A 40664-nucleotide genomic window follows, 5' to 3' on the forward strand; every position below is an offset into this window, starting at 1 on the left:
CGGTGTGTCAGGCGACATCTGTGTTGACTGTGTCGCCGCCTTCGCGAGCAAGCCCGCTCCCACAGGGGCCTGCGTTGAACTGACGGACATCGTCTGATCCGGGTTTGCAATCCACTATTAAGCCGGGCCGTGTTGGCCGGGCGACTGAAACCTGTTGGGAGTTTCACATGGCAAACGCCTCCAGCATTTACAGGAAGGCTATTGAAGGTCACCAGGCACCGAAAAAGGTGTTGGTGAAAGTCGATCGCGTCACCAAGAAATTCGACGAAACCACCGCAGTGGACGATGTGTCCCTGGAAATCCACCAGGGTGAAATCTTCGCCCTGCTCGGCGGTTCCGGCTCCGGCAAATCGACCCTGCTGCGCATGCTCGCCGGTTTCGAGCGCCCGACCGAAGGCCGGATTCTGCTCGACGGTGTCGACATCACCGACATGCCGCCGTATGAACGACCGATCAACATGATGTTCCAGTCCTACGCGCTGTTCCCGCACATGACGGTGGCGCAGAACATCGCCTTCGGCCTCAAGCAGGACCGTTTGCCAGCGGCCGAAATCGAAGCCCGGGTGCAGGAGATGCTGCGCCTGGTACACATGACCCAGTACGCCAAGCGCAAGCCGCACCAACTGTCCGGAGGCCAGCGTCAGCGCGTGGCCCTGGCCCGTTCCCTGGCCAAGCGTCCGAAGCTGCTGCTGCTCGACGAACCGATGGGCGCCCTGGATAAAAAGCTGCGCTCGCAAATGCAGCTGGAGCTGGTGGAAATCATCGAGCGCGTGGGCGTGACCTGCGTGATGGTGACCCACGACCAGGAAGAGGCCATGACCATGGCCCAGCGCATCGCGATCATGCACCTGGGCTGGATCGCCCAGATCGGCAGTCCGGTCGACATCTATGAAGCACCGGTCAGCCGCATGGTCTGCGAATTCATCGGCAACGTGAACGCCTTCGACGGCACCGTGGTGGAAGACCTGGAGGGTCACGCGATCATCCACAGCCCGGACCTCGAGCAGAAGATCTACGTCGGTCACGGCGTCAGCACCTCGGTGCAGGACAAGTCGATCACCTACGCGATCCGCCCGGAAAAACTGCTGGTCAGCACCGTCAAGCCGGACAACCGCTACAACTGGTCCAGCGGCAAGGTGCATGACATCGCCTACCTGGGCGGCCACTCGGTGTTCTACGTCGAGCTGCCTGGCGGCAAGATCGTCCAGTCGTTCATGGCCAACGCCGAACGCCGTGGTGCGCGTCCGACCTGGGACGATCAGGTCTACGTGTGGTGGGAAGACGACAGCGGCGTGGTACTGCGCGCATGAAAACCTTCAATCAGCAATTCCTCAGGTGGGTCCCCAGCGGGCGCAAGTTCGTCATCGGGATTCCGTTCATCTGGCTCTTCCTGTTCTTCATGCTGCCGTTCTTCCTGGTGATGAAGATCAGCTTCTCGGAAGCGGCCCTGGCCATTCCGCCCTACTCGGAGATCTACACCTACGCCGAGCAGAAATTCCAGCTGTTGCTCAACATCGGCAACTACACCTTGCTCGGCCAGGACGAGCTGTACCTCTCGGCTTATCTCGGCTCGTTGAAGGTCGCGCTGTTCAGCACCCTGATGTGCCTGGTGATCGGCTTCCCAATGGCCTACGCCATCACCAAGGCCAGCAAGGAAGCGCAGAACGTGCTGATGCTGCTGATCATGATGCCGACCTGGACCGCGATCCTGATCCGCGTGTATGCGTGGATGGGCATCCTGAGCAACAACGGCCTGCTCAACGGGTTCCTGATGTGGACCGGGCTGACGTCGCAGCCGATCGAGATCCTCAACACCAACATGGCTGTTTACATCGGTGTGGTGTATGCGTACCTGCCGTTCATGGTGCTGCCGCTGTACGCCAACCTGGTCAAGCACGACCAGAGCCTGCTGGAAGCCGCGTCGGACCTGGGTTCGAGCACCTTCAACAGCTTCTGGAAAATCACCGTGCCGCTGGCCAAGAACGGCATCATCGCCGGCTGCATGCTGGTGTTCATTCCGGTGGTCGGTGAGTTCGTGATTCCGGAACTGCTGGGCGGTCCGGAAACCCTGATGATCGGCCGTGTGTTGTGGCAAGAGTTCTTCAACAACCGCGACTGGCCGGTGGCGTCTGCCCTGGCGGTGGTGATGCTGTTGATCCTGATTGTGCCGATTCTGCTGTTCAACCGCAGTCAGGCCAAAGAGATGGAGGCACGGGGATGAAACGCTTCGGATTTTCAAAGTTCATGCTGATTTTCGGCCTGTCGTTTATCTACCTGCCGATGCTGATCCTGGTGATCTACTCGTTCAACGCCTCGAAGCTGGTGACGGTGTGGGGTGGCTGGTCGTTCAAGTGGTACGCCGGTTTGCTCGACAACTCGCAACTGATGGGCTCGGTGGTGCGCTCGCTGGAGATCGCCTGCTACACCGCCATCGCGGCGGTGGCGCTGGGTACCCTGGCAGCATTCGTGCTGACCCGCGTCACCCGCTTCAAGGGGCGCACCCTGTTCGGTGGCCTGGTCACCGCGCCGCTGGTGATGCCTGAGGTGATCACCGGTCTGTCGCTGTTGCTGCTGTTCGTGGCCATGGCGCAGTTGATCGGCTGGCCGATGGAACGCGGCATCGTGACGATCTGGATCGCCCACACCACGTTTTGTGCCGCTTATGTGGCGGTGGTAGTCTCCGCCCGCCTTCGCGAGCTGGACCTGTCCATCGAGGAAGCGGCCATGGACCTGGGCGCGAAACCGTTCAAGGTGTTTTTCCTGATCACCATTCCGATGATCGCGCCGTCACTGGCGGCCGGCGGCATGATGTCGTTCGCCCTGTCGCTGGATGACCTGGTGCTGGCGAGCTTCGTCTCCGGCCCGGGTTCCACGACCCTGCCGATGGAAGTGTTCTCGGCGGTACGTCTGGGGGTCAAGCCCGAGATCAACGCCGTGGCCAGCCTGATCCTGTTGGCCGTGTCGATCGTGACCTTCATGGTCTGGTACTTCAGCCGCCGTGCCGAAGCCTCCCGCAAACGCGCGATCCAGGAAGCCATGGACCAGACCGCCAGCGAATCCTGGCAACAACCGAAAAAGCAGATGGCGGCGGCCACCGCCTAATGCCGCCCCCTGTAGGAGCGAGCTTGCTCGCGATGGACGTAAACGATGACGTGGGCTGTCTGAAATAACGCGCCGTCCTTATGTTTTTCGCGAGCAAGCTCGCTCCTACAAAGGAGCGCTCTCGCCACAAATGTTTGCTATGTGTTTTTGAATAAAAAAGAAATGGAGTTGTACCGATGAAAATGTTTGGCAGGACTCTGCTGACACTGTCCTTATTGGGCGCGATCGCCACCGGCGCCCAGGCCAATGACAAGGTTCTGCGCGTCTACAACTGGTCGGATTACATTGGCCCGGACACCGTCAAGAAGTTCGAAGACGAGACCGGCATCCAGGTGACCTACGATGTGTTCGACAGCAACGAAACCCTCGAGGCGCGCCTGCTGGCGGGCAAATCCGGCTACGACATCGTCGTGCCGTCCAACAGTTTCCTGGCCAAGCAGATCAAGGCCGGCGTCTACCAGACGCTGGACAAGTCGAAGCTGCCGAACTGGAACAACCTCAATCCGGTGCTGCTGAAAAACGCCTCCGCGAGCGATCCCGACAACGCTCACGCCATCCCGTACATGTGGGGCTCGATCGGCATCGGTTTCAACCCGGCCAAGGTCAAGGAAGTGCTCGGCGCCAACGCCCCGACCAACTCCTGGGACCTGCTGTTCAAACCGGAAAACGCCGAGAAGCTCAAGGCCTGCGGCATCAGCTTCCTCGACTCGCCGACCGAAATGATCCCGACCGCCCTGCACTACCTGGGCTACCCGGTGAACGATCAGGACAAACAGCACATCGCCCAAGCCCAGGCGCTGTTCATGAAGATTCGCCCGAACGTGGCGTACTTCCATTCGTCGAAATACATCTCGGACCTGGCCAACGGCAACATCTGCGTGGCCGTCGGTTACTCCGGCGACGTGCTGCAGGCCAAGGCCCGCGCCCAGGAAGCCGGGGACAAGGTGAAGATCGACTACAGCATCCCGAAAGAAGGCGCCGCCAGTTTCTACGACATGCTCGCGATCCCGCGCGATGCCGCCAACGTCGAGAACGCGTACCTGTTCATGAACTTCCTGATGCGCCCCGACGTGATCGCCGACATCACCAACAACATCGGCTACAGCAACGCCAACGCGGCAGCCACGCCACTGGTCGATGAAGCGATCCGCAACGAACCAGGTTCCTACCCGTCGGAAGCGGTGATGGCCACGCTCTATGCCGTACCGGACCAGCCGATCGCCATCCAGCGGATCATGACCCGAGGCTGGACCAAGGTGAAACTCGGCCAGTAATCCAGGACATCACCGACCTAATGTGGGAGCGGGCTTGCTCGCGAAGAGGCCATCACATTCAACATCAATGTTGACTGGCACATCGCCTTCGCGAGCAAGCCCGCTCCCACATTGGGCAGGTGGGTGTTCAACAATTTCCGTTCACGCAGCGCCTTACCACCGCTGCCTCTCCTGCAAGTAGAACGGCCTCACCTGGCTCCCTCGGTTCAGGTGAATTTGGCGCCCTCGGGCGCCTTTTTTTATGGGGGATCAATCAACGGCCATTCGGCCAGCGCCCGATAACGGCCCTTGTGGGATTCGAACAGGGTGAATCGATCGGCCCGCAGGAAGAATTCGGGGGGTGTCGCGGACTCCGGCACCGGCGCCCGATAGTCCCGTGCCAGGGTCAGGTGCGGACGGTATTCCCTTGGCGCTTGCTCCAGCCCGAACGGCAACATCGCCTGTTCCAGGGCATAGACCAGACGCAGCAATGCCGGGGGCGCCTGCTGCGGTGCGAGCACCAACGCCCCTGCCCTGCGCCATACGTCCAGCCGGTCAAGCACCACCGTCAAGCGCTCGCCCGGCGTGCGGATGGACGCCGCAGCGGTGCAGAGCTCGGCGATCTGCGCCACACCCACCGCGCCCAAAAACTTCAGCGTCAGGTGAAAGTTGTCCGCCGGCACCGGTCGTCCGTTGCGCAGCTGCAGCGCACTGCGCCACTGGGCGATCTCCCGGCGCTGGGCCGGAGCGCAGTCCAGCGCAAAGAACAAACGCTTGATCGGCTCGCGGATTTCGTCGTTCATGCCGCACTCCTTGTGGGAAGACTGTCTGAGTGTACTCAACACCCGCCTGCCGGCCAGCGGATTTCTGGCACCGTCCGGCAGGCGCGTTATAGTTCTGGCATCCCACAAAAGCAGAGGGGACCATGCGACAGATCATCAGCAAAGAGCCATGGTGGGCCAGACCGCCCGCGCCAGGTCAGGATGAACTCCAGCTGGAATGGGGCTGGCTGGTGCATTACAGCGAAGGTGAGCCGCGCTTCGAGTTCATCCGCGAACGGCCGACGGATGACGAGATCCGCCAGCGCAAGAGTTGCAGGATCACCCCGACGCCGGAGTGATCCCGCGTCCGGCATCACGCCGTGAGAAGTACTTCAAACCCGCCGTACACCATGCGCTGGCCATCGAAGGGCATCGGATTGACCTCCGGCTTCATGCGCGGGTCCTGCATCATCTTGTCCATCCCGGCATTGCGGGTGGCCTTGTCCGGCCAGATGATCCAGCCGAAGGCAACGGTTTCGCCCTCCTTGAGCTTCACCGACATCGGGAACGAGGTGACCTTGCCCTCCGGCACGTCCTCGCCCCAGCATTCGACCACACTCAAGGCTCCGTTTTCCTTGAAGACCGAGGCGGCGATTTCGGCGTGCTTGAGGTATTGCCCACGGTTGGCGGTGGGCACGGCTGCGATAAAACCATCGACATAAGACATGAGTGTTTCTCCTTGGGTCATGGGGTGTTCTGCCGGGTAGTCGTTTGCGCCGGCGTCCAATCGACAGTGCCGGCACTCAAACCGACCGGCGGTTGTGCACCGCCGCCCAGACTCCCTTCGATCTGCCCCGCCATGTAAAGCGTGCCAGCCATGACGCCGGTGGTCGGGTTCTGCACCAGCTTGATCCAGGCCTTGTCGAAGGTATTGCCCAGACTGCTGCGGATCAGCGCTTCGCTGTCGGGCCTGTCATTGGCCTGAATCATCGCGCGAATGGCCGCCACACCGACGGTAATCAAGCCGCCGGCGAGTCTCCCGGCAGCGGCGGCCACGGCACTGGCGGCCCCGCGCGGGGCCATCTCGGCTTCCATGCGCTGGCTGGCGCGCTTGGCCACCGGCGCCATCGCGGTGTCGGTCGAACCCACGCCCTTGTCACCGCCGGCCTTATGGATTTTGTCGAGCAACGCAGCGTAAGCCGGCAATGAGTTCAACGATTCGGTGTGCACGATCTGGTACAACGAGGCGTCCCGCGCCGGCGGTGGCCCGAGGGCAATGGCCGGGATTTTCTGGATGCGCCCGTTGAGCTGGGCCATAGGCACGCCGTGGCGGGTGGAGATTTTCTGCAGTTCTTCCTTGAGGATGTCGACGTAGAATGCCGCTGCCAGGCCAAGAATCGCATCGGGATCGATTTCCGCCGCCACCGGGGCCAGGACCTTCTCCTGGTAGGCTTCGAGCAGGTACGCCGCCAGGCGCTTGGCCGAGGCATCCTGCTCACCCTTGGCGCTGATGGTGTACCAGCTGACCTTCATCGACATCCATTCCTGGGTCCAGTAGCTGCTGAACCACGGAATGAAATTTTCTTCGGTCAGTTCATAGACCCGCGTACGCCAGTATTCCATGGCGCCACGGGCGTAGATTCGGGTCTGCTCGGTGGCCGACTGCGACGCGGCGACGATCTCCCGGTCCACCTGTTGCCAGGTGCTGGCGGGAACGATGACCGGCGCCACTTCCACCGGCGCACGCGGCGGCGTGGCGCACCCTGCCAACACCACCAGCACGGCAATGATCAGCGAACGCAGGTTCAAGATGGCGGCTTCCTGAAGTGTGCACCGGGCGGGATGTCCAGCACTCGAAAACCATGATTCAAGTATAGGTCGCGGCATGTGCATGGCCGACAACCGGCGGTACTTTTGAGGGCCTCTTCGCGGGCAAGCCCGCTCCCACAGGTTGCGCGTCGTGCCCGGATCATGTGGCAAGCACAAAACATTGTGGGAGCGGGCTTGCCCGCGAAGGGGCCAGAGCAGACAGCACAAAAACCACCATCACTGGCGTCGATATTCACCATCGCCGCGATTGCCTTCCGCTTGAACGCTGTCAGCGTAGGATCGATCCCAAGCCAACACGAAATCCCGAATCGGAGGGAAACCTCATGCTGATCCATCTGCTGACCTGCCTGGCCCTGACGGCGTTCACATTGAGTGTGTTTGCCTGGTACGTCCTGAGCGAGGAGCAAACATCATGATGCACACCGTCTCCCTCGCCGTGCGTTTTCCGCTGTTCGGCAACAATTTCTACGCGCAGAAATTCGAATCACGTAAAGAGTTGACTCTGCTGTTCGACGAGAAGTTCGAAGCGCTGTTGATCCCTTCAGCCGATCATCACTTCAGTAACGAAGTGGTCGGTCTCAATGATCAGTTCCGCTTTTTGAATGACGTGCTGGCCGAGCATCTGCTGGATGTCGAGCTGGCAAAAGCCTCGGTCCGTTCGTTCGGGTTCTGACGGCGACCGCGGGTCACCCGGGCACGGATGCGAACCGCTCACAACGTGCGCTGGCTATTGCCAGTCCCCCTCGCAATATCGATTCCCCAATCCATCGCCGCCTCCATGTCCAGCATGTGCGGCCGTGGGTCGTGATTTTCGTCGATGACCGAGCCGTCCGGCTTGTAGACACCGATAAACATGCCCAACGAACCGTCTTTCAATATCTCGGCTGTGACTTTGATTTTGCATCCGTTCGATAACGTCTCCTTGTGCTCTATATGGCGCTCGGTCATGACTGCATTGCTCCCCTGACTGGATTCAAACCCTACTGGCCATGCTAGCTCAGCCCTCTGGAGTTCGCCGATTGGCAGGACCGAAGGCCGGCCCTGGCAGCGGCGCAATGCCTCCTATACTGAAGGCCACCTCCCCTCCAGGGGATCTGCACGTCCAACAATAAAAAGCAGAGGTGGAACATGGTCTGGCAGCAAGTCTACGATCCGTTCGGTAACCCGGTGCTTTCAACGCTCATGGCGGCTGTGCCGGTGGTGGTGATGCTGGCGTCCCTCGCGTTTTTCCATATCAAGGCGCACCTGGCGGCGCTGCTCGCCCTGGTCTCGGCCTTGCTGATCTCGATCTTCGCCTTCGGCATGCCGGCGGACATGGCCGGTTCGGCGGCGCTGTTCGGTGCGGCCAACGGCCTGCTGCCGATTGGCTGGATCGTGTTGAACATCATCTTCCTGCACCGCCTGACCACCGAGAACGGTTCGTTCAAGGTGCTGCAAGACTCCCTGGCGCGCATCACCGATGACCGGCGCCTGCAATTGCTCCTGATCGCCTTCTGCTTCGGTGCGTTTTTCGAAGGCGCGGCCGGTTTCGGTACGCCGGTGGCGGTGACCGGGGCGATTCTCATCGGGCTCGGCTTTTCGCCGCTTGCCGCCTCGGGGCTGGCGCTGATCGCCAACACCGCGCCAGTGGCATTCGGCGCCCTCGGCACGCCAATCATCACCCTGGCCAAGGTCACCGGGCTGGATGAGATGGAGCTGTCGATGATGGTCGGGCGGCAGTTGCCCTTCTTCTCGGTGCTGGTGCCGTTCTGGCTGATCTGGGCCTTCGCCGGCTGGCGCAAGATGCTGGAGATCTGGCCGGCGATCCTGGTGGCCGGGGTCAGTTTTGCCATTCCGCAGTTCCTCGTCTCGAACTATCACGGGCCCATGCTGGTGGATGTGATCGCCGCGCTGATTTCCATGGCCTGCCTGACCGGTTTCCTCAAGGTCTGGAAACCGGCCACCGTGCACACCTCCGCCGCCCTGTCCGGCCGGGTCGACAACTCGAAGATCGACGCCGAGCACGACGAAAAGCCCGTACCGAGCGCAACCTTCGCCAACGAGGCGAAACCGGCGGTGATGCGGGCCTGGATGCCGTGGATCATCCTCACGGTCTTCGTGTTCATCTGGGGCACCCAAGGCTTCAAGAGCACCTTCGACACCCGCCCTGCCATCGATCCGCAAACCAGTGCCGTCAAGCTCGATCCGCAGGGCAAGCCGATGCGCGAAGCCAACCCGCTGTTTGCGCCGGTCGTGACCTTCAACACCCTGCACTTGCAGATCGAGAAAGTCCCGCCCGTGGTGGCCGCGCCGAAAACCGAGGAAGCGGTGTACAAGTTCACCTGGTTCACCGCCACCGGCAGCGGCATTCTGCTGGCGGCGATTGTCGGCGGCTTGCTGATGGGGTACTCGATCCCGCAACTGATTCACCAGTACCTGCGCACGTTGTGGGTAGTGCGTTACTCGCTGATCACCATTGTGGCGATGCTCGCCCTGGGCTTTCTCACGCGCTACTCGGGCCTGGATGCGACCATGGGCCTGGCCTTCGCCGCGACGGGCATTTTCTACCCGATGTTCGGCACCCTGCTCGGTTGGCTCGGCGTGGCGTTGACCGGCTCGGACACCGCGTCCAACGTGCTGTTCGGCGGCCTGCAACGGGTGACGTCCGAGCAACTGGGCATCAGCCCGGTGTTGATGGCCGCCGCCAACAGTTCCGGTGGGGTCATGGGCAAGATGGTCGACGCCCAGTCGATCGTGGTCGCCTCCACCGCCACCCGCTGGTACGGCCATGAAGGGGAAATCCTGCGCTACGTGTTCTTCCACTCGATTGTGCTGGCGATTCTGGTCGGCGGGCTGGTGACGTTGCAGGCCTACGTCGCGCCGTTCAGCCATATGGTGGTGGGCGGGCATTGAATCGAACTGTGGGAGCGGGCTTGCTCGCGAAGGCGGTGTGTCAGACGGCAATGTCATCGACTGACACTCCCTCTTCGCGAGCAAGCCCGCTCCCACATGGGCAAGGGTTTTTTATTGAATGAATGGTCCGTCGTGCGGACAAACATCCCATGGACAGCCGGCCGTATCAGGCCAATGATAAAGGTCGCAGGTCTCCAGCGAGAATCGTGATCCCATGAACATTCTCTACGATGAACGCGTTGACGGCGCCTTGCCCGACGTCGACAGACAGGCACTGTTGCAGGCCCTGCAGAGCCGCTTGCCGGGCCTGGAAATCCTGCATCAGCAGGAGGAACTCAGGCCCTACGAATGCGACGGACTGTCGGCCTATCGCACCACGCCGATGCTGGTGGTGCTGCCCCGGCACATCGACGAAGTGCAAGGGATACTGCGCGTCTGTCATGAGCTGCACGTCCCCGTCGTCGCCCGTGGCGCCGGCACCGGTTTGTCCGGCGGTGCGCTGCCCCTTGAGAAAGGCGTGTTGCTGGTGATGGCGCGCTTCAACAACATCCTGGGCATCGACCCCGCCGCCCGTACCGCGCGGGTTCAGCCGGGCGTGCGCAATCTGGCGATTTCCCAGGCGGCGGCACCGTTCGGCCTGTATTACGCGCCGGATCCGTCCTCGCAAATTGCCTGTTCCATCGGCGGCAACGTCGCGGAAAATGCCGGTGGCGTGCATTGCCTGAAGTACGGCCTGACCGTGCACAACGTGCTCAAGGTCGACATTCTCACGGTCGACGGCGAGCATTTGAGCCTGGGCTCCAACGCCCTCGACGCCCCCGGTTTCGATCTGCTGGCACTGTTCACCGGCTCCGAAGGCCTGCTCGGGGTGATCACCGAGGTCACGGTCAAGCTGCTGCCCAAACCGCAGACCGCCAAGGTATTGCTGGCGGCGTTCGACTCCGTGGAAAAAGCCGGGCGCGCCGTCGGCGACATCATTGCCGCCGGCATCATCCCCGGCGGCCTGGAAATGATGGACAACCTGGCCATCCGCGCTGCCGAGGACTTCATCCACGCCGGTTACCCGGTGGAGGCCCAGGCCATTCTGCTGTGCGAGCTCGATGGTGTTGAAGCCGATGTCTCGGATGACTGCGACCGGGTGCGCCAGGTCCTGCAACAGGCCGGTGCGACCGAGGTGCGCCAGGCCAAAGACGAAGCCGAGCGCGTACGTTTCTGGGCCGGGCGCAAGAACGCCTTCCCGGCAGTGGGCCGCCTCTCGCCGGATTACTACTGCATGGACGGCACCATCCCCCGTCGCGAACTGCCCGGTGTGCTGCACGCCATCGCCGAACTCTCGAACGAATACGGCCTGCGGGTGGCCAACGTATTCCACGCCGGTGACGGCAACATGCATCCGTTGATCCTGTTCGACGCCAATCAACCCGGTGAACTGGAGCGCGCGGAAAACCTGGGCGGCAAGATTCTGGAGCTGTGCGTGAAGGTCGGCGGCAGCATCACCGGTGAGCACGGTGTGGGTCGCGAGAAGATCAACCAGATGTGCGCGCAGTTCAACAGCGATGAGCTGACCCTGTTCCATGCCATCAAAGCCGCCTTCGACCCCAGCGGCCTGCTCAACCCCGGCAAGAACATTCCGACCCTGCATCGCTGCGCCGAATTCGGCGCCATGCACATACAGGGCGGTCAATTGCCCTTTCCCGAGCTGGAGCGTTTCTGATGCGCGGCCCTGAAGATTTCGATGACAGCCAGTCACTGCTGGAACAGGTCAATCAGGCGCTGGAAAACGCTACGCCGTTGCGCATCCAGGGTTCCAACAGCAAAGGTTTTCTTGGCCGCACCACGGCCGGGGAAATTCTCGATACCCGCGCGCACCGGGGCATCGTCAGTTACGACCCGACCGAACTGGTGATCACTGCCCGTTGCGGCACGCCGCTGGCGGAGCTGGCGCAGGCGCTGGACGCCGCGCAACAGATGCTGCCCTGCGAGCCGCCGTCCTTTGGCGACGGCGCCACGGTCGGCGGCATGATCGCCTGCGGACTGTCCGGCCCGCGGCGCCCGTGGTCCGGCTCGGTGCGCGATTTCGTCCTCGGCACGCGGGTCATCACCGGGCAAGGCAAACTGTTGCGCTTCGGTGGCGAGGTGATGAAAAACGTCGCCGGCTACGACCTGTCACGCCTGATGACCGGCAGTTACGGCTGCCTCGGGCTGATCACCGAAGTCTCGCTCAAAGTGCTGCCAAAACCCCGGACAGTCCTGAGCATCAGCCTGGAAATGGACCCTGAACGCGCCTTGCTGCGCCTGGCGGAGTGGGGCCAGCAACCGTTGCCGATCAACGCAGCCTGTCACGACGGTACACGCCTGCACCTGCGGCTCGAGGGTGGTGAAGGTTCAGTGGCGGCGGCCCATGAGCGCCTCGGTGGCGAACGGCTGGACGCTTCGTACTGGGAAGATCTCAACGAACAGCGCTTGAGCTTCTTCGATGAAGACCAGCCGCTCTGGCGCCTGTCACTGCCGCACAACACACCGCGCCTGTCGCTGCCGGGACGCCAGTTGATCGACTGGGGCGGCGCCCAGCGCTGGTTGAAATCCGACGCCGAGGCGGCGTTCATCCGCCAGGTCGTCGACGAAGTCGGCGGCCATGTCACCTGCTTCAGCCACGGCCTGACCGACACCCCGTTCCAGCCGCTGCCCCCGGCCCTGATGCGCTATCACCGCAACCTGAAACAACAACTCGACCCACGGGGCATCTTCAACCCCGGACGCCTGTATGCGGAGCTTTGAACCATGCAGACGACCCTGAGTGAACGCGCCCGCCATCTGCCCCGCGCCGCAGAAGCCGAAAGCATCCTGCGCACCTGCGTGCACTGCGGCTTCTGCAATGCCACCTGCCCGACCTATCAATTGCTCGGCGATGAACTGGACGGACCGCGGGGCCGCATCTACCTGATCAAGCAAGTGCTGGAAGGCAACGACGTCACGCAAAAGACCCAACAACACCTGGATCGCTGCCTGTCGTGCCGCAACTGTGAAACCACCTGCCCGTCGGGCGTCGACTACCACAACCTGCTGGACATCGGTCGCGCGGTGGTCGATGCGGCGGTGCCGCGCCCGCTCGGGCAGCGCCTGTTGCGCGAGGGGTTGCGCCAGACCGTGCCGCATCCAGACCTGTTCAAGAGTCTGGTCAATGGCGGCCAGGTGTTCCGCGCACTGCTGCCGGGCACGCTGCAAAGCAAATTGCCGCGCCATGCACCACCGGCCAAGCCGCGCCCCATGACCCTGCGCGAGCGTCAGGTGCTGATGCTCGAAGGCTGCGTGCAACCCGCCCTGTCACCCAACACCAATGCCGCGGCGGCGCGGGTGCTGGACCGGTTGGGAATCAGCGTCATCGCGACCCGCGAAGCCGGTTGCTGCGGTGCCGTGGACTACCACCTGGACGCCCAGGCCGCCGGCCTCGATCGCGCCCGGCGCAACATCGACGCGTGGTGGCCGGGCATCGAAAAAGGCGCCGAGGCGATTGTGCAGACCGCCAGCGGTTGCGGCGCCTTCATCAAGGACTACGGCCATCTGCTCGCCAGCGACCCGGCCTATGCCGACAAGGCGAAAAAGGTCAGCGAACTGGCCCGGGACCTGGTGGAGGTGTTGCGCGACGAGCCGCTGGAAAAACTCGGGATCCACGCCTCGCAGCGCCTGGCCTTCCATTGCCCCTGCACCTTGCAGCACGGGCAGAAACTCGGCGGCGCCGTGGAAGCACTGCTGAGCGGACTCGGTTTCAACCTGACGTCCGTTCCCGACGGGCACCTGTGCTGCGGTTCGGCGGGCACCTATTCACTGACCCAGCCCGAGCTGTCGCGACAACTGCGCGACAACAAGCTCAACGCCCTGGAAAGCGGCCATCCCGAGGTCATCGTCACGGCCAACATCGGCTGCCAGTCGCACCTCGACGGCGCAGGCCGGACCCCGGTGCGGCACTGGATCGAACTGGTCGAAGCCGCCCTGCCTTAACCGAACCCCGGAGATGCCCATGAACCGCAAAGCCGTGCTGAGCCAGACCGAAGTCCAGCAGATCATCAAAGCCGCCCGTGCCGAAGCACAGGCCAATCAATGGGCGGTGACCATAGTGGTGGTCGATGACGGCGGTCACCCGCTGGCCCTCGAACGCCTCGACGGTTGCGCACCAAGCAGTGCCTATATCGCCACCGAAAAGGCCCGCACCTCAGCCCTCGGGCGGCGGGAATCGAAAAGCTATGAGGACATGGTCAATGGTGGGCGCTACGCTTTTCTGTCAGCACCACTGCTGACTTCGCTCGAGGGTGGCGTGCCGATTGTTTTCGATGGCCAGGTGATTGGGGCCGTCGGGGTGTCGGGCGTCAAGCCTGAGCAAGATGCGCAAGTGGCCAAGGCCGGTGCGCAGTGCGTGAAATGAGATTTTGGCTTCACCCTAAATCCCTGTGGGAGCGGGCTTGCTCGCGAATGCGGTGGTACATCCAACATCCATGTATCTGACACACCGCTTTCGCGAGCAAGCCCGCTCCCACAGGGGCCGTGTTCAACCTTCTGTGAGGAGTTGCACCGATGAGCCGTCTGACAGCCAAAGACTTTTCCCCGGAACTGCTGGAACTCTACGACTACTACGCCCACGGCCAGATCAACCGCCGGGAGTTTCTCGACCGCGCGGCGTTGTTCACCTTCGGCAGCATGACCGCCGGTGCCCTGCTCGCCGCGCTAAGCCCCAACTACGCGCTGGCCGAGCAAGTCGAGTTCACCGACCCGGACATCATTGCCGAGTACGTCACCTACCCTTCGCCCAAGGGTAACGGCCAGGTACGGGCTTATCTGGTGCGTCCGGCCAAGGCCACCGGCAAGGTGCCTGCGGTGGTGGTCGTGCATGAAAACCGCGGGCTCAACCCCTACATCGAAGACGTGGCCCGGCGTGTGGCCAAGGCCGGTTTCATCGCCCTGGCCCCGGACGGCCTGACCTCGGTCGGCGGTTATCCCGGCAATGACGACAAGGGCCGCGAGCTTCAGGCCACGGTCGACCCGCAAAAGCTGATGAACGACTTTTTCGCCGCCGTCGAGTGGATGATGAAACACCCTGCCGCCACTGGAAAAGTCGGCATCACCGGGTTCTGCTACGGCGGTGGCGTGACCAACGCCGCCGCCGTGGCCTATCCGGAACTGGGCGCCGCCGTGTCATTTTATGGTCGTCAGCCAACGGCCGAGGAAGTGCCCCGGATCAAGGCACCGGTGATGCTGCACTACGGCGAACTGGATACGCGGATCAACGAGGGCTGGCCGGCCTATGAGAAAGCGTTGAAGGCCGGGGGCAAGACCTATGAGGCCTACATTTATCCGGGCGCCAATCATGGTTTCCACAACGACTCGACGCCGCGTTATGACGAGGCGGCGGCGAAGCTGGCGTGGGAGCGGACGTTGGGGTGGTTTAGAAAGTATCTGGTTTGAAGTACTCGGCCAGCAGTACCGGCCTCTTCGCGGGCAAGCCCGCTCCCACAGGGTCCGAGTCGAAGCACATATCGGTGAACGACTCAGGAACCTGTGGGAGCGGGCTTGCTCGCGAAGGCGGTTTCAGGGCTGCCGAGATTATTTCGGCTGAGCCACCGTCCGCAGATACGGCTTCAGTGTCTTGAAGCCATCCGGGTATTTCTTCTTCGCATCTTCATCAGACACCGAAGTCGGGATGATCACATCCTCGCCCGGCCGCCAGTTCACCGGCGTGGCAACGGTGTGCTTGGCATTCAGTTGCAGAGAGTCGAGCAAACGCAGCACTTCATCGAAATTGCGCCCGGCGCTCATCGGGTAGATCAGCATGGCCTTGACCTTCTTGTCCGGGCCGACGATGAACACCGAGCGCACCGTGGCGTTGTCCACGGCTGTGCGCGCGCCGCCGCTGGCATTGGGGTGGATCATGTCGTAAAGCTTGGCCACCACCAGGTTTTCATCGCCGATCAGCGGGTAGTTGACGGCGCAGCCCTGAGTCTCGGCGATGTCGCCGACCCAACGGTTGTGGTCGCTGACCGGGTCGACGCTGAGGCCGATGACCTTGGTGTTGCGCTTGTCGAATTCGGGCTTGAGTTTGGCCAGGTAGCCCAGTTCAGTGGTGCACACCGGGGTGAAATCCTTGGGGTGGGAAAACAGGATGGCCCACCCGTCGCCGATCCATTGGTGAAAGTTGAGCGTGCCTTCGGTGGTTTCGGCGGTGAAATCCGGTGCTTCGTCGCCAATGCGGATAGCCATGTTCGATCTCCTTGCAATGATGGACAGGGACGCCGTCAGGGCAACGAATGCGCTTTCAACGGCATGGACGCGGACAGTATAGGAGAGGTTGCGCAACTCGCCGGCTGCGCTAGTCCATCAACGCAATCAGCTGCTGACGCTGGGCATCGGTCAGCATCGGGCCGAATCCGGCCCGGGTATTTTCCGCCATGTAGCGCGGGTTGCCGGTGCCCGGAATCACGCAGGTCACCGCCGAATGCGACAACAGGAACTTCAGTGCCAGTTGCGGCCAGCTCTTGACCCCGACTTGCGCCGCCCAGCCTGGCAGCGGTTTGTCTTTCAGTCTGGCCAGCAGGCCGCCACCGCCGAACGGCCGATTGCAGATCACCGCCACGCCCCGTTCACGGCACAACGGCAGCAAGCGTTTCTCGGCGCCGCGATCATCCAGGGCGTAGTTGATCTGCAGGAAATCCACAGGCTCGGCCTTGAGTACCGCTTCCACTTCGTCGTAGGCCGACGCCGTTTAATGGGTGATGCCGATGTAGCGGATGCGCCCCTGTTCTTTCCAGTGGCGCAGGGTCGGCAAGTGCGTCTGCCAGTCCAGCAGGTTGTGGATCTGCATCAGGTCGATCCGGTCGGTCTGCAACAGGGCGAAGGATTGCTCCATCTGCGCGATGCCTTCCTCGCGCCCGCGGGTCCACACCTTGGTGGCCAGGAACGCCGGCGAGCGCGGCTCATGGATCGACAGCAATTCGCCGGTGGTCTGTTCGGCGCGACCGTACATCGGCGAGCTGTCGATCAGCTTGCCACCCTTGTCGAACAACGCATCCAGTACCGCGGGCAAGTCCTTGTAGGCCGGTTGCGAAGGCTCGACGTCGAATCCGCGATAAGTGCCCAAGCCTACGATCGGCAAGGACTCGTTGCTGGAAGGAATGGCGCGAGTCTGCATGGTCTTGCCTCCTGTTCCCGTCGACGGCGCGGGTTGCGCACTCGCCGGACCGAACGTGAAGACCGCCGAAGCGCCGGCAGCCAGCGTGAGTATTGCTCTACGGGTGTAACCCTCAGGATGGCTCATAAAACGTTTCTCACCAGTCGTTCGGGTTCGGCCTGTTGCACCAACACGGCGGATAACCCGCGCCCAGGGTCGATTGACTACACTCACAAGGCCCTGCGGCGTCAGCCACTTTCCAACCCCGAGCCATCAATGCCGCCCACTAACGTTAGTCGAATGTCGCGCACCCTGGTGTTACTCGTCGTCATCGTCGCTGTGTTGTACCTGACGCTGTGCTTGGCGTTGTTCGTGTTTCAGCGGGCGCTGATCTATTACCCGCAACCGCGCGCCATCGGCGCTGCCGGGACGCTGCTCACCCTGCCGGTCGCCGACGCACGGGTGCTGGTGTCCATCCGGCCTCACGAAGGCCCGAATGCGCTGATCTACTTTGGCGGCAACGCCGAAGACGTCTCGCGCAACTTACCCGGGTTCACTCAGGCGTTCCCTGATTACGCGCTGTATCTGCTGCATTACCGAGGCTTTGGCGGCAGTTCCGGCTCGCCTTCCGAAGAGGCCATCGCCCGCGACGCCTTGACCTTGTTCGACCAGGTGTATGCCAGCCACTCGCATGTGGCGGTGGTCGGACGCAGCCTGGGCTCGGGTGTCGCCGTGCGCCTTGCCAGCCAGCGCCCGGCGGCGCGCCTGGTGCTGATCACGCCCTACAACAGCCTTGAGGGACTGGCCGCTCGTCAGTTCCGCTGGTTTCCGGTGCGCTGGTTGCTGAAGGACAAATACCCGTCCTGGCAGTACGCCGCCCGCATCACGGTGCCGACTCGCCTGATTGCCGCCGAACATGATGAAGTGATTGCGCGTTCGAGCACCGAGCAGTTGTACACGCACTTCGCCAAAGGCGTGGCGTCACTGCAGGTGATACCGGGGACGGGGCATAACTCGATCAGCGAAAGCCCTGAATACATGAAGGCGCTGGGGGATGGATTGTAGCAAGCAAGGTGGAACATACCTGTGATCTGTGATCTGTGATCTGTGATCTGTGATCTGTGATCTGTGATCTGTGGCGAGGGAGCTTGCTCCCGCTGGGTTGCGAAGCGACCCCAGCTCTTCATCTGAAAAGCAGGGCCTGCTGCGCAGGCCAGCGGGGGCAAGCCCCCTCACCACAGAAAGCCCTTCAGTCGTGACCATTGGTCCGAGATTCTGCCTCCGGCCAATAAAAACATATTTTTATTCCTATATTGATATTGTCGAACGTTCCCACTCACAGAGGGTGCCGTCATGAATATCAAAACCCTGGCTTTGCTCCTGCTGGCTTTCTGTGCGCAACCGGTCTGGAGCCAGACGCCTGCTGCCTCACCCGCCGCTGCCGACAGCCCCGCGCTGACCACGCGCCTGGCCGAGCGTGACCTTTGGGTCGAGCACATTTTCTGGATCAGAAACTACGCACTGGCCAATCAATCCGCCGACCAGAAACAAGCCAAAGTCGCGGCCGATCAGGTGGTCGACAACGCCACGAAAATCGCCAACAGCATCGCCCCGCTCTACGGCCAACCGGCGGCGGATCAATTGCTCAAGCTGCTTGCCGGCCATTGGGGCGCGGTGAAACACTACAGCGATGCCACGGTGGCCAAGGACACCAAGGGCAAACAGGCCGCCGTCACCGAACTGACCAGCAATGCCAAGGCGATTGCGGCGTTCCTGGCCACGGCGAACCCCAACCTGCCTGAGGCGACACTGGTGACGATGTTGTCAGCCCATGGCGGTCACCACATCACCCAGATCGATGAATTCGCGGCACATGATTACGCCGGCGAAGCCCGCACCTGGGCGATGATGCGCACGCACATCCTGGCCCTGGCCGATGCGTTGACCGGTGCGCTGGTCAAGCAATTCCCGGACAAGTTCTGATATCGCGCGAGGGTATCCCATGCTGGAAGGACTGGGCCGAACACAGCAAGACCTGCTCAATGCGCTGCTGCACCATGCCGGCGGCATGAGCATTGACGAGTTGGCTGAACACCTGGCCGTTACGCGCACCGCGATCCGCCAACACCTGGCGGCGCTGGAGCGTGACGGCCTGGTGCTGCGCGGCGACACCCGCCCGACGGGGCGTCGTCCGGAGCAGCTGTACCGGCTCACCGACCACGCACGGGAGCAATTCCCTCGCCACTATCAGCTACTGGCCAGCGTCCTGATCAATGAAGTTGCCGCGATTATTGGCCCCGAAGCCCTGGCCTCGCTGATGCGCAGCATGGGCCGCAAACTGGCGCTGGACCGTGAGCAGCAGGTCGTCGACGAAACCAGGATCGTCCAGCACATGAACCAGGCGGGCTACGAAGCCGAGGTGTTTTTTCGCTCAGGCGGCACGCCGGAAATCGTCGCGCATAACTGCGTGTTCCATCGCCTGGCCGCCGAGCACCCGGTGGTCTGCGAACTGGACCTGGCCTTGATCGGCGCGCTGGGCGGCGGTGAAGTCGAGCACAGCGAGTGCATGGTGCGTGGCGGGCATGTCTGTCGCTTCAGGCTGCGACCGACAGAAAGCCCGGAGCCGCCACTCGGAGACTGACCCTAAAGATCGACCATCTGCATGTTCGCTTTGAGAAACCCCATCAACTCGGCTGCCGCCGGCGACAGGCTGTGCCCCTTACGGCACAGGATGCCGATCTGGCGTTCCACCCGTGGTTCAGAAAGCGGCAGGAACGCCAGTTTCTCATTGCCCTGCGGGAACGCCAGGGACGGCAGCGTCGTGATACCGATGCCCTCTTCCAGCATCGCGATCAGCGAAATCATGTTGGAGACGAACAGCAGACTGCTGTCCAGCAACCCCGCCGCGTCCGTGCCTGCGAGCAAGCGCGAGGTGCCATTGCGCACCAGCGGGTAGGCTTGCAGGCTCGACCAATGCAAGGCCTCGCCGTTCGCCACCAATGGATGATCGTGGCGGCAGACCACTCCCACCCGATCACTCAGGATCGGCACGAACTCAATGTTTTCGTCCGCAGTCCACACGCTGCTGATCGCAAAGTCCACCTGCCCCTGGACCAACAACTGCTGGACACTGTCGGCGTTGCCATCCTGCATGCTGATCTGCATTTTCGGGTGCTCGCTGACAAACCGTGCGAGCAGATGCGGCAACAACCGACTGGCCACCGAAGGCACCGTAGCGATGCTCACCTGACCGATTTCATGCCGCGCCAGCAAGCTGACTTCGCGGGCGATGCGGTCGTGATGCGCGAGCAAATCCTGGAACAGCGGCAAGCAGTGCTCGCCGAATGGCGTCAGTTCGGTTTTACCGCCCTTTTCGAATAATGGCTGGCCGAGCTTCTGCTCCAGTTCACGTACGGCCAGGGACAGCGCCGGTTGCGTGCGATAGGCCTGCCTTGCCGCGCCGTGAAAGCTTTTCAGCTGGGCAACCAGGACGAAATAGCGCAGTTGGGTGATCTTCAGCTCGGGTAACACGGTTAGTTTTCCTTATCATTTCATATTTATTATTAATTTTTATTTGCAGAGTAATACTCTCAAGATGGGGCCAACGCAATCGGAGGTTCCCATGGCACTGCAACCCTGCAAAAACTACATCGGCGGTAACTGGTGCGAAGGCCAAGGCGTCATCGCCAACCACAGCCCTTCGGATGTACAAGACCTCATTGGCCATTACCATCAGGCCAGCAGCGAACAGACGCTGGATGCCATCGCCGCCGCGCGCGACGCCCAGCCGCAATGGGCCGCCAGCGGCCTGGAACAGCGCCAGCAGGTGTTGATGGCTATCGGCAACGAGTTGATGGCGCGCAAGGAAGAACTCGGCGAACTGCTCTCCCGGGAAGAAGGCAAGCCGCTGGCCGAGGGCATCGGCGAGGTCAATCGCTCCGCGCAGTTCTTCCATTACTACGCCGCTGAAGTGCTGCGCCAGATGGGTGAGACAGCCGCTTCGGTACGCCCCGGCATCGAGATCGAAGTCCAACGTGAACCGGTAGGCGTGGTCGGCATCATCACGCCATGGAATTTCCCCATGGCCACCGCCGCATGGAAAATTGCTCCGGCCCTGGCCTTCGGCAACGCCGTGGTGTTCAAACCGGCCAACCTGGTGCCGGCCAGCGCCTGGGCCCTGACTGAAATCATCAGCCGCCAGGCCTTGCCCGCCGGCACCTTCAACCTGGTCATGGGCAGTGGCGCCGTGGTCGGCGAAAGCCTGATCCAGTCCGCCGACATCGACGCGTTGACCTTCACCGGTTCCCTGCAGACCGGTCGCCGCGTCGCGGTCGCCACCGCCAGTAATCTGGTGCGTTGCCAACTGGAAATGGGCAGCAAGAACGCCTTGGTGGTGCTCGATGACGCCGACCTCGACATCGCCGTGGAATGCGCGTTGAACGGCGCCTTCTTCGGCACCGGGCAAAAGTGCACGGCCTCTTCGCGATTGATCGTCTGCGACGGCATCCATGACCGTTTCGTCGAAGCGCTGGTGGCGCGCATGCGTCAACTGAAGGTCGGTCATGCCCTGCAACAAGGCACGCAGATCGGCCCGGTGGCTGAAGCCCGACAACTAGAACAGAACCTCCATTACCTGCAACTGGCCGAAGACGAAGGCGCGACCCTGGTCGAGGGCGGCCAATTGCTCAACCTGCAACCGGCCGGGCACTACATGCGCCCTGCCCTGTTCATCAACAGTCACAACAACATGCGCATCAACCGCGAGGAAGTCTTCGGGCCGATTGCCTGTGTGATCCGGGTCAGCGATTACGAAGAAGCCCTCGCCGTGTTGAACGACACCGAATACGGCCTCACCGCCGGGATCATCACCCAGTCACTGCGTTATGCCAGCGACTTCAAGCGCCGGGCCCGCACCGGTTGCGTCATGGTCAACCTGCCCACCGCCGGCACCGACTACCACGTGCCGTTCGGCGGCCGCAAAGCCTCCAGCTTCGGGCCACGCGAGCAAGGGCAATACGCCCGCGAGTTTTACACCGTGGTCAAGACCACCTACGTGCGACCTTGAACGGGAGATCGGCATGCACGACTTATTGATGATCGACGGCCTGCAATATTCCCACTGGAGCGAAGCGATCTTTCGCCAGATGCAGGAAGGTGGCCTGAGCGCGGTACACGCCACCATCGCCTACCACGAGAACGCCCGGGAAACCCTGTCGAGAATCGGCGAGTGGAACCGCCGCTTCGAAACCTGGCCCGAGCTGATTCGTCCGGTACGCGAGGCTTCGGACATTCGCCTGGCGCATCAGGAAGGCCGCGTCGGGATTTTCTTCGGTTTCCAGAACTGCTCGCCGATTGAAGACGACATCAGCCTGGTGGAGGTTTTCCGCCAGCTCGGCGTGCTGATCATGCAGCTCACCTACAACAACCAGAGCCTGCTGGCCAGCGGTTGCTACGAGGCCGAAGACAATGGCATCAGCCGTTTCGGCCGCCAGGTGATCCGCGAGATGAACCGCGTCGGCATGCTGATCGACATGTCCCACAGCGCCGAGCGCAGCACCCTGGAAGCCATCGAGCTGTCGAGCCGGCCGGTGATCGTCTCCCACGCCAACCCGTCGAGTTTCCACGCGGCCAAACGCAACAAGTCCAACGCGGTATTACGCGGTATCGCTGAGTCCGGCGGCCTGCTGGGTTTCAGCACGTACCCCTTCCACCTCAAGGGTGCGTCGGGCTGCACTCTGGAATCGTTCTGCGACATGGTCGCCAGCACCGCGGAATTGATGGGCGTCGAACACATCGGCATCGGCACCGACCTGTGCCAGCAACAACCCCTGCAGGTGCTCGAATGGATGCGCAACGGGCGCTGGAGCAAAGACAAGGATTACGGCGAAGGATCAAAGGACAACGCCAACTGGCCGGCACCGCTGCAATGGTTCCGCGACAGCCGGGATTTCCCGGTCATCGCCCAGGGCCTGCGCGACCGGGGATTCGCCGAGGACGAGGTACGCAACATCATGGGACTCAACTGGTTGCGCCTGCTGGAAAACGCTACGACGGCGCAAAACTGACTCTTGATCGACACCGTGAGGACAGCATGAAAAATAACAACAATAGCCTCCCGTTCATCTCCCCGACCGGCGATGCACAGCCCCAGGCGCGTATTTTGGAGGCATCATGAAAACATCCGACTCCCTGCAAGCCGACGTCCAGCCACTGGACCTTGCACCGCCGAAAAAAGACATCGACTGGCCGCTGTTCTTAATCAGTGGCGGCTTCCTCGGCGCCTTCCTGATCGCGGCACTGATCGACATCGATGGCGTATCGCTGTTGGTGAACACGCTGTTCGCCTGGTCGACGAAGTTCTTCGGCTTTTACTGGCAGATCCTGATGCTGGCGACCTTTGCCATGAGCCTGATCATCTGCTTCAGCAAGTGCGGGCGCGTCAGGCTGGGCGGCGTTGATCAGCGCCCCGACTCCAGCACCTTCAACTGGATCGCCGTGATCATGTGCGCCCTGCTCGCCGGGGGCGGTGCATTCTGGGCGGCAGCGGAACCGATGATGCACTTCGCCAGCCCACCGCCGTTGTTCGCCGGGGTGCAACCGCACAGCGATGCCGCCGCACACGCAGCGCTCGCGCAATCGTTCGTGCACTGGGGCTTCCTGGCCTGGGCCGTGCTGGGCAGTCTGCTGGCCATCGTGCTGATGCATTTGCACTACGACAAAGGCCTACCGCTGGCGCCGCGTACCCTGCTCTATCCGTTGTTCGGTGAGCGTGCGCTCAAGGGACCGATCGGCACCCTGGCGGACGCCACCTCGATCATCGCCGTCGTCGCCGGCACCATCGGCCCGATCGGTTTCCTCGGTCTGCAAATCAGCAGTGCATTGCACTCGGTCTGGGGCATCCCCAATGACCTGGTGGTGCAGTCCATCACCATCGTGCTGGTCACGGTGATGTACACCACGTCCTGCCTGGTCGGGCTCAAGGGCATCCGTTTCGTCAGTGAAATCAACGTCTGGCTGATGATCGGCCTGGCGGTGTTCATGGTGCTGCTGGGACCCACCGCTTTCATTCTCGGCGGTTTTCCCACGGCGTTCGCCTTGCACCTGGAACAGTTCATTCCGATGACCCTGTTCCGCGCCGATCCGAAATGGCTCGACTGGTGGACGGTGTTCTACTGGGGCTGGTTCATTGGCTACGCGCCGATGGTCGCCCTGTATGTGGCGAAGATTTCCCGTGGCCGGACCATCCGCGAAGTGATCATGACCCTGTCGATCATCGCCCCGCTGGTGACCATGTTCTGGTTCACCGTGGTCGGCGGCGCTGGCATCGGCATGGAGTTGCAGACGCCGGGTATCGTCACCGCCCACGGCGCGCAGCCCGAAGACTTGCTGCTGGGCGTCACCCAGAACTTGCCTCTGGGTGGACTGATCTCGGCGCTGTTCCTGTTCCTGAGCTTCATCTCGGTGGCCACCAACGGCGATGCGATGGCGTTCACCGTGGCCATGGCGATGTCCAGCAATGACAAGCCGAAACCATGGCTGAGGGCCTTCTGGGCGATCGGCATGGGCCTGGCCGCCGTGGTGTTGATCACCATTGGTTCGGGCGGGGTCACGGCGCTGCAATCCTTTATCGTGATTACTGCCGTACCGGTTTCACTGCTGATCCTGCCGTCGCTCTGGGATGCACTGCGCATCGCCCGGCAGATGGCTCGCGAACAGGCAGTCTGATGATGAACAGTTCAGGAATCGCAATGATGTCGCACACCGACACAGACACCGCTTCGGCCTTGCGGCCCGCCGCCCGGGTCATGGACCTGGATCGGCTGGGCAGCCACTTTCAAAGCCGCTTGAGTTTCGTGCGCAGCAGCATGCGGCGGATGATGAACGAGCAGTGGCGCATCCAGCGCACCTGCTTCGACCTGGACACCGAGGGCTTCGGTACGGCGATCTACCGCATCGACACCGCCAGTGCCCACTATCACTGCGTGATTTTCTCCATGTACCTGCCGCCGGAAAAACGCAGCGACCGGGTCATCGCCGATCAGTGGGATGTCAGTTTTGTCCTGCTCGCTGGCGATGTCGATGAGCAGCAATTGACTGACCTGCGACGCAATGTGCCGTTGCAGGAAGCCGGGCGTTTTGATTCGCGAGTGCTGGTGCTGTCGCGGGCCAACCGTAGCCTGCGCAACTTCGAGCGTTTCCTCGAGGCGCTGGCCGAAGGTTGTCAGCCAGACCCGCGGCAACTGGCCGAGGTCGGCTACCTGTATCGCACCACCGCGGTCTACGGCAACGGCAAGTTCGGCATCGCCGACTTCAGTTGCCTGCAAGGTACGGCGGACTTCACGCAACCCTTCAGCGCCCAGATGTTTACCGTGTACCTGTTACGGCATTTCAGCATCGAACAGATCGAACACATGGCCCGGGCGCGCAACCCGCAACGGGCAGTGGGTCTGGCCCCTGCCCTGCAGCGTTACCTTGGGGTCGGCAATTCCACGGGGCTGGGCATGGCGCCGTTCCTGATCAATCACCCGCAACTGGTCAACCAATGGGTGTGGGCCAGGGAAACTGCACTGGCAAAGGTGGTGGCGCAAGCAGCTGACCTGCCTCATGCCCAGCGCTTCCAGGCGTTGCTGCTACGGGCCCGCCGGCACTTGCAGCAAACCAGTACCGAGGACCAACGGCAAAGCGCCATCGACCAGCAGACACTGGCCGATCTCGAACAACTGGCCGAGTGGTTCGCAGGGCAGTCGGTCAACGCGGGTTTGTGGTCGTGCCTGCAAGCCTGGGCCGAAGTGAGCGTCGGCGTCGCTTGCCAGGAACTGCTGGTCAGCCTGCTGCTGGAGTTGTACCCCGAACAGGTTGATCCGCTGGCCGAGCAGATGTCGGTCAACGAGGGGTTCCGCCTGAACGCCGAGATGCCCTTGGATGCGCTGTGCGATCTCATCGAGACCCAGTACCGCTGGGCGCTCGATTACGACTTGAGCGGCGCCGAGGCCAACCACTTTTTCTGGTATCGCTCGGCGGAAAAGGAAGAACCACGCCTGGGTGAACGGGCCATGGAGCCAGGCGCCGAGAAAGAAATGCAGTTGGGGATCGCGCACAACATTCAACGTTGTCATCGGGCCTTGCTTGCCTACCGCGAGCAACACCCACGGCAATTGACCGCGCACTTTCTGCTGGCGCTGCCGCAGTTCAAAGGCACCGTCTGCCGCCTGCAGGGCATGGCCCGCTGCGCCTTCGGGGAGATCCGCGCCAACCTGATGGACCGCAGCATGCTGCCAATCCACTTGCTGCGCTGCAAGCTGGCGTTCTTCGGCGCCGGCAAGTTCGACCCCAAGTCCAGCCGCTGGGTGCGCATCACCTTGTTTCAGGGGGCACCGCTGGTCAGCGAGATTGGCCAGCCGTTCCCCGACGACTGGAATTTTGCCGTCATGCCTGAACTGACCAACGCTGCCGGAGCACTCTGAAATGCGTGTATCGCTCAATGAAATCCAGGTGATCTGCCGCAAGGCCTTCGAAGGCATCGGTTTTGCACCCGGTGATTGCGACGACGCCGCCGAGATGATTGCCAGGCTGCAACAGCAAGGCCTCGACGGTGTCGGTGCGCTGAAAAAGGCGCTGGACTTTCTTCACGATGAAGTCGATCGCCCCATCGAAACCTGCTACGAAGACGCCACGCAACTGACCCTCGATGCCCATGGCCAGAGCGTGTTGCGCTGCGCCGCCCAGGCCATCGAACTGGGGGTGGCCAAGGCCTTGCGCGGTGGCAGTGCGCTGATCCGCGTCCGTCATTGCCACAACCGCATTCTGCTGCTTGGCTATCTGGCGCGCTGCGCCGGACAAGGCCTGAATTTTTGTGTGTACTGGCGCGATGCCCGGCAGGAACTGGTGGCCACTTTCAGCGCCGGAAGCACAGGCCCGTCCGTGCGCGTGTATGACCTGCCGCAACCGGCGCAGGGCGATGAGCAAAGCATCAACGTGCTGATTTCCCGGCACTTCGCACTGCTGCCACGCCTGAGTGCCGAAGACGCGGCCCCGACGTTTGAACACCGTCAGCCAACACCTGCGGGCGGGCTGCAGGTCGATGATGAAGTCTGGGCCCAGTTGAAGAAACTGGGTGAACGGGTGCTGGTGGAAAGCACCGAAGAATCCCGTCGCCGTGGAGCCGGCGAAGGCAGCGACGCCCGGTAAACCCCTCAAACCCGCATCAGGAAGCATCAATGAAACAGGCAATCAAGACCGACCTCTTTGCCTCGCGCGCGCCACTGGAATGGGCGGTTGTCGGCAACGGCACGCTGTACACCGCACAAATCCCCATCGACCGCCAGGGCCAAGTGGTGAGCGGCGGCATCGAAGCGCAGACCCGGCAGACCCTGGACAACCTGCGCCACACCCTGCAAGCCGCCGGCAGTTCGCTGGACGCGGTCACCCAGGTGCTGATCTACGTGACCGACCGCAGCTACCTGGCAACCGTGAATGCGGTTTACGCCGAGTACTTCCAGGCGCCCTACCCAAACCGCGCGGCCATGGTCGTGGCGGGCCTGGCACGGGAAGAAATGCTGGTGGAGCTGGTGGTGTACGCCTGCGTGGATTGATCCGGCCCGATCTTCTGCAGGAGCGAGCTTGCTCGCGATGGGAGCTAACGATAACGCGGGCTTCCTGATTCAACGCGTTGCGTTTGGGTCTATCGCGAGCTAGCTCGCTCCTACAGAGGTCCGCGTTGCCGGCCGGTTTTCAATACCCTTCGTCGGACATTCGGTTCCGGCCACAAACAGGTTCGCTCGCGCCGTGAACCTTGTGTCGAGACACCAGTCATACCCTGCGTTTTCCCCCACTCCTTTCGTCGTCATCTCATCCGAGTTGTCCGTTCATGCGCCAAACCGTCGTTGCCTTGCGCTTTTCTTCGCTGTGCCTGTTTTCCCTGCTCCCCGTTTTTGCCAGCCCCGCCCACGCCGATGGGCAACGGCAACTGGTCGACGCCATCAACGACTACCGCGCCCATCCGCAACGTTGCGACCGGCGCCCCGCGCAACGCTTGTCACCCCTGACGCTCAAATCGAACCTGGCCCTGCCTGTTGGCTATGGCGGTGGGTTGCGGGACCGGTTAAAGGCTTCCGGCTATCAGGCCACCATGGTGCGTTCTATCCGCGTGGTGGGTGCACGGGACGCTGAAGAAGCCTTCGAGATGTTCCAGGACGAGCACTGCGCCGCACTGCTGGACAACCAATACGCGGATATCGGCGTCAGCCGCGCCGGGAGCGAGTGGCAAGTGGTGCTGGCGCGGCCGGTACTCGACCGGCAAACCGCCGATCCTCGCAGCGCCGCCCAGGCGTTGCTGGCGCAGGTCAACGCGGCCCGGGCCAGGCCGCGCCTGTGTGGTCGCCAGCGCTTCGCCGCCGCGCGGCCGCTGTCCTGGAGTGCGGCCTTGGGTTCCGCAGCACAAAATCACAGCAAGGACATGGCCTACGGCAACTATTTCGCCCACCAGGACCGCGACGGTGACATGCCCGCCGACCGCGCCAGGGCTGCCGGCTACCGTGGCCGCCAGATCGGCGAAAACATCGCCGCCGGGCAAGGTTCGCCGAGCAAGGCCATGGCCGGTTGGCTCGCCAGTCCCGGGCACTGCGCCAACCTGATGAACCCGATGTTCACCCAGGTCGGTGCCGCGTACGCCGCCAACGCCCGCAGCGACAACGGTGTTTACTGGACGATGCTGTTCGGCGCGCCTTGATCCGCCGGCCAGACTCACTTTGCGGGCATAGAAAAGGTTCTCGACAGGAAACTGTAGGAGCCAGCTTGCTGGCGATGGACTCCAGTGCGCCGCATTTATCCAGTGCGCCCGCGTAATCGTTGACGACCATCGCCAGCAAGCTGGCTCCTACATCGTGAAAAAACCAAGGCATTAAAAAGCCCGCACTGGGCGGGCTTCGTGGGTGAGTACAAGTAGGTGGCCGGTGCTGGTCTCCGGCTTACAAGGTTTATCAGGCCTCCCACAAAAGAGTCGTGAAACCGTAATGGAACTCTTCTGCTTCACACGGCATAAGGGCTGGATCCCAGCGCGGGGATCTTTCTAACCGTGTACCCTTCGGAACGCGCCCCACGTCTCCTTGCTATCCTTTTGCGCATCAGTCTGCGTCTTCACCTACAAGGTTGAGGATAGCAAAACAGGGACGATTGCCAACCGGGCTTTTAGACCGATTTCGACCAGCAGAAAACATGGCAGGACGGAAAAATACTATTGATACAGGGATGACTTTACATGGATGAGTTTCACCAGGGCAGCTGCCTTTGCGGCGAGGTCAAATATGGCGTGTCGACCGAGTTGAAAGCCGTCACCCATTGCCATTGCAGCCAATGCCGAAAGAGCCATGGGGCGGCGTTTGCGACCTACGCGAGCGCGCCCGCCTCGTCGCTGTCGATCATGACCGGCACTGATTCGCTGATGGCGTATCAATCGTCAAAAGGTGTCACGCGGCAGTTCTGTTCCCGTTGCGGATCTTCGCTGTTCTGGACTGACTCGACAGGCGCGTTTTCCGAGTGGGTTTCGATTGCCCTCGGTTCGCTGGATACGCCGCTACGGACGCGCAAGCAAAAACATGTTTGCGTCGGTTCGAAAGCGGATTGGTACGAGATCAGCGATCAGCATCCACAAACGGACTGAGTGGTGGGAGCGGGCTTGCTCGCGAAAGCAGCGTGTCAGACGACATTGATGCTAGCTGATACACCGCCTTCGCGAGCAAGCCCGCTCCCACGGGGTAAGTGGGTGTACACAGATCCGTGCCTCACGAAGGCCTGCGCACCACCCTCACCTTGCCGCTTTCGCCGCCACCGCAGAACAACCGCTCGCCGCCATCGGACTCCAGTCCCGATACGCCGACGCCTTCGGGCATCCTGAGGCTCTCGAGCACTTCGCCGGTTTGCGAGTCGATGCGCCGCAACTCACTCTCGTCGCCCTCCCAGGTGCCATGCCACAGCGAACCTTGCACCCAGGTCACGCCGGTGACGAAACGGTTGGATTCGAGGGTGCGCAGGATCTTGCCGGTCTCGGGGTCGATCTGGTGGATCTTGCGTTCGCGGTACTGGCCCACCCACAACGTCCCTTCAGCCCAGGTCAGCCCCGAATCAGCGCCGGCGCCGGGGGCCGGAATCGTCGAGAGGACGCGGCCGGTGCGGGGGTCGATCTTGTGGATGCGATCGTCGGCGATCTGGAACAGATGCTTGCCATCGAACGCGGTGCCGGCATGGGCAGCGACATCGATCGAGTCCAGCAGCTTGCCGCTTTCCGGGTCCAGGGCGTTGATTTTGCTGTTGCTGGCGAACCAGACCTTTTCGCCGTCCCAGGTGACGCCGCACACATGATCGACCTCGGCAAACGGACCATATTCACGAATGACTTCAGCAGTTGCGTGTTTCATCTGGCAATCCTCAACGGGGGTTGGTGGCGTTCATCCTAGCCACCGGGCAGCGGCGCCGGGAGTAACAAGGTCGTCGCGAATCCCGGCACGGGCGGCGTCATCCAGCGCCGCGCGCGGCCTCGACCAAACCACTGCACCTTGCCCTGCTCCGCCAGCGTATCGAGCGCACGCTGCACCGTGCGCTGGCTGATACCCAGCGCCAGGGCCAGGGCGGAACTCGACCACGACTCGCCATCGGCGAGGCAGGCAAATACCGCGGCAAATTTTTCCTCGACCGGTTGCGCCAGTGTCACCACCTCCGTGCACACGGACGTTTGCAGGGCAAAACCCCGGGGCGTCGCGATGACACCGGCCAACGGTTTGAGCGCTTTACGCAGCCGGCCGATTTCCACGCGAAGCCGGGCACGATGGGACTCATCCGAGAGCTTCAGACGGAACGCCCGGGCGATCAGCGTTTCCCGCGCAACATCGGCGGGCCAGGCTTCGGCTAGGGTGCGGGCGAGCACGAACAGGATCGGCCGCGTCGCGAGCGACACCGACATGCCGCAACCCCGCACAACGTACCGGCAGGCGTCCACCACCAACGCCGTTGAACCGAGCAAGGCTTCGACTTCATCGAGCAGCAGCGCGCGCTCCTCACCCCGGGCAATCAGGCGTGCCGCGGGTGCGTCGAGCAGGCACGCAACCTGTTCGACTTCAGCGATCAGCGCGGCAATCCCCGACTGACCGGCAGCCTGCCCGGCTCGCGTCAACGCCTCCCGTGCCGCGTTCGATTGCAGGCGGCGAATGGCGATCCCCGCCAGCACCAGTTCATGGGTGGCGCGCAAGGCCGGCGGCAAGGGGCCGGGGTCGAGACTGGCCAGCAACTGCTGCGCCTCATCGAGCTGTCCGATCAACAGCAAACGGCGGATGTGCAGATACCGCGCATGAGCGGCATTGACCCGGTCACCGTGGTGTTCAAGAATGACCCGCGCCGCCTCGAGCGCCTTGACCGGCCAGCCGAGATCCCGCGACGCCAGGGCGATTTCGGCCTCGGCCACCACGCATCGGGCACGGGCCAGCACCTCCCTGGGCGCAAAGGCTCGGTGCGCGCGCTTGACCAGCGCCCGGGCGCGCACCAGATCGCCCAGTTGCGCCATGGCGATGCCGCGCAGGGCCAGCGCCGGCGCATCGTCGCGCAAGGCCACGCGGTCCAGTGCCCCCAGCGGATTGCCCGCCGCCAGCGCCTGGGCGGCGGCCGTGATCATCGAGTCCATCGAAATCCCGCCATGCTTGTCACTCCCACCGTTCGATACCCGGGTTTAGTCTAATTCACGACCTTTCACCAGGAGCGTACAGCGATGAACACGCACCTACGGTCGGTGATCGGGTACACAGTGGCGCCATCACCCTGGTTGATGAACGGGAACGCGCTGTCGCCGCAGACTTGCTGGTAGACCGCGTTAAAGGCATGGCCACTCAGGTTGTGAGTGAACAGGGCATGGTCAGGCTCCTCTTGACCGTATTTCATACCTGTAAAGGATGTCTCCGGTTTCTACCAAAACTACTGCCGGCATGGTTTTCTGGGATACACGTGAGCGGTTTTTTTTGCATGTGAGAATCTGAAAAACCACCAACTCCAGTTTTCCAGGCTACGGTCAAAAAAAGATTAAATAATCGGGAATATGGAGTTCGCTCAACCTGGAAAGTTAAATCGAGAAAAAATTCTGTAGGAAATATCTCTCTTGAGAAAAAGAAAGTTTACCTCACGCATAGGACGAAGCTGACTTAACAAACAATCTATGCACTTTAAAATTCTTTCGTACAGCGCCTGACCTGTATAGGCGACACACAAAGCCGTCACCTGCAAGTAGATTGGCTTTCTGGACAGAGGTAATATCGTGTTAATAATCATTTCGCTAGCAATGACTTTATTCTTGTGCCTCCCAGTAAAGGGTTTCGCATTACTTATAAATTCGAAATTCGGCGGCAACATTCGAAGCGAACATCTTCATGCATTCATCAATCCAATTATAATCTCCATTATAATTTACTCCGCTCCAAAATTGACGATTTTTCTAGGCTATCAACCTTGACGACTCATTCCTCATATACAACAGGATTGGGAGCCATAGCTGGCTCGCCACGAACACGCCCGACAGAATAAAACCATAACAAGATACGATAGTGAGAGGAAGAGCATGAGCAGGGATACCTTGAAAAGACTTAAGCTAAGAGACCAACTATCAGTAGACCCTCTTAAAATCTTTTCATTATTTTAAAAAACCGTACTCGCTTACATAGCGATAGGTTTAGTTCTTATTGTCATGAAAAAAACAAGTCTAATAGAAGCAAGCCTGGACAGCACTACATGCGCAACAACAGGCTATTTAGTCATGACCACCAAGCTATTCTATCATGACGAATCGCTTTCTGAGCTAACAACCCATACCGATATAAACCCAGACAAACTGAAGAGCGCAATGCTCGCCATCGATTATTCAGAAAGAGAAGATGGCATCTACTACCCCAAGAAAAGAATGTTCGCATTTTTTACTTCTGCAAATCCGAGTTAATTACCTACAAAGCTAACGATGAAACGGCCACCCTTACAGGACCACACAACAAGCCACTAAAACTTTCAAATATAATAGTATGAGGTCGCTACAGGTGCAGCGCCGTGCAAAAGTAAAAACAGTAAATTCCCGAGAGCGAAAATTATTGTTCATCTCTTGTTGAACCGGTCCAAACCGTGGAGGGTTCACAACCAATAACGAGCAATGCAATGCGGATTCCCGTGCAATCCGGCAACAGTGTCTATCCCGCCGACCGTTTTTTGCGCCCCCGCCAAACGCCTAACGCTTTAACCACGAGGTGAAGATCATGAAACTGTTGAACATCGCACTCTTGCTTGCGCTGGCCAGCGCCGGCACCCAGGCCTTGGCAGACGACAGTCACGCGACTGCCACCACCTGCCAACTTCCGGTTGAAACCTCCACGTACGGCACCAGGCTTGATATCAAACGCGTCATCGAAGTATCGGACATCGCCAACGAATGGGGACCGGTCCCGGCGCGCATGACCTATGAAGATTCCTGAGGCTAACGCCGCACTATTGAATATCAAGTCATGGACAGCAAAAGCTCGCGGCATCGAGAGTTTTTGATCAAGGGCGAGCGCCCGGAATGAGTGCTTGAGAAGTTCCGCGCGTGGCCGTCGTCGAGCAACAACGGGTGTAATCACGCCGGAGGAATCGTCGCCAACATACCGATCAGAATGGTCAACAGCAGAAAACCGCCGAGAAAAATCGTCATCTTGGCCATGGGGCCTCCCACACTATGAATTGGCGGTACAGCGAGCGCCCAGTGCTGCCGTACCGGAGATTTATTGTGGGCTGGTGGCTGTATCCGTTACAGAGGCAGATTGCACTGAAAAATACGGATCAGATGCGTTTTCAGGCTGTGCTTCAGGGCGTTTTGCACAGAGGAGTTTGCGGCCGATGTCCACAAAAGGCGTGACGATCAAACCCTTCATCGTCAGGTAACGTTCGTGATCCTGCTCCCCGGTGCCGAAGGCGATGACCTCGGGTGTGGACCGGGTGACGTACAGCGTGCCGAACATCCAGTCCCACAGCGACAGGTTGATGCCGAAGTTCTTGTTGAAGTGTCGTGGTGCGTCACTGTGATGAATCTGGTGTTGCGCCGGGCTGCTCAACACCCGTTCGAGCACCGGCCCGAAGGACAACCAGACGTGGCTGTGACGCAGGTTGGCCGCCAGGCAATTGAAGATGAACACCATGTAGGTCACGCCAAACAATGTGTAGCGGCTGATCTCTCCCCCGCAGGCGTACCAGAAGACACCGGCAAAGGCGCCGATACAGATGATGTCCGTGAGCTTTTCGACCACTTCTTCCAGGAAGTGCACGCGACTGGCCGTCGCCGGCACCAGCACGGGCGCCGAATGATGGACTTTGTGGAAGGCCCATAGATACCGCGAATGAAACGCGCGATGGCCCCAGTAATGGCTGAAGTCCTTGACCAGAAAAACGCCGAGCCCATAGAGCAGGGTCAGCGCCAGGTGCTCCTCCACTTGCGTGCGCGCGCCCCACAGCCCGGTGAAGAAGGCGATGTAGTCCGCCGAGCGCAGCACGTACGGATCGACCAGACCGACGATGGGCAGCACCAGGGCAACCTTGAGGATGGCCAGTACGAAGTAATAGCGGTAGTCGAGCAGCGCCGAGCGGTGCAGGTAAACCCGGCTGCCACCGATGAACTGAACGAAGGAGCGCGCGTCGGTCAAACCCCGGGATTTGCGGTACCGGAACAGGCAATAAGCGACGCTGTAAGACATGCAGAGAAAGGATAGACCGAGTCTGCCGTTGAAGTCGAAAATGCCCAGGAACTGCCGGGTGACCGGCTCGATGACCCACTGGGATAAATAAAGATGGATTGCGGCAAGAACATCCATACCGGACTGCCCGACGTAAATGGAAGGGCAATTGTAAATGAGAATGAGTCTTTAGTGTGCTGAATTATGTCCCGTTATCAGCCGCCCAGCGCAATGATCGCAAGGATCAATACACCTCCCGTAGCGGCCATGATCACCCCTCCCTGCCACTGCGTGGCGCCAGCGTATCTGGCGAGCATCCAGCCTGCGATGAACAGCACCACGAGCCCGATCAGGTTGGACAAACGGATGGCGAGCGCCGTCTGGTCGAGCAGTATGAACGGCACCACCAGCGGAAAGGTCGAGCCCACCACCAGCAGGAAAACACCGAACGCGCCCCTGAAGTCGTTCCAGCCGAGGCCGGCCCTGATCGGCAAGGGCGGCTGTTCGAGCAGCCGTCGGCGCAACAGTTCCAGACCCTCGCTGCCGGCAGCCGTCGCGAATTGCAATGGCAACACCTGCGCAATCAACGCCTGACCGGCCGCGGCGTCCGCGCCATTGCGCAGGGCCAGGTACAGCTTGATCCTGCGCGTGCGCTCGACCAGTGCGCGCAACAGGTACATGACCGCATCGGCCAGTCCCCAGGCGAGATTGCAACCGAGCGCGGCCAGCATCATCGTGCGTTCGGCGGCCTGGTCTGCCGTGGCCACGCTGATGGTGCCGGTGAACGTCATGGCCATCAGCAGGCCGAAGATCACCTCGGTAATGCGCTCGACAGGGTCAAGTACAGGCGCCCTCTCGAATTGATCATTGCCTGGCATGAATTCACCTCCCCCTGGGCTGCCTGCACGGTACCGGTCGACGCTTCGGCCAGGCACCGGTTGCCCGGGCTGGATATCCGCATCCCCGTCAAGTGTAGATTGAACGGCTACACTCATGCGCACACGTTATCTGCTTCAAGAGGAGTGGTTCATGCTTGATTACTTCGCGTTGGGCCTGCTGATTTTTGTCGGGCTCGTCTTGTTCTACGGGATCATCCTGCTCCACGACATCCCCTATGAAATTGCCGTCCACCGCAACCACCCTCACCAGGATGCAATCCACGCCACCGGCTGGGTCAGCCTGTTCACCCTGCACGCGCTCTGGCCGTTCCTGTGGATCTGGGCGATGGCCTATCGAGAGGACCGGGGCTGGGGTTTCAGTGACGGACACTCACCCAAGAGCCATGTGGTTCACCTCGAACAACAGGTCGCCGAACTGCAAGGCCGGATCGAGCGCCTTGAGGCGGCGACGGGCACGCCACAGAGCAGGCGGCCAACGGACAATCTCGGCGAGGGCATTTGAGCCATGGATCTCTTACTCATACTGACGTATGCGGCACTCTGCGTTGCCATCTTCAAGATCTTCCGCATCCCCCTGAACAAATGGACGGTGCCCACGGCGGTGCTGGGCGGGATCGTGATTATCGGCGCGCTGATTTTCACCATGAACTACAACCACCCCTACTCCGAGGTGGCGCGTTCCTATTTCGTATCGGTTCCGGTGATTCCCGTGGTCAGTGGCCAGGTGATCGACGTGCCGGTCAAGACCAACCAGCCTCTGGAAAAAGGCGATGTGCTGTTTCGCATCGACCCGGCGCCTTTCGAGTACCGGGTCAAATCCCTCAAGGCACAGCTGATTGCCGCCCAGGCCGATCGTGTGCGGATCACCGAGTTGATCAAGCGTAATTTCAGCACTCAACGGGAACTGGATATGGTGGTTGCCCGGACCGACGACCTGAAGGCACAACTGGACAACGCGCAGTACGAACTCGACAACACCACGGTGCGTGCGCCCAGCAAAGGCTTCGTCACCCATGTTTCGCTGCGTCCGGGCATGATGGCGACCAAATTGCCGCTGCGCCCTTCGATGGTGTTCATTCCCGCCGAGGGGCATTACCTCTCGGCGTGGATGCGACAGAACAGCCTGTTGCGCCTGACCGAGGGCGATGAGGCCGAAGTCGCATTTGACGGCATTCCCGGGAGGGTGTTCGAAGGCAAGGTCAAAACCGTGGTGTCGGTCATCGCCGAAGGCCAGATCCAACCGTCGGGCACGCTGATCGGTTTCACCGGTTCGCCACCGGCCGGTCGGGTACCGGTGATCATTGAAATCACCGATCCCGACTATGCCCAGTACGCCGACCTGATGCCCGGCGGTGCCTACGGCCAGGCGGCGTTGTACAGCCAGCATTTCCATCACATCGCGATGATGCGCAAGATCCTCCTGCGCATGGCTGCCTGGATGAACTACATCTTTCCGTTCCACTAACCCGCCAGCGTCGGCAACGGGCTCAATCCTTGAATTGGGTCAGTTGCCGGCTCAGCGAACCGGCCTGGTCGCGCAGTTGCAACGACTGATCGAGCAGGCTGCGGATCGCGGTGCTTGAAGTATCGGGCGTGGCATTGAGGGGTTACGGCGCTAGAGAATCCAGTTGAGCAGCAGGTGCGAGGCAATCCAGGGAGAGGCCTGGGTCACCGCCCATGCCAGCAGTGCGCATACGAACAGGTAGCCCGCAAAGAACTTGAACATCGCGCTGTTGCCCATGCAGCCCTCCCGGCTTTACAGCCATACGGGGCGTTCAATGCGAATGCGTAACCATTACGATGCGCGTCTCACCCGTAAAGGATTCGATCGCCCGAATGGTGTGCAGTTCCATAGGCCGGGTAATTCACAGGCTTGCCCACCCTTTGCATTCGACCTGACCCATCATCGGCGCCGGCAGGTCAACGCGCTCAAAGGGTCAACGCCATCGCCAGTACGCCGGACAACGCCAGCATCATCAGCAACGCAACAAACATCAGACTCAACTGAGCGAGCTGCTTATAAAGGTGTGTCGATCTTTTCGTGATCAGATCAATGGATTTAGTCGTAGAAGCCATCACCCGTTCTCCCTTTCCCGCCGCACATGTAATAGCTCTCGCGAACAATTGGCCGGGCTGGCCGTCGGTGGCGATCTGAAAGATGACTGCACGTTGGGTGCAAGCGCGTTGTCAGCCCGTGACGTGCTCCGGGAAAGAGCATCGTGCAGGGCGGGCTTGACCTGAGCGGTAAGGCGATGGCGTTGCATGCTGGCGTCGCTGGCTTTCATTTTTTCACCCCTCGCGTCATGGGACGAAAACTGTTGCGGGTACCAAGGGGTTAAGCAACGAATGAGCCATCACTACGGGGCCAAGAAAAAGTCCGAATTAATGAACAAGCTGTTTGACGGTGTGCCAGGCGAGACGCAAGTTTGGTGAAAAAGGCCCGGTCAGGTGGGTGTAATAACCCATGTGTGGGGATATCCGCGGCCCTATTTCTGTAGGAGCGAGCTTGCTCGCGATAAACCCGAGAGCGCCGCGGGGCACCTGCCAACCCGCGTTATCGTTGACGACCATCGCGAGCAAGCTCGCTCCCACAGGGTTTGTGTTTTCGCCGGCGGCCAATACCATCTGTAGGAGCGAGCTTGCTCGCGATAAACCCGAGAGCACCGCGGGGTACCCGGCAACCCGCATTATCGTTGACGACCATCGCGAGCGAGCTCGCTCCTACAGGGTTTGTGTTTTCGCCGGCGGCCAATGCCATCTGTAGGAGCGAGCTTGCTCGCGATAAACCCGAGAGCGCCGCGGGGTACCTGCCAACCCGCGTTATCGTTGACGACCATCGCGAGCGAGCTCGCTCCTACAGGGTTTGTGTTTTCGCCGGCGGCCATTGCCATCTGTAGGAGCGAGCTTGCTCGCGATAAACCCGAGAGCGCCGCGGGGCACCTGCCAACCGGCGTTCACTTCACTTCAGGTACCACCCCCAGGGTTCGCCGTTGTAGCGGGTGATCTGCTTGGTTTCCAGGTAGCTGTTGTAGCCCCACTCACCCAGTTCGCGACCGATGCCGCTCTGCTTGTAGCCGCCCCACGGCGCTTCGACGAAGGTCGGCTGCGAGCAGTTGACCCAGACAATGCCGGCGCGAAATCCGCGAGCGACCCGTTCGCAACGCGGGATATCCCGGGACATCACCGCTGCCGCCAGGCCGAACGGCGAGTCATTGGCCAATCGGATCGCTTCGGCTTCCGTGTCGAAGACGCGCAGGCACACTACCGGGCCGAAGATTTCCTCTCGCCATACCGAGCTGTCCTCGGGGACATCGGCGAAAATCGCCGGCGTCAGGTAGTAACCCTTTTCCAGATTGCCCGGCCGCCCACCGCCCGACACCAGCCGCGCACCCTCTTGCTGACCGGCTGCTATGGCCGCCAGCACCTTGTCCAGTTGCCCCTGACTGACCAGCGGCCCGAGTTTCACCCCCTCCTCGAAACCCTGGCCGATCTGAATCTGCTCGGTCGCGGCAATCAGGCGTTCGAGCAACGCCGGGTACAATCCGCGCTCCACCAGCACCCGCGAAGTGGCTGAACAGACCTGCCCCTGGTTCCAGAAGATCCCGAACAGAATCCACTCCACGGCGGCTTCAATGTCGCTGTCGGCGAAGATCACGAAAGGTGATTTGCCGCCCAGTTCCAGGCTGATGTTTTTGATGTCGTTGGCAGCCGCCTGCATGATCTTGCGCCCGGTCGGTACGCTGCCGGTGAAGGCGACTTTGTCGACATACGGGTGTTTGGCCAGCGGCGCTCCCGCCTCGCGTCCCAGGCCCGTGATCACGTTCAGGACCCCCGCCGGCAACCCTGCCTTGTCGGCGATGCCGGCCAGTTCGAGGGCGGTCAACGGGGTCAGCTCCGATGGCTTGAGCACGACGGTGCAACCTGCCGCCAGCGCCGGGGCCACCTTCCACGAAGCCATCAGCATCGGGAAATTCCACGGGATGATCGCCGCGACCACACCGACCGGCTCCTTGATCACCGATGACGTGAAGCGCGCATCCGGCACATCGATCGACTGCTCGCCCTGTTGATCCGACTGCTCGGCCAACCCGGCATAGAAATCGAAGCAACCGGCGGTGTCGGCGATGTCCCATAACGCTTCCGGCAATGGCTTGCCGTTGTCGCGCACTTCGATGGCGGCCAGTTCATCCTGACGGTGGCGGATGCCCTCGGCGATACGGCGCAGGACCTCGGCCCGCTGCGTGCCGGACCAGCGTGGCCAGTCCCCCTCATCAAACGCCGAACGTGCCGCCGCCACCGCCCGGTCGACGTCCTCGAACGTGGCAGAAGCGACCCGCGCCAGTACCGACTCGTCACTCGGATCGAGCGTATCGAAAACACCGCGTTGAACCGGGGTCACCCACTCACCGCCGATGTACAACCGTTGATAGTCACCCATGGCACACTCCTTGATCCTGCGCTGCCGACGCTGCTGGTACAGCTGTTCGGCGACCTGCAATTGCTCGCGGTCATTGACCCCGAGCACATCGGTTTCCTCCACTTCCACGGCAGTCACCATCAGCCCCGCCTCGTTGGCCACCGCCACCGCATCGGTGAGGTAGTACTCGCCCTGGGCATTGCGGTTGCCGATACGCTCCAGCAACCACAGGCAGGTATCCGCCCGCAGGCCCATGACGCCGCCATTGCAGAAGTTGATGTCCAGCTCCTGCGGGCTCGCATCCCTGGCTTCGCGGATCGCCCGCAACCGCCCCTGCTCCACCAGCAGCCGCCCGTAGGGGCCCGGCCGCTGGGTGTGAAAACCCGCCACCGCCACCGCCGCGCCGTCCATCAACGCCCTGCGCAAGCGATTCAAGGTCTGCGGGGTGATCAGGGGGGAGTCGCCAAACAGCACCAACACATAGCCCTGCTGCTGGACCTGCAAGGCCGGCCGGGCGGCGAGTACCGCGTGGGCCGTGCCCCGTTGTTCGTGCTGGGTAAACACCTGTGCCGTCGGTGCGACTTGCTGCAGGTACTCAGCCACCTGCCCGCCGCCCGCGCCCACCACCACCGCC

General features: G+C 61.4%; 40 protein-coding genes and 2 pseudogenes. 26 read left to right on the top strand and 16 right to left on the bottom strand.

Translation table 11 applies throughout. The features are described 5' to 3' along the window. The first annotated feature begins 167 nt into the window (after window positions 1-167). The 4 genes from potA to AC3WN7_RS22540 all read left to right on the top strand — a co-directional run bounded on the left by potA (window position 168) and on the right by AC3WN7_RS22540 (window position 4376). Window positions 168-1310, top strand: a complete 1143-nt coding sequence (potA, locus tag AC3WN7_RS22525; protein ID WP_007982155.1) for a polyamine ABC transporter ATP-binding protein — start codon at window positions 168-170, stop codon at window positions 1308-1310. Further along, the gene (locus AC3WN7_RS22530; protein ID WP_102675042.1) at window positions 1307-2221 is read left to right on the top strand and encodes an ABC transporter permease subunit; all 915 of its coding nucleotides are present in this window, start codon (window positions 1307-1309) and stop codon (window positions 2219-2221) included. The genes potA and AC3WN7_RS22530 overlap by 4 nt, the downstream gene beginning before the upstream one ends. Further along, window positions 2218-3102: an ABC transporter permease subunit gene (locus AC3WN7_RS22535; protein WP_095967788.1), complete on the top strand. Its 885-nt coding sequence runs from the start codon at window positions 2218-2220 to the stop codon at window positions 3100-3102. The genes AC3WN7_RS22530 and AC3WN7_RS22535 overlap by 4 nt, the downstream gene beginning before the upstream one ends. A 176-nt stretch (window positions 3103-3278) precedes the next feature. After that, window positions 3279-4376: a polyamine ABC transporter substrate-binding protein gene (locus AC3WN7_RS22540; protein WP_095967789.1), complete on the top strand. Its 1098-nt coding sequence runs from the start codon at window positions 3279-3281 to the stop codon at window positions 4374-4376. Window positions 4377-4615: 239 nt separating this feature from the next. On the opposite strand, the gene thpR is transcribed toward AC3WN7_RS22540, so the two are convergent. Beyond that, window positions 4616-5158, bottom strand: coding sequence for an RNA 2',3'-cyclic phosphodiesterase (gene thpR, locus AC3WN7_RS22545; protein ID WP_102675041.1), 543 nt, complete (start codon window positions 5156-5158; stop codon window positions 4616-4618). Between the two features lie 122 nt (window positions 5159-5280). On the opposite strand from thpR, the gene AC3WN7_RS22550 reads away from it, so the two are divergent. Then, window positions 5281-5475, top strand: a complete 195-nt coding sequence (locus AC3WN7_RS22550) for a hypothetical protein (protein WP_095967791.1) — start codon at window positions 5281-5283, stop codon at window positions 5473-5475. 14 nt (window positions 5476-5489) lie between these two features. Here AC3WN7_RS22550 and AC3WN7_RS22555 read toward each other — a convergent pair whose 3' ends face one another. Further along, entirely contained in the window at window positions 5490-5843 is a 354-nt protein-coding gene (locus tag AC3WN7_RS22555) for a DUF1428 domain-containing protein (protein WP_095967792.1), read from the bottom strand. A 17-nt stretch (window positions 5844-5860) separates the two neighbouring features. Then, window positions 5861-6925 carry a hypothetical protein gene (locus AC3WN7_RS22560; protein ID WP_102675040.1) on the bottom strand — a complete coding sequence of 355 codons (1065 nt, stop codon included), beginning with the start codon at window positions 6923-6925 and terminating at the stop codon, window positions 5861-5863. Between the two features lie 433 nt (window positions 6926-7358). Between AC3WN7_RS22560 and AC3WN7_RS22565 the strand changes: the two genes are divergently transcribed. After that, the gene (locus tag AC3WN7_RS22565) at window positions 7359-7619 is read left to right on the top strand and encodes a hypothetical protein (RefSeq protein ID WP_095967794.1); all 261 of its coding nucleotides are present in this window, start codon (window positions 7359-7361) and stop codon (window positions 7617-7619) included. A 38-nt stretch (window positions 7620-7657) separates the two neighbouring features. Here the strand turns inward: AC3WN7_RS22565 and AC3WN7_RS22570 are convergent, their stop codons facing one another. Further along, the gene (locus tag AC3WN7_RS22570; protein WP_007975246.1) at window positions 7658-7894 is read right to left on the bottom strand and encodes a hypothetical protein; all 237 of its coding nucleotides are present in this window, start codon (window positions 7892-7894) and stop codon (window positions 7658-7660) included. Window positions 7895-8074: 180 nt separating this feature from the next. Here AC3WN7_RS22570 and AC3WN7_RS22575 point away from each other — a divergent pair, with 180 nt between their 5' ends. The 6 genes from AC3WN7_RS22575 to yghX all read left to right on the top strand — a co-directional run bounded on the left by AC3WN7_RS22575 (window position 8075) and on the right by yghX (window position 15295). Further along, window positions 8075-9838 carry an L-lactate permease gene (locus AC3WN7_RS22575; RefSeq protein ID WP_102675039.1) on the top strand — a complete coding sequence of 588 codons (1764 nt, stop codon included), beginning with the start codon at window positions 8075-8077 and terminating at the stop codon, window positions 9836-9838. A 214-nt stretch (window positions 9839-10052) separates the two neighbouring features. Further along, window positions 10053-11552, top strand: a complete 1500-nt coding sequence (gene glcD, locus AC3WN7_RS22580) for a glycolate oxidase subunit GlcD (protein WP_102675038.1) — start codon at window positions 10053-10055, stop codon at window positions 11550-11552. Beyond that, complete coding sequence (glcE, locus tag AC3WN7_RS22585; RefSeq protein ID WP_102675037.1) at window positions 11552-12616, top strand: glycolate oxidase subunit GlcE; 1065 nt, start codon at window positions 11552-11554, stop codon at window positions 12614-12616. Before glcD ends, glcE begins: the two co-directional genes overlap by 1 nt. Window positions 12617-12619: 3 nt before the next feature. Next, a complete protein-coding gene (gene glcF, locus AC3WN7_RS22590; protein ID WP_102675036.1) occupies window positions 12620-13837 on the top strand; it encodes a glycolate oxidase subunit GlcF in 1218 nt (405 codons plus the stop codon). Between the two features lie 19 nt (window positions 13838-13856). Beyond that, a complete protein-coding gene (locus tag AC3WN7_RS22595; protein ID WP_102675035.1) occupies window positions 13857-14258 on the top strand; it encodes a heme-binding protein in 402 nt (133 codons plus the stop codon). Between the two features lie 149 nt (window positions 14259-14407). After that, the gene (yghX, locus tag AC3WN7_RS22600; RefSeq protein WP_102675034.1) at window positions 14408-15295 is read left to right on the top strand and encodes a YghX family hydrolase; all 888 of its coding nucleotides are present in this window, start codon (window positions 14408-14410) and stop codon (window positions 15293-15295) included. A gap of 138 nt (window positions 15296-15433) precedes the next feature. On the opposite strand, the gene AC3WN7_RS22605 is transcribed toward yghX, so the two are convergent. After that, a complete protein-coding gene (locus tag AC3WN7_RS22605; protein ID WP_015095597.1) occupies window positions 15434-16087 on the bottom strand; it encodes a peroxiredoxin in 654 nt (217 codons plus the stop codon). A 109-nt stretch (window positions 16088-16196) separates the two neighbouring features. Next, window positions 16197-17015: pseudogene (locus AC3WN7_RS22610) on the bottom strand (aldo/keto reductase). Window positions 17016-17270: 255 nt separating this feature from the next. On the opposite strand from AC3WN7_RS22610, the gene AC3WN7_RS22615 reads away from it, so the two are divergent. The 3 genes from AC3WN7_RS22615 to AC3WN7_RS22625 all read left to right on the top strand — a co-directional run bounded on the left by AC3WN7_RS22615 (window position 17271) and on the right by AC3WN7_RS22625 (window position 19635). Next, entirely contained in the window at window positions 17271-18059 is a 789-nt protein-coding gene (locus AC3WN7_RS22615) for an alpha/beta hydrolase (RefSeq protein WP_102675033.1), read from the top strand. Window positions 18060-18347: 288 nt separating this feature from the next. After that, window positions 18348-18977 carry a hypothetical protein gene (locus AC3WN7_RS22620; RefSeq protein WP_102675032.1) on the top strand — a complete coding sequence of 210 codons (630 nt, stop codon included), beginning with the start codon at window positions 18348-18350 and terminating at the stop codon, window positions 18975-18977. A gap of 19 nt (window positions 18978-18996) precedes the next feature. Then, complete coding sequence (locus AC3WN7_RS22625) at window positions 18997-19635, top strand: helix-turn-helix transcriptional regulator (RefSeq protein ID WP_102675031.1); 639 nt, start codon at window positions 18997-18999, stop codon at window positions 19633-19635. A gap of 2 nt (window positions 19636-19637) precedes the next feature. Here AC3WN7_RS22625 and AC3WN7_RS22630 read toward each other — a convergent pair whose 3' ends face one another. Beyond that, window positions 19638-20525 carry a LysR family transcriptional regulator gene (locus tag AC3WN7_RS22630; RefSeq protein WP_102675030.1) on the bottom strand — a complete coding sequence of 296 codons (888 nt, stop codon included), beginning with the start codon at window positions 20523-20525 and terminating at the stop codon, window positions 19638-19640. A gap of 91 nt (window positions 20526-20616) precedes the next feature. On the opposite strand from AC3WN7_RS22630, the gene AC3WN7_RS22635 reads away from it, so the two are divergent. The 8 genes from AC3WN7_RS22635 to AC3WN7_RS22670 all read left to right on the top strand — a co-directional run bounded on the left by AC3WN7_RS22635 (window position 20617) and on the right by AC3WN7_RS22670 (window position 29652). After that, window positions 20617-22059 carry an aldehyde dehydrogenase family protein gene (locus AC3WN7_RS22635; RefSeq protein WP_095967806.1) on the top strand — a complete coding sequence of 481 codons (1443 nt, stop codon included), beginning with the start codon at window positions 20617-20619 and terminating at the stop codon, window positions 22057-22059. A gap of 13 nt (window positions 22060-22072) precedes the next feature. Next, window positions 22073-23059 (top strand): dipeptidase, encoded by a 987-nt coding sequence (locus AC3WN7_RS22640; protein ID WP_102675029.1) that lies wholly within the window; start codon window positions 22073-22075, stop codon window positions 23057-23059. A 106-nt stretch (window positions 23060-23165) separates the two neighbouring features. After that, window positions 23166-24719: a BCCT family transporter gene (locus tag AC3WN7_RS22645; RefSeq protein ID WP_102675028.1), complete on the top strand. Its 1554-nt coding sequence runs from the start codon at window positions 23166-23168 to the stop codon at window positions 24717-24719. A gap of 23 nt (window positions 24720-24742) precedes the next feature. Beyond that, window positions 24743-26458: a hypothetical protein gene (locus AC3WN7_RS22650; RefSeq protein ID WP_102675027.1), complete on the top strand. Its 1716-nt coding sequence runs from the start codon at window positions 24743-24745 to the stop codon at window positions 26456-26458. 1 nt (window position 26459) lies between these two features. Continuing rightward, window positions 26460-27182, top strand: a complete 723-nt coding sequence (locus AC3WN7_RS22655) for a DUF3726 domain-containing protein (protein WP_102675026.1) — start codon at window positions 26460-26462, stop codon at window positions 27180-27182. Window positions 27183-27211: 29 nt separating this feature from the next. Beyond that, on the top strand, window positions 27212-27586 hold the full coding sequence (locus AC3WN7_RS22660) for a RidA family protein (protein WP_007975227.1): 375 nt from the start codon (window positions 27212-27214) through the stop codon (window positions 27584-27586). A gap of 275 nt (window positions 27587-27861) precedes the next feature. Then, window positions 27862-28722 carry a CAP domain-containing protein gene (locus AC3WN7_RS22665; protein WP_102675025.1) on the top strand — a complete coding sequence of 287 codons (861 nt, stop codon included), beginning with the start codon at window positions 27862-27864 and terminating at the stop codon, window positions 28720-28722. Between the two features lie 528 nt (window positions 28723-29250). Further along, on the top strand, window positions 29251-29652 hold the full coding sequence (locus tag AC3WN7_RS22670; protein ID WP_102675023.1) for a GFA family protein: 402 nt from the start codon (window positions 29251-29253) through the stop codon (window positions 29650-29652). A gap of 121 nt (window positions 29653-29773) precedes the next feature. On the opposite strand, the gene AC3WN7_RS22675 is transcribed toward AC3WN7_RS22670, so the two are convergent. From AC3WN7_RS22675 to AC3WN7_RS22685, 3 genes are all read right to left on the bottom strand, one after another. Then, on the bottom strand, window positions 29774-30406 hold the full coding sequence (locus AC3WN7_RS22675) for a Vgb family protein (protein WP_102675022.1): 633 nt from the start codon (window positions 30404-30406) through the stop codon (window positions 29774-29776). A 35-nt stretch (window positions 30407-30441) separates the two neighbouring features. Next, entirely contained in the window at window positions 30442-31662 is a 1221-nt protein-coding gene (locus AC3WN7_RS22680; protein ID WP_102675021.1) for a helix-turn-helix domain-containing protein, read from the bottom strand. A 65-nt stretch (window positions 31663-31727) separates the two neighbouring features. Beyond that, a complete protein-coding gene (locus AC3WN7_RS22685) occupies window positions 31728-31916 on the bottom strand; it encodes a hypothetical protein (RefSeq protein WP_095967817.1) in 189 nt (62 codons plus the stop codon). Window positions 31917-33268: 1352 nt separating this feature from the next. Here AC3WN7_RS22685 and AC3WN7_RS22690 point away from each other — a divergent pair. Then, on the top strand, window positions 33269-33484 hold the full coding sequence (locus AC3WN7_RS22690; RefSeq protein ID WP_102675019.1) for a DUF2790 domain-containing protein: 216 nt from the start codon (window positions 33269-33271) through the stop codon (window positions 33482-33484). A 285-nt stretch (window positions 33485-33769) separates the two neighbouring features. On the opposite strand, the gene AC3WN7_RS22695 is transcribed toward AC3WN7_RS22690, so the two are convergent. Both AC3WN7_RS22695 and AC3WN7_RS22700 read right to left on the bottom strand, forming a co-directional pair. Next, window positions 33770-34852, bottom strand: a complete 1083-nt coding sequence (locus tag AC3WN7_RS22695; protein WP_102675018.1) for a sterol desaturase family protein — start codon at window positions 34850-34852, stop codon at window positions 33770-33772. Between the two features lie 77 nt (window positions 34853-34929). Continuing rightward, window positions 34930-35592 (bottom strand): VIT1/CCC1 transporter family protein, encoded by a 663-nt coding sequence (locus AC3WN7_RS22700; RefSeq protein ID WP_095967820.1) that lies wholly within the window; start codon window positions 35590-35592, stop codon window positions 34930-34932. Window positions 35593-35743: 151 nt separating this feature from the next. On the opposite strand from AC3WN7_RS22700, the gene AC3WN7_RS22705 reads away from it, so the two are divergent. Continuing rightward, window positions 35744-36115 carry a DUF3302 domain-containing protein gene (locus AC3WN7_RS22705; protein ID WP_095967821.1) on the top strand — a complete coding sequence of 124 codons (372 nt, stop codon included), beginning with the start codon at window positions 35744-35746 and terminating at the stop codon, window positions 36113-36115. Between the two features lie 3 nt (window positions 36116-36118). Then, the gene (locus AC3WN7_RS22710) at window positions 36119-37078 is read left to right on the top strand and encodes an HlyD family secretion protein (protein WP_095967822.1); all 960 of its coding nucleotides are present in this window, start codon (window positions 36119-36121) and stop codon (window positions 37076-37078) included. Between the two features lie 150 nt (window positions 37079-37228). Here the strand turns inward: AC3WN7_RS22710 and AC3WN7_RS22715 are convergent, their stop codons facing one another. The 4 genes and pseudogenes from AC3WN7_RS22715 to AC3WN7_RS22730 all read right to left on the bottom strand — a co-directional run. Beyond that, a complete protein-coding gene (locus AC3WN7_RS22715) occupies window positions 37229-37354 on the bottom strand; it encodes a hypothetical protein (RefSeq protein WP_256585717.1) in 126 nt (41 codons plus the stop codon). Window positions 37355-37542: 188 nt separating this feature from the next. Further along, a complete protein-coding gene (locus AC3WN7_RS22720) occupies window positions 37543-37689 on the bottom strand; it encodes a hypothetical protein (RefSeq protein WP_173862126.1) in 147 nt (48 codons plus the stop codon). Between the two features lie 883 nt (window positions 37690-38572). After that, window positions 38573-40051: an aldehyde dehydrogenase family protein gene (locus AC3WN7_RS22725; RefSeq protein ID WP_256585722.1), complete on the bottom strand. Its 1479-nt coding sequence runs from the start codon at window positions 40049-40051 to the stop codon at window positions 38573-38575. Window positions 40052-40393: 342 nt separating this feature from the next. Next, a pseudogene (locus AC3WN7_RS22730) lies at window positions 40394-40660 on the bottom strand (NTP transferase domain-containing protein); the annotation flags it as partial. Between the last annotated feature and the right edge of the window lie 4 nt (window positions 40661-40664).

The sequence above is a fragment of the Pseudomonas sp. FW305-70 genome, assembly GCF_058783925.1.

What these genes read in the sequence shown, in the direction of transcription:
- potA (WP_007982155.1), top strand. Translation starts at nt 168, where the DNA reads ATGGCAAACGCCTCCAGCATTTACAGGAAGGCTATTGAAGGTCACCAG.
- AC3WN7_RS22530 (WP_102675042.1), top strand. Translation starts at nt 1,307, where the DNA reads ATGAAAACCTTCAATCAGCAATTCCTCAGGTGGGTCCCCAGCGGGCGC.
- AC3WN7_RS22535 (WP_095967788.1), top strand. Translation starts at nt 2,218, where the DNA reads ATGAAACGCTTCGGATTTTCAAAGTTCATGCTGATTTTCGGCCTGTCG.
- AC3WN7_RS22540 (WP_095967789.1), top strand. Translation starts at nt 3,279, where the DNA reads ATGAAAATGTTTGGCAGGACTCTGCTGACACTGTCCTTATTGGGCGCG.
- thpR (WP_102675041.1), bottom strand. Translation starts at nt 5,158, where the DNA reads ATGAACGACGAAATCCGCGAGCCGATCAAGCGTTTGTTCTTTGCGCTG.
- AC3WN7_RS22550 (WP_095967791.1), top strand. Translation starts at nt 5,281, where the DNA reads ATGCGACAGATCATCAGCAAAGAGCCATGGTGGGCCAGACCGCCCGCG.
- AC3WN7_RS22555 (WP_095967792.1), bottom strand. Translation starts at nt 5,843, where the DNA reads ATGTCTTATGTCGATGGTTTTATCGCAGCCGTGCCCACCGCCAACCGT.
- AC3WN7_RS22565 (WP_095967794.1), top strand. Translation starts at nt 7,359, where the DNA reads ATGATGCACACCGTCTCCCTCGCCGTGCGTTTTCCGCTGTTCGGCAAC.
- AC3WN7_RS22570 (WP_007975246.1), bottom strand. Translation starts at nt 7,894, where the DNA reads ATGACCGAGCGCCATATAGAGCACAAGGAGACGTTATCGAACGGATGC.
- AC3WN7_RS22575 (WP_102675039.1), top strand. Translation starts at nt 8,075, where the DNA reads ATGGTCTGGCAGCAAGTCTACGATCCGTTCGGTAACCCGGTGCTTTCA.
- glcD (WP_102675038.1), top strand. Translation starts at nt 10,053, where the DNA reads ATGAACATTCTCTACGATGAACGCGTTGACGGCGCCTTGCCCGACGTC.
- glcE (WP_102675037.1), top strand. Translation starts at nt 11,552, where the DNA reads ATGCGCGGCCCTGAAGATTTCGATGACAGCCAGTCACTGCTGGAACAG.
- glcF (WP_102675036.1), top strand. Translation starts at nt 12,620, where the DNA reads ATGCAGACGACCCTGAGTGAACGCGCCCGCCATCTGCCCCGCGCCGCA.
- AC3WN7_RS22595 (WP_102675035.1), top strand. Translation starts at nt 13,857, where the DNA reads ATGAACCGCAAAGCCGTGCTGAGCCAGACCGAAGTCCAGCAGATCATC.
- yghX (WP_102675034.1), top strand. Translation starts at nt 14,408, where the DNA reads ATGAGCCGTCTGACAGCCAAAGACTTTTCCCCGGAACTGCTGGAACTC.
- AC3WN7_RS22605 (WP_015095597.1), bottom strand. Translation starts at nt 16,087, where the DNA reads ATGGCTATCCGCATTGGCGACGAAGCACCGGATTTCACCGCCGAAACC.
- AC3WN7_RS22615 (WP_102675033.1), top strand. Translation starts at nt 17,271, where the DNA reads ATGCCGCCCACTAACGTTAGTCGAATGTCGCGCACCCTGGTGTTACTC.
- AC3WN7_RS22620 (WP_102675032.1), top strand. Translation starts at nt 18,348, where the DNA reads ATGAATATCAAAACCCTGGCTTTGCTCCTGCTGGCTTTCTGTGCGCAA.
- AC3WN7_RS22625 (WP_102675031.1), top strand. Translation starts at nt 18,997, where the DNA reads ATGCTGGAAGGACTGGGCCGAACACAGCAAGACCTGCTCAATGCGCTG.
- AC3WN7_RS22635 (WP_095967806.1), top strand. Translation starts at nt 20,617, where the DNA reads ATGGCACTGCAACCCTGCAAAAACTACATCGGCGGTAACTGGTGCGAA.
- AC3WN7_RS22640 (WP_102675029.1), top strand. Translation starts at nt 22,073, where the DNA reads ATGCACGACTTATTGATGATCGACGGCCTGCAATATTCCCACTGGAGC.
- AC3WN7_RS22645 (WP_102675028.1), top strand. Translation starts at nt 23,166, where the DNA reads ATGAAAACATCCGACTCCCTGCAAGCCGACGTCCAGCCACTGGACCTT.
- AC3WN7_RS22650 (WP_102675027.1), top strand. Translation starts at nt 24,743, where the DNA reads ATGATGTCGCACACCGACACAGACACCGCTTCGGCCTTGCGGCCCGCC.
- AC3WN7_RS22655 (WP_102675026.1), top strand. Translation starts at nt 26,460, where the DNA reads ATGCGTGTATCGCTCAATGAAATCCAGGTGATCTGCCGCAAGGCCTTC.
- AC3WN7_RS22660 (WP_007975227.1), top strand. Translation starts at nt 27,212, where the DNA reads ATGAAACAGGCAATCAAGACCGACCTCTTTGCCTCGCGCGCGCCACTG.
- AC3WN7_RS22665 (WP_102675025.1), top strand. Translation starts at nt 27,862, where the DNA reads ATGCGCCAAACCGTCGTTGCCTTGCGCTTTTCTTCGCTGTGCCTGTTT.
- AC3WN7_RS22670 (WP_102675023.1), top strand. Translation starts at nt 29,251, where the DNA reads ATGGATGAGTTTCACCAGGGCAGCTGCCTTTGCGGCGAGGTCAAATAT.
- AC3WN7_RS22675 (WP_102675022.1), bottom strand. Translation starts at nt 30,406, where the DNA reads ATGAAACACGCAACTGCTGAAGTCATTCGTGAATATGGTCCGTTTGCC.
- AC3WN7_RS22680 (WP_102675021.1), bottom strand. Translation starts at nt 31,662, where the DNA reads ATGGACTCGATGATCACGGCCGCCGCCCAGGCGCTGGCGGCGGGCAAT.
- AC3WN7_RS22685 (WP_095967817.1), bottom strand. Translation starts at nt 31,916, where the DNA reads ATGAAATACGGTCAAGAGGAGCCTGACCATGCCCTGTTCACTCACAAC.
- AC3WN7_RS22690 (WP_102675019.1), top strand. Translation starts at nt 33,269, where the DNA reads ATGAAACTGTTGAACATCGCACTCTTGCTTGCGCTGGCCAGCGCCGGC.
- AC3WN7_RS22695 (WP_102675018.1), bottom strand. Translation starts at nt 34,852, where the DNA reads ATGGATGTTCTTGCCGCAATCCATCTTTATTTATCCCAGTGGGTCATC.
- AC3WN7_RS22700 (WP_095967820.1), bottom strand. Translation starts at nt 35,592, where the DNA reads ATGCCAGGCAATGATCAATTCGAGAGGGCGCCTGTACTTGACCCTGTC.
- AC3WN7_RS22705 (WP_095967821.1), top strand. Translation starts at nt 35,744, where the DNA reads ATGCTTGATTACTTCGCGTTGGGCCTGCTGATTTTTGTCGGGCTCGTC.
- AC3WN7_RS22710 (WP_095967822.1), top strand. Translation starts at nt 36,119, where the DNA reads ATGGATCTCTTACTCATACTGACGTATGCGGCACTCTGCGTTGCCATC.
- AC3WN7_RS22715 (WP_256585717.1), bottom strand. Translation starts at nt 37,354, where the DNA reads ATGGGCAACAGCGCGATGTTCAAGTTCTTTGCGGGCTACCTGTTCGTA.
- AC3WN7_RS22720 (WP_173862126.1), bottom strand. Translation starts at nt 37,689, where the DNA reads ATGGCTTCTACGACTAAATCCATTGATCTGATCACGAAAAGATCGACA.
- AC3WN7_RS22725 (WP_256585722.1), bottom strand. Translation starts at nt 40,051, where the DNA reads ATGGGTGACTATCAACGGTTGTACATCGGCGGTGAGTGGGTGACCCCG.